We start from the raw sequence: 57,671 nt of genomic DNA, 5'->3' as shown, positions 1-57,671 counted from the left end.
CATTAACCAAGGTATTATTTAATGCTTTAAAAAAGAATGACCATAATCTAGAAATCTCCTTGTTTTCTCTATTATATTTATATGGGAATAACCATACTTGTTGAGCTTGTGCAGAAGGAATTCCTTTTTCGTCTGAAGGAATTGAAGCATTTATTTTTTTTGCTATTTCCTTTAAATAGTATAGCCTTTTTCGACCGCCATATTTATATATATAGCAAAAGAATGTAAAAGGATCGATTTCTTCTAGTTCTATAAATTGATCTCCTGGTTGATCTTTATCATTAAAAGGTGTAATACCAATTGATTTTAATAGCTCAATTAATTCAATCTGAGAGTTTTCTTTGGTTTTAAGGTAATCTGTTATTTCTCCATGAGTTTTAACCCAAGTAAAATTTTTATCAGCCATTCTCTGTTTTCTTCTATGTTAATTTAGCAATAGATTTAATATGTAAAACTTCTTATTTTTTTGTAAAATATCACTTTAAACTCAATTGCTTGCTATTTGCTGGTAACAAAATTTGTAAGATCTTATTTAATTTTGAGTTGTGAGTTTTTAATATAAGTTATACCCTATAAGTTGTAGGTTTGTTAGAATATTAGAATTTGAATAACTAATTATGATCTTATAGTTGCTGTAGACCAATAGCTTGTTTTATGAAGAAAAAAGTATTAATTACATAAATTGCGTTGAATTCTAGAAAGATAGGGCACCTAGAATTTTCTATTCACAAACCTAGCTTATTTCTATAAGCAAAAGGAAAATGAAGCTTTGGAAAATACTACAGATTTCCTTAGTAAGACTGAGCCCGGGCAATTGATAATAGACTTTCTTGTGATACCTATTCTTCTATTTTAATTAATGTAAAGCTATTGTCAACAATAAATCCTTTGTCTTCTTCATCAACTATAAACTCTATGACTGTGCCACTTTCTAAATCAATAAATTGTTTTTCTGTTAAAGGAATAAGGTTTAAATCACCGATAGGTGAATTGGGTATAAAAAGATTATTCCCTTTTAATTTAACTTCTAGAATTATATTTTGCTGTTTAAATTCATATTTCCCCGTAAAAGGCTTTAAAGCAGTTTCAGACAATTCAATAACTTCAACTGTTTTAAATTGGCTTATTGACCAATTATAATATTTGGAAACTGCATTTTTGATTTCTGATATTAACTTGCCTCCATTATCAGCATTCGTCATTACTATTACTGCATCACCTCGATAAGCATAGGCAAGCATATCGTTAGTGAAGCCTGCATTTTTTCCGCCATGAGCAAATATTAAGGAATCTTTTTCAGATTGTAATGAAGGTCCAAGTCCCCAATTATTTTTATGTTTTGTGAGCATTCTTTCTATGGTTTCTTTTGTGAGAACTCCATCTTTTTTTCCTTTTAAGATATCTTGTATTTCTATACAATACAATGCTAAATCTGATGGGGTTGTCCATAAACCTGCAGCTGCCTGTTCCGGGTAATTATGCCATAAGCCTTTTATTAATTCACCATTTTCGTCATAGGCAGCACTAATGTTGCTTTCAAACTCTTTAGTTATAGGTTGTTGATAGGTGCTATTTTTCATCCCTATAGGAAGCAGAATGTTTTTAGACATATATTCCTCGAAAGATTGCCCACTAACATCCTCTACAACTTTCTCCATTAGGGTATAACCACCTCCAGAATATCGCCAAATGCTTCCAGGTATAGTGTCGACGACTATTTTTTCTGTGTTTCCATTACCATTTAAAACATCAATTATGTCGGGGAAATTATCAGTTTGTTGGTAACCTGGAAAACCATGAACTGTCACTCCTGCGGTATGGGTCAATAGTCTTTCGAGTGTTACTTTTTCAGTTTTAGTGAATTTATTTTCAGGAATCTGCCAATTTTTTAAATAATAGTTGACATCTTTATTTAATTCTAAACTATCATTCTCCAATAGTTTTAAAGCAGACAAAGCAGCCACAGGTTTACTTATGGACCCAGCCTGGAAGAGAGTATTAAAATCCACTTTGTTTCCGCTTTCGGTATTAGCATAACCATAACCTTTTGCCCATTTTATTTTTCCGTTTTCAACAATAGCAATACTCACTCCAGGAACTTTATAATAATCCATTCTTTTCTGGATATTAAATCTCTGAATTGAATCTCCTTTTATTTGAACATTTTTAACAAGGCCATTTTCAATGGCATTTATTTCTGACAGGATTTCGGTTTCCTTTTGAGCAAAGCAATTACTGATTATGCTAATTGAGAAAATAATAAAAAAGATATTTTTCATAATTATGATTTTTAATTACCTGCACTGCTTATAAAATTAGACTAAAATATATTCGTCTCAAACCAGCTTGGAATAAAAAACATTGATCTTATAAAATTAGCTGAATTCTAAAAGCTAGGACATTCAGAATTTTTATTTTTCAAACTTGAACTATTTATTTTGAAAAAATTGCATTTTAAGATAGGATTCTCGCTATTTATTGGTGATCAAAGTTGCAAAAATGTTTATCATTTATGAGTTGTTAGTTTTTAATATAGGTTATACCCTATAAGTTGTAGGTTTGTTCGAATTTACATTTAAAACTATAATCTTATAGTTGCTGTAGACCAATAGCCCTTTATGAAGAAAAAAGAAAATAAAACTAAAACAATAAAAAATCCTTGGCCCACGAAAGATGCTATGGAGCAGGTTTATGAAATGAAACTTTGGGGAAGCGGAAATTCTGACTTTTATTCAGGTTTAGGGTCTCACGATCCTGAGGTAGTTAATCCATATATAGAAGTTTTAAGATCATTTTTAGCCTCTTTCAAAAGTCCCCTCAGGGTTTGTGATTTGGGATGTGGAGATTTTAATGTAGGGAAAGAATTGGTTAGACATACCAAAAACTATGTTGCAGTAGATATAGTAGCAAAACTTATAGAACATAACAAAGCAAAATTTAAGGATGATAATTTAGAATTCCGATGTTTGGATATTGCAGTAGATAATTTGCCTTCTGGGGATTGTGTGATCTTAAGACAAGTATTGCAACACTTATCTAATGCTGAGGTAAAGAATATAGTTAGTAAACTGAAGAATTATAAATATGTTATTCTAACAGAACATTTACCTGATGGTGCTTTTATACCCAATAAAGAGATCATTTCAGGTCAAGGAATTAGGCTAAAAAAAAGAAGTGGTATAAATTTATTAGTTGCGCCATTTAATTTAATTATAAAAGAAGAGAAACAACTGTTGTCTATTATCCCAAAGGACAACAAAGGGCTTATAGTGACTACACTTTATAAAATCTTTTAGAATTTTAGTTGAAGCATTTGTAATACGATGCTTCAATAAATATGTAGCAAATTTCCTTGTTGTGATACAAAATACACTTCTAACAAGCAGAGAAAGACTACAGATAAAGAATCTGTTTTTCTTCCTAAAGAGAAATTCAGGAGATTGTCTTTACCTCTTATAGGGATAGCAGATGTAGAAATAGATGATTTTCATACAACTCCTCCTAATTGCTTATAATTTAATATTTAGCGATTCTATTTAGGTTGTAATGTATAACTTGTAAAACTAAGTTTACATTGAGGAACCTATTACAGATTATTAGAATTAATATTTCAGTACAATTATGAAAGATCTTTTTATCAACTACAAAACAGATATCATTTGGGTAATAGGGGTTGTGGTAGTTGTTCTGTTATTGCGATTACTAACCAGAATATTACACAGATGGTTGCTCAAAAAAGAACATGAAAGATTTCCTCGAGAAAAACCAACAACGATAAATCTTGTAAGTAGAATAGTTAATACCCTTTGGCTTATTTTAGGCTTAATAGCATTAAGCTTTGTTTTTGTTGAAAGAGACAAAGACGCCATAATTATAAAGAAATTTGAAATTGTTCTCTATTTAGGAGTAATAACTATTGTGACCATAGTAGCTGCTGCAAGTACAAATATTTGGTTCAAAAAAAGTATAGAAAATAAGATCACAAATAAAAATGATCCTACTAGTTTTAAATTTTTACGCTATGTTTTTGTAGTAGTTATTTATTTTGTGGGAATCATTCTTGGATTATTAATATTTCCTTCTTTAAGAGGAGTAGCACAAACAGCTCTGGGGGGAGCAGGGGTTTTAGCTATAGTTATTGGGGTTGCCTCTCAGGAAGCCTTGGCAAATCTAATTGGAGGCGTTTTTATTATATCATTTAAACCTTTTAAAGTAGGCGACCTGGTAAAAGTTACAGATACTATGATTGGAAATGTAACCGACATAACATTGCGCCATACGGTGATTAGAAATTTCGAAAATAAGATGATCGTAATCCCTAATTCCATTATCAATAAAGAAAAGCTGATTAATTACGATATGGGGGAACTCAAATGTTGTGAGCGAATAGAAATAGGAATTTCTTACGATAGTGATATTGATTTGGCTAAAAAAATAATGCAGGAAGAATGTGAAAATCATCCTCTTATTTTAGATAATAGGTCACTTTTCGCCAAAGAAAATGGTGACCCAATGGTTAAAACAGCAGTTATTTCTTTAAATGATTTTTCGATAAGCATACGTGCCTGGGCCTGGGGAGAAAGTTTCAGTGATTGCTTTGAACTTAAAACTGCAGTACTAGAAAGTATCAAAAAACGATTTGATAGGGAAAGCATAGAAATTCCTTATCCATATAGAACTATAGTTATGAAAAAAGATAAGGAACCTGTTTAAAGAATGTATTCTTAAATTAGTTATCTAAAAAATTGTAGATAGATTTAAAGTTGATCTCTATTAGGATTTTGTTTTAAGCGTTTTATATACTTCATCAAAAATTTCAGGTCTGTCTGCAAGCACAATTAAGCTGTCTTGTGATTCGATTTTTGTAAGTCCGTTTGGAATTATATAGCTTTCATCTCTTTTAATCATTGCTATAATTGCATTCTTGGGGAAACCCAACTCCACAATTTTCTTGTCTACTGCAAAGCAGTCAGAAGTAATTAAGAGTTCTTTCATCTCTGCTTTAGGGTTTTCTGCCAAAAGTAAATCTGTTGCTGTTAATTCCTTTGCTTTCTCGGGTAATCCTACATTTAACCATTTGGCTACAACGGCAAGTGTAGTTCCTTGAATTAGTATAGAGGTAACAGATATAAAGAATACGATGTTGAAAATCATATTCGCTTTATCAATTCCTGCTAAAAGCGGATAGGTTGCAAATACGATAGGAACTGCGCCACGCAAGCCAACCCACGAAATATAGAATCTTCTTCTCATTTTCATTTTGAAAAATATAAGACTAAGAAATACTCCGATAGGTCTTGCAACCATTATTAAGAATACTGAAATAAGTACTCCAATTCCTAAATATGGAACAATTTGAGAAGGAAAAACGAGTAATCCTAAAGTAAGGAATAATACAATTTGCATTAACCAAGCTAAACCATCAAACATTTTTAAAATGGTTTTTTTGTGTATCAAGTTCTGATTTCCTAAGTAAACTGCACAAATATAAATTGCAAGAAACCCATTACCACCAACAAAGTCGGTGGCAGAAAATGTAGTAAACATCAAGGCAATTACTAGAACGGGATAAAGCCCTTCAAAATCTAGTTTTATTTTATTTATTATGTACTTACTAATCACTCCAAAACCGAAACCTGCGACTCCACCCAAAATCATTTGCTGAAGAAATAACGGAATTATAGAGACAAAACTTTGATCTTGATGTATTACTAAAGTTAAAAATGCAATAGTTAGTACATAAGCCATCGGATCATTACTTCCGCTTTCTAGCTCTAAAGTTGGTCTCAAATTAGTTTTTAAAGCAAGACTTTTGGACCGAAGAATTGAAAATACTGCTGCAGCATCTGTAGAAGATACTATAGAGCCCAAAAGCAGACTTTCATAAATTGTAAAGTCCGTTACATACCATACAAATGTTCCAAGAGAGATTGCGGTAAATAATACCCCTAAAGTAGATAATGCGATTCCTTCCCAAAGAATGGGTTTAACAGAAGACCAATTGGTGTCTAGTCCACCTGAAAATAGGATGAAGTTAAGGGAAACAATTCCAATAAATTGAGCGAGTTTTGGATCGTCAAAACGGATACCTCCAATACCATCAGAGCCTGCCAACATTCCAATTGCTAAGAAGAGTAATAAGGTTGGGACACCAAATTTATAAGAAGTCTTACCAGCAAAAATACTGATAAGAAGTAATAAAGAGCCAACCAATAAAATATTTTCAATCGTTAAATTCATCCTTGTTGCTCTTCTTTATTAAGTTGCAAAGATATTTTTTCTGGTTAATAAAATTCAAAAGTTTACTATAATTAGAAAATTTTATCTGGTTTTAATCTAGTTTTCCAAATGCTAAATCATATCTCGGCAATAAATAGTTTGAGAGAAAGACTTTGAGATAAAGAATAAGTAGGTTCAATTAAATATATAGCAGTTGTGTGCACAGATGCTTCTACTTTAAAATCACCATTTAAGATCTAGTAAATGCTGCGGGTTTAATATTTGAAATATTCGGAAGAAATTATTATTGAAAAAATGAAGGAAAACTAATCTTCCATAGAAAATAAAAATGGACCGAGAAGGCGTTTCAATTTTTCGTGTGTGGAGTTATATTTATTGTTCTCTAAATAGGAAATGATCTTTTTCAGGTCTGCAGAATTCTTAACCGTGTTGAATTTACTACTATATTCATTAAAGACTGAACTCGGATATTGCTTTTCTATAACAACAAAAATATTGCTGTGTCTTGGATCTAATTTTATTCGATTATAAAATAGGTCATTAATAGTTTCCTTATTACCCTCCAAAATTTGAAAGAAATTCCCTGAACTATAAAGCAAAATACCTTTAATTCCTCTGGAATTATTAAATGCAGTTACTTTATCAAAAAGTTCATTAATATCTTTTTCAACTAAATATTCACTCGCATTACTTATATAACAAATAGTATTAGACATTAATTGTTTGATTGATAGGTTATAGCTATAGTAAATATAGTAGTTTTCTTTTATTCATATAATTGGATTAAAATTTGCTTTAATACCGAGATTAATAATGTATTTGCGTTTTTTTTTCTTGATTTCTTGAGGAAAGCTAAATTTTGACAAGGAAAACGTAATATTAATCTGTAAGAGCTAGGATCTCTTCAGCTTTTATTTCTTGTAAACCTTTAATGATTTTATGAAATTCTCTGGAGCAAGCTTTAGATTTCTTCTGAAGAACTTCTGTTGATGCAACATTTTTCTCAATCAAGGTTTTAACTTCTTCCATAAGTATACTAAGCTTATCTGCCTGAATATAGAAAACAGACATAGTGCTTTTGTGGATAAGATTCCCAAGCATTTCCGCACTCTTAGCATCTACAGCTTCCAAGAATTCTTGCTCATAGATAATAAGTGCATCTAAGGTGCTTTTGATAAATTTATCTATATAAATAGGATTATTATTAGCCATTTTCACAAACTTTGACACATCAAAAGTTGTGTTCTTTAGTTGTTGAGTTTCTGAAGGCTTATTTTTGATTTCAATCTCTTCAATTTCCTCTCTTGTCTCCTCTTCGACCTCTATAAAATTCTCCTTACCTATATTATTAGGATTATGTAAATAATACACTAGCGTTTCTAGTAATTTTTCCGGTTGAAAGGGTTTCGGAACGTGATCTTGGAATCCTGCCTTTTGTAGTTTATAGTTTATCTCTCCTCTTTCTGAAGCAGATAAGGCTATTAGAATTGGTTGCTTGGAAATATTTAAAGCACGAATTTCCTTAGCAGTTTTATATCCATTTAATTTAGGCATGTGTAAATCCAGCAAAATAAGGTCGTAGTGCTTATTTTTCAGCATATTTAATGCTTCTCTACCACTTTTAGCCGATTCATTTTCTAAATTCCAATTATTTAGAAACTGAGAAGTAATATAGATATTAGCTGGATTATCGTCTACAACCAAAACTCGAGACGATTTTAATATTTCTTTATCCTCGTTGCTAATTATTTTTTCCTTTGCAGACGAAAAATTATTATTAACCTTGTACCAAATCTCAAAACTAAATTCGGCACCTTGTCCTTCTATACTTTGCACTTTCATTTCTGAATGGTGCAAATGAAGCAGTTTTTGACTTATAGTAAGACCAAGTCCTGTGCCACCATATTCCAGATTAACATCATAACTCGCCTGAGAAAATTCCTGAAAAATAGCTTCTAACTTATCTTGCGGAATCCCAATTCCCGTATCACATACTCTAAATGATAGAAGTGAATTATTTTTTTCTGTTTCTAGTTGTTCAATAATAATAGATACAGATCCTGTTTTGGTGAACTTTATGGCATTCCCAATAAGGTTGGTGAGTATTTGGGATAACTTTATTGGATCTCCTGTTAGCTCTTGTGGGACATTCTCGTCCATTTCTACCAACAATTCAATATTCTTTTCTGCAGCCTTCACTCTAAAAGTTTGCTGCAGCATTTTCACCATATTATTAATATTGAAATCTCGCATTTCTAGTTTTACCTTTTGAGCTTCAATTTTACTTAGATCAAGCAAATTATTTACCAGTCCTAGAAGGTTTTCGGAAGAAAGCAGTAAGATTTTTGCATATTCTTTTTGATCCTCGTTAAGGTGAGTTTTACTTAATAAGTTGCCAATACCTAAAATGGCATGTAGTGGAGTTCTTATTTCATGACTTATGGTAGATAAAAATTCTGCCTTAGCATGAGAATCTTCTTCTGCTTTCTTTTTGGCAGCAATTAATTCTTTCTCGTATTTCTTACGATCTGTAATATCAAATATAGTTGCTCTGTAGGTTATTGGGTTTAAACCTTTGGCCGGAATTTCAATTACATTAATAAGACCGGGAAAAGAACTGCGGTCTTTTCTTACAATATCAAAATTGATTTCCTGAATAAAGCCTTGCATTCTAATCAAGGGAAAGAAATGAGTTTCAAAGAAAATCTGTCCGCCAATTTTAAAAAGGTCGGGGAATTTTTTTAGATAGATCACCTCCTCTTTAGTGAAGTTTAGCCAAGAAAGTAAGGTTGTATTTAAATTATAGATAGTTCCATCCGTTAGAAACGAAACATAACCGCAAGGAGCATTTTCATATAATTCCTCTGCAGTTTCAGTAATTCTCCCTTTAGGGTTTTTATCCTTATTTGTTATACTCATGAAGTTGTGCTTGCAAGATATTTCTTTATTGCAAAAGTAGTTTCTTCCGGCGCACTAAGATTGGGGCAATGTCCGGTTGCATTTAGGATCTGAAATTCAGAATTCTGAAGATTATCGTGTACATATTGGCCAACTTCTACAGGAGCTATAATATCTTGGGAACACTGTAATACCAAAGTTGGTACTGTTACAGATTTTAAGTCCTTACGATTGTCTGATAGAAAAGTAACTCTGGCAAAATGTTTTGCGATCTCTGGATTGGTTCGGCAAAAACTATTTGATAATTCTTCACCTAATTCTGGCTTATCTGGATTCCCCATTATTACAGGAGCTATATTAGCAGCCCAGCCTAAATAATTGCTATCTAAAGCCTCCATTAGATCGTCTATATCTTCTTTATTAAAACCACCAACATAACCTTCATCATTAATATATCTGGCAGACGGGCCTATCATTATTAAATTAGCAAATCTTGAAGGCTCTAGATTTGCAGCAAGGGCAGCTATCATAGAACTTACAGAATGACTTATAAGAATCACATCTTTTAAGTCCAGCTCTTCGCAGATTTCCAAAATGTCTTCTGCATAGCCTAAAAGATTGTCATATTTTTCTTTAGAATAGGAATTATGATCGGAATGACCAGCACCCACATGATCGAAAAGTATAACTTTATAGTTTTCTTCAAATTCCGGATATACATAACGCCACATATTTTGGTCGCAGCCATATCCATGAGCAAATAGTATGGGTTGAGTTCCATTACCAACAACCTTGACATTATTCCTTTGTACCGCTGAAATCTTTTGAGTGGAGCTCATTTTATAAAAATTTTAGATAAATTTATGTAAAGTCTAAGTAGGTTGTTAAAAACAAGGTTAAAATTTCACAATTCTTTATGAGGCATAAATATAATAATTTAATGTAATTATCAGGTTTACATCGGTTTAAATTGATAACTAAAATATAATTTCAAATTCTTTAATGATGTCTATTTATTGATTAAACCTAAATAATTCTTAACATTTCTTAAAATTTAATCTGCCCATAGGTGTTTACTTACTGCAATCAATTTCACGTATTAAATATGGGAAGTTTTGCAATGTTCATTTTTGTATAAGTTAAATTGAAATCAGATTCAGGCTTATTAATATTTATATAGAATGATTCCGATAAAATAATCTGTTAAAATGGATTATCTTTTTACCTTCATCCAAATTATATTATTTTTCCACTCTTTTAAGCTAAGCACTTTATTTTCTTATGACTCAAATAGATCAATTTATTGCCGATTTTGCCTCTTTTGTATGGGGACTTCCTCTTTTAATTTTACTGATTGGTGGTGGTTTTTATCTGCTGGTTATCTCAAAATTTCTCCCTTTTAGATATTTAGGTCATGCCTTACAAGTATTAAGAGGGAAATATGATAATCCAGACGATCCTGGAGAAATAAGTCACTTTCAGGCATTATCTACAGCATTATCTGCAACTGTTGGAATGGGTAATATTGCTGGAGTTGCTGTGGCAATTGCTATTGGTGGACCAGGAGCTATTTTCTGGATGTGGGTAAGCGCTATTATTGGGATGGCAACTAAATTTTTCACTAATAGTTTAGCGGTTATGTATCGTGGGAAAGATACAGATGGTAATATCCAGGGAGGGCCTATGTATTTTATAATGGAAGGATTAGGTAAGAAATGGAAAGCTTTGGCGGTGATGTTTAGTGTTGCTGGATTGGTAGGAGCACTTCCTGTTTTTAATGTGAATCAGTTAACACAGGCTATTAATTTCATTCTTCTAGAACCAAATGGAGTAGAAGTAGGTCTTAGTTCTAATTTGATAATTGGATTTATTTTAGTAGCTATAACCTCTGTGGTGATCTTTGGAGGTCTTTCCAGAATTAGTAAAACGGTTTCTAAATTAGTGCCTTTGATGGTGGTAATGTATTTTATATCTGTACTTATAATCTTATTTGTGAATTCAGATCAAGTACCTTATTATTTTGGCTTGATATTTACTGATGCTTTTGCTGCAGATAATTTTACTGGTGATTCATTTTTAGGAGGTGTTTTAGGCGGACTAATAATTTTAGGTATTCGGCGTGGAGCTTTTTCTAATGAGGCGGGTATTGGAACAGCACCAATGGCACATGGAGCAGCTAAGACAAACGAACCAATTAGAGAAGGTCTCGTTGCTATGTTAGGACCAGCTATAGATACTTTGGTGGTTTGCACACTTACTGCCTTAGCGATTTTAGTAACTGGGGTTTGGCAAACTTCAGAACAGAACGGGGTGAGTCTAACCGCAGCTGCTTTTAATGATGCTATGCCTTTCTACGGAAATTATATCTTGTTAATCTGTATCGCATTTTTCAGTATTTCATCTTTATTCTCTTATTCTTACTACGGAACAAAATGTCTTTCATTTTTGATAGGAGCAGATAAGAAACATTACTACAATTACTTTTATATTTTAAGTATTCTGATGGGTGCAACTACTACTTTGAGTATGATGATTAATTTAATTGACGGATTCTTTGCTTTGATGGCAATTCCAACAATGATCTCTACATTGATCCTTGCTCCAAAAGTTTTAAAAGCAGCAAAAGACTATTTTAGAAGAATGGAGCTTAATAAGAAGGAATCTTTGGAAACTTCAAAATAAGATGTTTTACTATTCTCAGAGGTTTTTCGCTATTCTAAGCCAAACCTTATTAGTGTTATCAGGAATTTAAAGTTAAGATGTTGTCACACTGAGCGTGTCGAAGTATCCAATATATTTGGCAAGAGTCTTCCACAGGCTCAGGCTGACAGAGCGATTTTTTTGTAATTCCGAAGAAAAGAGGATTTCTAAATTAGAAGATTAATCAGTTCATTGAGATCCTTCGCTATTGCTCAGGATGACAAATATGGGTTTTTGATTCTATGAGAGTCTTCGAGAGGCTCAGACTGACATAATTAAAATAATATCCAGATAGGTCTCGGAACAAGTTGAGAGCTTATTAAAAAGCTTTTATAATCCTAAACATTTGAAGAATCGTCATCCTGAATTTATTTCAGGATCTAAAAGTTATATAGAAGCTGAAACAAGTTCAGCTTTACGCTAACCATTCATTATCTCAATTTACGGAATTTTAAAAAATGAAAATCACCTCGCCCCAATTGCAACCGAGTGGAGGCGAGAGCTTATTATAATGCTTTTACTTCGCTAACAAGGTGTTATTAAAGAGCTTTAAAATTCTTTTATACTCATCGGTCCAGCTACTTGGCTCTACAAAACCGTGGCTTTCTACAGGGTAAAGAGCCATTTCCCAATTGTCTTTTTTCAACTCTATTAATCGCTGAGCAAGTCTAACTACATCTTGGAAATGAACATTAGTATCTACCATCCCATGTGCGATCAATAAATTACCTTTTAAACCTTCAGCAAAATAAATAGGAGAAGAACGTCTATAAGCTATTGGATCCTCTACCGGAGTGTTTAAAATATTGGAAGTATAACCATCATTATAGTGTGCCCAATCTGTTACAGATCTTAATGCTGCTCCAGATTTAAAAGTGTCACTTTCATTGAACATTGCCATTAATGTGATGAATCCACCATAACTCCCTCCGTAGATTCCTATCTTCTCCTTATCAATCCCGTGTTCTTCAATTAAAAACTTAGCTCCATCTACATTATCAGATAAGTCTTTTCCTCCCATGTGCCTATAGATCCCGGTTCTCCAATCTCTTCCATACCCAGCACTTCCTCGATAATCCATATCCAAAACGGTGTATCCTAGATCTGTCAACAAGTTATGGAACATATATTCTCTAAAATAAGAAGACCACCAATTATGGGCATTCTGTAGATATCCTGCTCCATGAACAAAGATCACAGCAGCCCCATTTTTCACATCATCTTTTGGTTTATACAATCTGGCAGGAACCATTGCCCCATCTGTAGCTTTAACCTTTATTCTATTTGGCGCTCTCCAATTGTAAGCTCTAAAAGCTTCAGATTGACCTTTAGTTAATTGAATCGCTTTAGTATTGGTTCCCGTTTTTTTGAGGTATAATTCCCAAGGCTGATTGCTAAAAGAGTACAAAATTGCCATCTGCTTTTCATCTGGAGAAAGAGTTACCTGATTATTTCCGCTCATCGAAGTCAATTGAGTCATTTTTCCACCCATTACTGGCATTTTATAAAAATGACGTTCTCCTGCATCAATTTCAGAAGTAGTTAAAAACCAGCTTTTTTCATCTTTAGATAACTGCGGATCGAAGACTTCATATTCTCCAGAAGTCAATACTGTTTTCTTTCCGTTTTCTGTATTCAGTAAATATAAATGGGAATAGCCCGTTTCTTCAGATTGGAAGTAGATGTGTTTATTGTCTGGCAGCCAACCAAGTGTTCCTCCGCCATAAGAATAACCGATTCCAGGACCGTTTATCCAAGCTTCATCACGTTGTCTGTCCAGGTTTTTTAAAGTTCCATTTTCTAGATCTAAAAGGGTGATCCATCGATCTTTATTATCTTGCGAACGTACATTCACTAGAGCTTTTTCACCATTAGCAGAAAAAGAAGCTCCCCACGCGATTACGTCCCTAGGTTCTTTTTTCCATTCTTTATCTGGATAATCACTCACATAGTCGGGAAGGTCTGAGATTCCTGGGAGATCATCAGATTTTGCTAAATACACTGTGTCCTTTGCAAAATTATAAATTGCTAGTTCCACCTTAGTAATATCATCTCCTACTTTGGATCTTGCGTTAAGGTCTACAGTATAACCCGAAGCGTCAACATAATTTGGAACTATCGTGTTCTTGTTCTCTGCTCTGGTAATAAGATTGAAAGTAGCATATTTTGCATTTGGTGAAAGTTGTAGATTGGTAACAGATCTTTTACCCGTATAGAAAATAAAAGCTTCTTTTTTAATTTTACTTTGGTAAGCCTTACTAGAATCTTCTTTCTGTTTTCTTTCTAACACCACGCTTAGTAGATCTAAATTGTCATCTTCTAACCATTCTTCTTTTTTAGATAATTCTTTATTGTCTTTCGTTTTATCATCGCCTTTCTTAATTGAAGTCAGTTTTTTCAGGCTTCCTTTTTTTAGATCGTAGAGGTATATATTATCTTCCAATTCTAAAGCAATCAAATCTTCGTTCTGTTGGAATTTCGGATTCGAAATTGGTTCTCCTAAGGATATTAATGTTTTTGTAGACTTCTCTTTAGCTGAAAACAGCATGAGATCTCCATCTTTTACAAAGATCTTTTTGGAGTGATCTTTATTATAATCTCCGCGAGAAGAAATTTTACTTAATTGTTCGTGAAGAGAAACATTTGAAATTGTTCTTTGCTGAGAAAGTTGAATCTTATAAATAGAATCTGAAGGATCTTTTGCAAGATTGTAATCAAAATAAATCGTCTTGCTATCCTCGCTCCAATTAATATTAGAAGGGAAGGTACCCATCCATGATGGATCTTGCATTATTTTTTCTACGGAAAGTTCGCTGGTCTGGGCAATTCCCTGAAAAGATATTAGAGATACTAAGAAGATTAAAAGTAAGGAGTTGATCTTAATGGTTTTAAATGGAAGGATTATCATATAGAATTGGATAAAAGCTACTTGCTGAAAAAGCGAATAATAATAATAAAAATTAGTCAGCAATATAATTAAAATTTCAGAGAGCCTTCGCCTTTATAATTTTAAGCTATTTGAATTTGTTCGAAACGAATTAGTTGAAATATTATGAGTATTTTTAACTGTTTATAATAATTTCCTAATGATAGATCTGAACAAATATATTCGTGAGATTCCTAATTTTCCTAAGGAAGGAATACAATACAAGGATATAACTCCGCTTCTGCAAAGTCCAGAAGCAATAAAAGAATCTGTCGCTCAATTTTTAGCGCTTATCGGTGATGAGAAAATAGATAAGGTAGTAGGTATAGAATCTCGCGGATTTTTATTTGGGATGCTCTTAGCAGAAAAACTGAATGCAGGTTTTGTGCCTATTAGAAAACCTGGGAAATTGCCTGCCGAAACCTATTCGGAGGTATATGAATTAGAATACGGAAAAGATACCTTAGAAATTCATTGTGATGCAATCCAAAAAGGAGAACGTATCATTCTGCATGACGATGTTTTAGCTACGGGTGGTACCGCAAGAGCTGCATGTGATTTGGTTAAAAAAATGGGAGCCGAGATTGTACAGTGTAATTTCTTAATTGAACTGTCATTTCTAAATGGTAGACAAAAACTAAATTCTTACGCTGTAAAATCCTTGCTTAAGTATTAAGATGATAGGGATTCCAGGGCAATTATCTTTGCTGGTTTTTTAAAATATAATCTACTGGAACCTTTATGTAATAAATTCCTAGTAGATTCTCGCGTTGCTGAAGTTAATTCAATGCTTTTTTAGTTACCCAAAGTTTCCACCCAATTATTGCCAATTGTATCTTACTTGCTTTTTGAAGATCTAATCGTTTTTTGGAATAGCTAGGCAGCACCTTTTGGTTAATCTTAGACAATGTTTTAAAAAAGTGATTCTTCATAGAATTCGAGTTGGTTTTCCTCAAAGATATTTATTATCAGGGAATTAGGCTTAATAAATCTATAAACCTTAAGATTTGTATGCTCAATCTAAATCTTGTTAGTGATCCTTTCATATTTTATAAGAAATCTCAATAGTAGTTTAAAATATGAATCAATTTATTTAGTCTACTTTATTGTTCTCCAAGGCTTGCTTAATATGCGCAAGATGATGATTGCAATGCCAAGAATAAATTGCAATGCTATCTGCAAGATTCAGAGGCTGTTCTTTATCAGGATGAATGTACTTTTTATTAAGATCTGATGCATTCAAGGATTTTAATAGCACAGTCCATCTTGCATGCAAACCTTCAATAAGCTTTAAGGAAGTTGAAATATCTGCTTCAGCCGCATCTGGTAATTCTGCCCACTTACTTTCATTATAAGGTTTAATGCTAGGAAGTTCTTCAGTAAGGCACAATTTAAATCTTATAAAGCTATTCATGTGGCTATCTGCACAGTGATGCACTACTTGCTTAATGGTCCATCCTTCCGGCCTGTATCTATAATTTAGTTCACTTGCAGAAAGATAAGGCACCAATTTATTCAGCCTATTGGGAAATTGTTCAATATCTGTAATATAATCCTTTATTGAACTTTCTGAAATTGTTTCTGGTTTAATGAATTTTCCGATTGGAAATTTTAATTTTTCTAGATCTGATTCTGACTGCATTTTCTGAAAATTAATTAGTTGGAATAGATGATAAGTCCACCATTTACTTTTTCACCCACATAAATATCGGATATTCCATCTGATTCTGAGTAATTTCCTGAAACCATTTTACTAGAATTATTTCTAAATTTCACAGAAATATTACTGATAAGCCCCTTCTTGTTTCTTACTAAATCATCTAAAGAAAGTTTAAATTTTGTTGATCCAGCCACAGTTCTTTTAAGATCTTCTAATTCAGCATCAGTTGAGGTGGCTTTAATGCGGAAAAGTTTATTGTTCTTGGTATTAATTTTAACCACTCCGTCTTTTCCCTTAGCACCATAGTTTTTGATTGCAGATTCATTTTTAAGCACAAATACATTTTCGATATTATCAGGATTTATATTTGATACCTTACCGTTATCTTCTTGTACCTCTCCATTTACTATGTAAAGAGGCTTGTTGTTTTTATGACCAGAATTCAGTTTTACGTTTTTTGAATCATGAGAATTGATAAGTAAACTGTCCTTTTTAATTATTATATTTTTATTATGAACGCTATCCATATCAGAACTTGTCCAGGTGATTCTGTTACCATTTTTTGTTTTCACATTCCTAATTTGTCCTATACCGCTAATAGAATCTACATCAGTTGCATAATATTGAACTTTATTTCCAACAAAAAATGACTGTTTTGGATTAAGTTGGCTTGGCTTCGTGATAATTATTCGCTCCATAGTTACATCTCCTAGGCTGTGTTTGTAGGTTTTAGTTTCATGAGTTTTACCAGAGTGGAAAACAACATTACTAGAATCAGCTACAATTACTAAATCTTTAATATCATTCGTAGTTTTGGCAGATTGAAATTCTATTTTGAAATCTTCAGATAAAGTGATTTCAATATCATCAATCGGCATATCTCCATTTTTATTAAAGTTTCCAGAATCACCAGTCTTGGCTATTTCGTATTTGATATTGATTCGGGTTAGCAATCCATCTTTTGAAAATTTCAGCCTGTTAAATTGAAGTGCTACTCCATGCTCTTTAAATTTTCTGCTAGAATCATCCAATTCTGCTTTAGTGGAATTTTTAGTAATATTTACAGAAGCCAGTTCGTCTGGATAAAACTGAACATCATTTAATACAACTTTAGTTTTCGCTTTTACCTGTGCCTCTGTTTTTACATTAAATGTTAGCATGAAAGCTAATAGCAATGGGAAAATTAAGCTCATCTTAGAGATATTGCTGCGGCTAGAGGTTTTCTTATTTAACATAAGTATTCGTTTTTTGATGAATGATTGATAAAAATGATTTACTAATACGTTTTGATATTGATTTGTGCTAACCCTTACTAACGCATGTTGATATTGTTGTAGACATCCTGACGCCTTAGCTGTTTCATGATCGGCAATGTATTCCAGATTTTGCTCTACAGATTTTTTATAATACCAACTTATGGGGTTAAACCAAAGTACTGCAGTTATAAAATTGGATAAGATCATATCTACAGAGTGGAATTGCCTGGCATGAATCTTTTCATGAGTTAGCATCAGTTGTAACTCATCTTTATTTATATCCTTCTGATTTATAAAAATATAACTGAAGAATGAAAAAGGGCCAGAAGTATCTTGAGTTTCAATAATTTTAAACTTTCCTTCTTTTTTGATTTTACTTAAGTGGACCAATTTTAAGATCTGGAAAATTCTGAAGCAAAATCTAAGTAAAAAGAAGCCTGTTGTTATTAAATAGATTATACCAGTGATCATCCACCAATCAAATTCTTGAGTTGTAGTTTCTGAGATCACTGTAAAATTTGAGGTTTCTGACGAATTGTAAAATACTTCTGGAGCATTAATTAATATTTTTTTGGTAAAGTATACTGATGGTAAAACCATAGAAGTAACAATCCCTGCTAGTAAAAATTTCCTATTTGCTGTAAAAGATGTGTCATTTTTAAGTAGGAGCATGTAGAGAATAAAAAAGCTGCTTAGTAAGCCAGCACTTTTTAATATATAAACAATTAAAGTTTCCATTACTTCTCCTTTTTTTCAATAATAGCCAAGATTTCACGTAATTCTTCCGCAGAAATTTTTTCTTCCTTTGCGAAAAATGAAACCATACTCTTATAAGAATTGTCAAAGAATTTTTTAGTAGCTGTATTCATAAATTGTTTCCTGTAGGTTTCTTTGGAAACTGCTGGATAATATTGATGTGTCTTTCCGAACGCCTTATGAGCAACATATCCCTTCTCTTCCAAATTCCGAATAATAGTGGAGACAGTGTTATAATGAAGGTTTTCCTCTGTAAGTTCTGCTTTAACTTCTTTAACAAAAGCTTTTTCAAGCGTCCAAAGAATATGCATGATCGCTTCTTCTTTATTGGTTAATTTCTCCATAATCCTGTTTTTTTAATATCAAATATAAGTCTGATTCAAATATAACGATAAAAATAGTTGTAAACCTATTTTTGTAGTTTGAAAAATGAATTGGTCTTCACTCATAACTTTCTTTATCTTCGCATTAAAATGAAATAGATGAGTATAGTTTACATTTTAATTGGGTTTGTTTTATTGGTAGTAGGAGGGGAGTTCTTAGTGAGATCTTCTGTGGCTTTATCTTTTAAATTCAATATATCTAAAATGATAATTGGACTAACTGTAGTTTCTTTTGCTACTTCCGCTCCAGAATTACTGGTAAGTTTACAAGCAGCTCTAGGAGGGTTTTCAGATATTTCATTAGGTAATGTAATTGGGTCTAATATTGCCAATATTGGTTTAGTATTAGGTATAACTGCTATTATTTCACCTTTAATTATAGACAAGGATTTCTACAAGTTCAATTGGCCAATAATGATGTTCTTTTCCTTTGCACTATATTTCTTCTTGTATACAGGAAGTAATATCTCTAGAATAGAAGGGGCGGCGTTATTGATTGGGATAATAATTTATGTACTATTCTTAATACAGCGAGCTAGAAAAAACAGAATAGAGGTAGAAGGGGTAGACGAGTCTTTGGAGGCTGTTTCGGGTTTTAAAATTATTATTTGGTTATTAATTGGTGGAGTTGCACTTTATGGTGGTTCAGAGCTGTTAGTAAGCGGTGCCGTAGATCTTGCTGAAATGATTGGAGTAAGTGAAAGGGTGATCTCTGTAAGTATTATTGCCGTAGGAACCAGCGTTCCAGAGTTGGCAGCATCGGTTATTGCTGCACTAAAGCAAGAAAAAGCTATTTCGCTTGGGAATTTAATAGGTTCCAATATATTTAATATTGCTTCGGTCCTTGGGATTACGGCGCTTATTCAACCTATTTATTTAAAATCTGAAGAATTACTTACTAACGACATCTTTTGGATGTTGGGTTTTTCTTTCGTTCTAATTCCTCTAGCTTTTCTTCCAAAGAGATATAGTATTTCTAGATATAAAGGGATTATTCTCTTTGTAGCCTACGTTATTTTTATTGGCTTAGCTTTTCTAAAATAGCGGTTGAAATCCTAAAAAAAGTTAAATAAATATTTTTACCCCTAAAATTTAGGGGGTGTAATCTTAAAAAGTATATTTTTGTTGTAATAAATTAAAATTAAACGACACCACATGGCAATTTTAAGATTTCAGGCATTAAAAGAAACATTAGGCAGAAAGCCAGTAAAGATTGAAGAGACAGATCGTAGATCTGAGCTTTTTGGAAGAAATGTATTTAACGAAACGGTGATGAGACAATTCCTTACTAAGGAAGCTTATCAAAGTGTAAGAGATGCCACTCTCAAAGGAACAAAAATTAGCAGAGGTGTAGCAGATCATATTTCTACCGGGATGAAAGAATGGGCTATTTCTAAAGGAGTTACTCACTATACTCACTGGTTTCAGCCTTTAACAGGTGCTACGGCAGAGAAGCACGATGCCTTCTTTGAAACTATTGGTGACGGTTTAGCTATTGAAAAATTTGGAGGGACTCAATTAGTTCAACAGGAACCAGATGCTTCTAGTTTCCCGCATGGTGGAATTAGAAATACTTTTGAAGCCAGAGGTTATACTGCTTGGGATCCAACTTCTCCAGCATTTATATATGGAACAACTTTGTGTATTCCAACAGTTTATGTTTCTTATACAGGAGAAGCACTAGATTATAAAACACCACTTTTAAGAGCCTTACAAGCGGTAGATTCGGCTTCAACAGCAGTTTGTAAATATTTTGACAAGAATGTGACTAAAGTTATTGCTACTCTTGGATGGGAGCAGGAATATTTCTTAATAGATTCAGCATTATACGCATCTAGACCAGATTTACAACTTTCAGGAAGAACCCTATTAGGGCACTCCCCAGCAAAAGGACAACAATTAGATGATCATTATTTTGGATCTATTCCTAGTAGAGCTTTAGCTTATATGAGAGATTTGGAAATTGAATGTATGTTATTGGGTATCCCGGTAAAAACAAGACATAATGAAGTTGCTCCAAATCAGTTTGAATTAGCTCCTATCTTCGAAGAAGCAAATCTTGCCGTAGATCATAATTCATTACTAATGGATGTAATGGATAAAGTTGGAGAAAGACATAATTTTAAAGTTCTTTTCCACGAAAAACCATTTGCAGGAATCAACGGTAGTGGAAAGCATAACAATTGGTCTTTAAGTACCGATACTGGAACTAACTTATTAAGTCCAGGTAGTACACCAATGAAAAACCTTCAGTTTTTAGCATTTTTTATTAATACTATCAAAGCAGTTCATGATCATGAAGAATTATTGAGAGCTACTATTGCCAGTGCCTCTAACGATCATAGATTAGGAGCTAACGAAGCGCCACCAGCAATTATTTCAGCATTTATTGGAAGTCAGTTAACAGAAGTTTTAAATGAACTAGAAAAAGTAACTGATGGGAAACTATCTCCGCAGGAAAAAACAGACCTCAAGTTAAATGTTGTTGGTAAGATTCCAGAGATTTTACTTGATAATACAGACAGAAACAGAACGTCTCCATTCGCCTTTACAGGAAATAAGTTTGAGTTTAGAGCAGTGGGTTCTACGGCAAACTGTGCAAATGCAATGACTGTTTTAAACACGATAGTTGCAAAGCAGCTTAAAGATTTCAAGAAAAGTGTAGATGTCTTGATCAAAGATAAGGGAATGAAGAAAGATGATGCTATCTTCAATATCTTGAGAGACTACATTAAAAAATCTAAGAAAATTAGATTTGAAGGAGATGGATATGCAGATGCATGGCAGGATGAAGCTAAAAAACGTGGCTTAAGTAATAATAAAACAACTCCTCAAGCTTTAAAAGCTAAGGTTTCAAAACAAACCATCGACTTATACAAGGAGATGAAAGTGATGAATAAGAGAGAAGTTGAAGCTCGTCACGAAATTGAATTGGAAGATTACTCAATGAGAATTCAGATAGAAGGAAGAATTTTGGGTGATATTGCGAGAAACCATGTTATCCCAACTTCTATTCGTTATCAAAATGTTTTAATAGAAAACGTTCGTGGGTTAAAAGAAATTTTCGAGGAAGATTATAAAAAGCATTCCAAAGAACAAGTTGGAATTATTGAAGCGATCTCAGGACATATTGAACATATTAATGCTGATGTAAATAAAATGACAGATGCTCGTAAAAAAGCAAATGTAATTGAAGATGCAGAGAAAAGAGCATTTGCTTATTGTGATAATGTGAAACCATTTTTCGAAGAGATAAGATATCACTGTGATAAGTTAGAGTTATTGGTAGACGATGAGATCTGGCCATTAACAAAATATAGAGAGTTGTTGTTTACTCGATAGTATCAAACAATTTAGGATTGAAGCCGCCTCTCTAAGAATGTTATTAATTCTTAGAGAGGCGGTTTTGTTTTGTAGCGAGATTTAAAAATATATAATCTTCCTTATAAAAAATGAAAAGAATGTATCTTTGCAATCTCATAAAAAAGGAGCTTCATGAGTCAAGAAATAAGTAAAAGATACGCTGGGAGAGGTGTTTCTGCAGGAAAAGAAGATGTTCACAATGCAATTAAAAATGTAGATAAGGGATTATTTCCGCAGGCGTTCTGTAAGATTGTTCCAGATTATCTTACTGGTGATGATGATTACTGCCTTATTATGCATGCAGATGGCGCAGGTACAAAATCCTCTTTGGCTTATATGTATTGGAAAGAAACCGGAGATCTTTCTGTATGGAAAGGGATCGCTCAAGATGCACTAATTATGAACATTGATGACCTTCTTTGCGTGGGAGCAGTAGATAACATTATGCTATCTTCTACTATTGGAAGAAATAAAAATCTTATTTCTGGAGAAGTTATTTCAGCAATAATAAATGGAACCGAAGAATTGCTTCAAGACCTGAAAGGTTTTGGGGTTGAAATTCATTCTACTGGTGGGGAAACTGCAGATGTTGGTGATCTTGTAAGAACCATAATTGTAGATTCTACAGTGACGGCGAGAATGAAAAAAAGTGATGTAATAGATAATGCAAATATAAAACCAGGCGATGTTATTGTTGGATTGGCATCTTTTGGTCAGGCTTCTTATGAGAATGAATATAATGGAGGTATGGGTAGTAACGGACTTACATCTGCCAGACATGATGTATTCTCTAAGACCTTAGTTGAAAAGTATCCAGAGAGTTTTGATAATAGTATCCCTGAAGATCTAATTTATTCGGGCACTAAGCAACTAACTGAAGCAGTGGAAAATGCTCCTTTAAATGCGGGTAAATTAGTCTTGTCTCCAACAAGAACATATGCTCCTATTATCAAGGAAATTCTATCTCAGTTTACAAATTCTGATATTCATGGGATGGTTCACTGTAGTGGTGGAGCACAAACGAAAATACTTCACTTCGTTAAAGATCTCCATATTATTAAAGATAATTTATTCGAAGCACCACCTTTGTTCAAATTAATTCAGAAAGAAAGTAAAACCGATTGGAAAGAAATGTACCAAGTGTTTAATATGGGGCATAGAATGGAACTTTATGTAAATGAAGAGATTGCTGAAAAAATCATTTCTATTTCAAAATCTTTTAACGTAGAAGCAAAAATTATTGGAAGAGTTGAAGCTTCTAATGGTAAATCTCTTACAATAACTAGTGAGTACGGGAAATTCGATTATTAACATTTAATCGTATGCTAACATAAGCACTCTGTTATTTGATTTATATTCAGTAAAATCAATTTCTTTAAGTGGAGCTATTATGTTCACTTAGATCTTTTTTCTAAGCTATATGAAACCATTTAAGTATTTTATACCTGTTTTCACTTTAGTTTTTATAGCTATCAACCTAATGGTTGTGATTAATTTGGATGAAACGGTTGGCCGATGGGTGAGATTTGCAACTATTTTTTCTTTTTTCCTACTTTTTATTTCTCCATGGTATTTTAATAAGCGAGGACTTTTAGTTTTTACGCTCTTATTAATTTCGGATGGGTTGCTCTTAAAATATGAGCATCCAGTTTTCAATGCCCTTATTTTTATAGTTCGGACTGGAATATTTCTATCATTATTGGGATTGGTTTTTAATAGACTAAGACAATTACAGACCAATTTATTTCAGAAGATTGTTTTTACAATCGCAATTGGAATGAATATCTTTTTACTTTTTGTTTTAGTAGATTTAATACCTCCTGATCAGTCTTATTCTTTCTCAGACCTCCTATTTTATATATATGGATTTTCAGTTATTATATGTGTATCTGGGGCGGTTTCATTTAGTAACAGATATGCAAATAGACGCTCCATTTTCTTTTTAGGTTCCGTTTTAGGTTTAGCGTTTTCAGACCTCACTTATTTCATTGCATTTAATCTAGGATTTTTTGAATTCTACCTAGTAGATATAGTTTTTAATATTCTGGGAGTAGCGTTTTTGCTTAAGTTTATGTTTCTAGAAAGAACAGAAAATATGGACGCAAGGAGCCACCTGAATGATAAATAAAAAATATTATCCCGTAGATTAAACAATATCCTTGTGTAAAGATAACACTAGAAATTTATTTTTGAATTTCTATATTAATTCATAGATTTATGAACTTATCTGTTATTTTAATTTTAATTTCGCATCATACTTGCCGCCTTTGTATTTCAATTGAATGAAAAATTTTAAAACTTTACTAGTTGTAATTGGTGCTATTTTATTAGTTACCAACTTTTACGTGATCTATGAGTTAGAATTGTTAGAAAGTAGGTGGCTACGTATTATTGGAACTTCAGTTTTATTTTTTATTTTTTTGATTAAAGCAAACCGGCAAGAACCATTTTTAATAATAGGATTTTTACTGCTTTTAGTGTCAGACTTTTTGCTGCTCAAATATGAAATACCTTGGGTTAAAAAGTTGACTTTTGTCTTAGTGATAGCAGCTTATTTATCTTTGATAAAGCATATTAGACCCTATGTTAGGGATTTAGAAGCTAACTTATTTCAGAAAGGATTATTTGTAGGAGTGTTAGGGATGAATATTGTAATGCTCTATCTATTAATAGGTATGGCTGATTCTAAATGGGATGATTCCTGGCATACCTTTTTGTTTTATCTATATGGAATGGCTATGATTTTGATGGTAATCCTTGGATTCTCATATTCCAACAGATATAGTAATAAGTCTTCTTTCTATTTTTTATTGGCAGTGCTTGGTTTTGTAGTAGCCGATATCTCTGGGTTTTTGGCATATTATTTAAACGTTGAAGAATTTTACTATCCAGACAGAATATTTTATATTATAGGCTTATTATGTTTGGTTAAATTTTCCCGAATGGATAAGAATAAAGAAATGATGCAATCTTACGGATTTCTTTAAAGAAGTATAAATCCATTAGAAGACTTAATATATCCCTCTATATAATTGCTGAAATTAATGTAAATTTGCATCGAAAAATCATTAGAAAAGTTTATGATTGAGAAGTTGAATATCGTGAAGCAGCGCTTTGATGAAGTGAATGATCTTATCATTCAGCCTGATATTATATCAGATCAGAAGCGTTATGTAGAATTGAACAAGGAATATAAAGATTTGAAGGCACTCATGGATGTGCGTGAAAAATATATAGAACTTAAAGAGAACGTCAAAGAATCTGAAGAGATCATTGCTGATGGTAGTGATGCGGAAATGACAGAAATGGCTAAACTCCAACTGGACGAAGCTAAGTCGGAATTACCGAAATTGGACGAAAAGATACGAATGATGTTGGTGCCAAAAGATCCAGAAGACGCTAAAAACGTGGTTATGGAAATTAGAGCTGGTGCAGGTGGAGATGAAGCGAGTATTTTCGCCGGCGATCTTTATAAGATGTATAATAAATATGCAGATGGTCGTGGCTGGAAATGCAATATTGTAGATTATAATGAAGGTACAAATGGAGGTTTTAAAGAGATGATCTTTGAAATTTCTGGAGAAGATGTATATGGAACTTTAAAATTTGAAGCTGGTGTTCACCGGGTTCAACGGGTTCCTCAAACAGAAACTCAAGGGCGTGTGCATACCTCGGCAGCAACAGTAATGGTATTGCCAGAAGCAGAGGAATTTGATGTTGAGATCAATCCGAAGGAAGTAAGGGTAGATTTTTTCTGTTCTTCAGGGCCTGGAGGTCAGTCTGTAAATACAACCTATTCTGCCGTTCGTTTAACGCACATTCCAACAGGATTAGTTGCTCAATGTCAGGATCAGAAATCACAGCATAAGAATAAAGAAAAGGCATTTAGAGTATTGCGTTCCAGATTATACGATATGGAATTAGCTAAGAAATTGGAAGCAGATTCTGCTAAGCGAAACTCTATGGTATCTAGTGGTGATAGGAGTGCGAAAATTAGAACTTATAATTATTCTCAAGGAAGAGTTACAGATCACAGGATCAATTTAACTTTATATGACCTTTCTAACATTATAAATGGAGATATTCAAAAAATAGTAGATGAATTGCAGTTGGTAGAAAATACCGAGAAGCTGAAGGAGAACAGCGACGCATTTTAAATATTGAAAATAAATTTCCCGCACTTTGCGGGATTTTTTATATAGTTATTTTTGCAATTAATATAATACTGATTTTTTATGACCACTCAGGACCTTATAGCTCAAATACATAAAAAGCAATCTTTTCTTTGTGTAGGATTGGACACCGATCTAGATAAGATCCCTACCTATTTACTTACCGAAGAGGATCCTATCTTTGCGTTTAATAAAGCAATTGTAGATGCCACTCATAAATATGCAGTTGCTTATAAGCCAAATGTGGCTTTTTATGAAGCTCATGGTAGAAAAGGCTGGAAAGCTTTAGATAAGACTATTGATTATATTAAAACTAATTATCCTGAAATTTTTACGATCGCCGATGCTAAGCGCGGGGATATTGGGAATACATCCAGCATGTATGCAAAGGCATTCTTTCACGAAATGGCTTTCGATTCTGTAACCGTAGCTCCTTATATGGGGAGAGATTCTGTAGAGCCTTTTTTGGAGTTTAGAGAAAAGCATGCTATTCTTTTAGCGCTAACCTCTAATCAAGGAGCATTCGATTTTCAAACATTAGACTGTGATGGGCATGAATTATATAAAAAAGTGCTGGAAACATCTAAAACTTATAAAAATTCAGATAGGCTTATGTATGTAGTAGGTGCTACAAAAGCAGAATTCCTTTTGGAGATCAGGAAAATTGTTCCCGATAGTTTTCTATTAGTTCCAGGCGTTGGAGCCCAGGGAGGAAGTTTGGAAGAAGTGTGTAAATACGGAATGAATAAAAATGTTGGTCTCTTGGTGAACTCCTCTAGGGCAATCATTTATGCATCTCAAACATCAAATTTTGCTGAAATTGCTGCAGCCAAAGCTGAGGTAATGCAGCGAGAAATGGCAGCTCAAATGGCGGCACTCTTATCTTAAATTTAAACCAGATGATTGTTAAAGATCAACTAGGACGTGGCATTGATACTTCAAAGCCATTTACTAGAATTATATCTTTAGTTCCCAGCCTAACAGAGTTAGTTGTTTATTTGGGTGTAGATGAAAAACTGGTAGGAATCACAAAATTTTGTGTTCATCCTGAAGGTTTAAAGAAGAATAGAACTATTGTCGGAGGTACTAAGAAAGTTCATTTAGATAAAATCCGTGCTCTTAAGCCAGATTTAATTCTTTGCAATAAAGAGGAAAACACCCTAGAGATGATCGAAGATTTGGAGAAAATCTGCCAAGTTCATATTTCTGATGTCATCACTTTTTCTGATTCTTTAGATCTCATAAAAAAATATGGCTTGTTACTAGATAAGGAAAAAGCAGCAAATATTTTGATTTCTGAATTATCTAATAAAAAGAATCTTTTCCAACATAATTTATCTTCCAAAAAATTAAAAGTAGCTTACTTTATTTGGAGAAAACCATGGATGGTCGTGGGTGGAGATACCTATATCAATTCTATGCTCGAATTGAATGGCTGGCAGAATATTTTAAAAGCAACAGCAGGAAGATATCCTGAAATTGATCTAAATATTTTAAAGGGTAATAATATAGATCTTATCCTTCTGTCTTCAGAGCCTTTTCCTTTTCAACAAAAACATATAAAAGAAATACGAGCATCGTCCAATGCCCGTATAGAAATTGTTAATGGGGAATTTTTTAGTTGGTATGGCTCACGCCAATTAAAAGCTTTAAAATATTTTAAAGAACTACAAAACTATTTGTCTAAACCCTTGTAATTTTTCCTTTTAAGCTGTTCTAAAATCTTTTTAGCACGTGCATTTATTTTATCGCTTTTTTCCTTATCAAACAAAGCAGTTTTAAATGCTTTATCCATAAGCGCTGTATACTTTTGACACAAGCGCTCTTCCTCTGTCTTAAAAAACATTATATCCATCATCATAAAGGGTTATAATGCAAATGTAAACCCCCGTTGTGCTAATATGTACTAAGCTGAGGTTAAAGTAATTGTAAAATTTATAACCAATTGTTATAAATTTTAATCTTGTAGACCGAAGACTTTTCTAAGTAAATCTGTAGTTCTAGCGGCAAAATTGCTTCTAATATCCTTTTCTTCAATCGCGATCATAGTAAAAACACCCTTTAATGCTTCATTGGTTACATAATCTGGAAGATCGGGATTTACTTTATTAGTAAGTGGTATAGAATTGTACTTATTAATTATATTAGTCCATACTTCTGTAGCTCCAACTTTATTAAGAGAATTGGCGATCACAGGATTGAATTTAGCATATAATTGAGTTTCTGTTCTCTGATTTAAATAAGTAGTGGCAGATGTATTATTGCCAAGTAAGATATTTCGGGCATCGGTAAAAGTGATCTCTTTTACTGCGGTCACAAAAATTGGGGTTGCTTCTTTTACTGCATCTTCGGCAGCTCTATTTAAAACTTTAAGACCTTCATCTGCCAGAGATCCTAATCCTACATCTCTCAAAGTTTTATCTACTTTTTGAAGTTCTGCTGGAAGTGCAATACGAACTAATTCATTTTTAAAAAAACCATCCTCTTTTGTAAGCTTGGTAACTTGTTTGTCTATTCCAAAATCTAAAGCTTGTCTCAATCCCGAAGCAATTTCTGTATTAGTTACTCCATATTCACCTCCTGGTAATTGTGTTGCTATGCTTTGTAGTTCTGCACATCCAAAGAAGAATGGCACTAAAAATAGAATGTATAATTTTTTCATTTTAAATATAAATTAGGGTTATAATTTTTAAAAGTAGCAATTAATGTTCCATTTTTATGACTATAACTTATGGATGGTTTTAATAAGTTAAAGATTAGCTGAAAGTCTCAGTACAATTTGAAATGAATTTATCAATAAAAAATTTAGTTTATATCTCGCATTTCTATTCAGATTCAATTAATTTATTAAAAGTTGAAGAACCTTTAATTATTTTTTAGCTGCTCTTTCTTTTTAAGATTTCCTGATAAATAGATCAAATAAGGGAAATTCATTACGAATTTAGTAAATTGCAGCTCTAAAAATTTAGAATAACAATGCAAGATCAAACGCCATATATACCTAAGAACAAAGTAAGAATAGTAACCGCAGCTTCACTTTTTGATGGGCATGATGCAGCGATTAATATTATGCGCCGTATCATTCAGTCTACAGGAGTAGAAGTAATTCACTTAGGCCATGACCGAAGTGTTGAAGAAGTTGTGAATTGCGCTATTCAGGAAGATGCGAATGCAATAGCTTTAACTTCTTATCAAGGAGGACATAACGAGTATTTTAAGTATATGTACGATCTGCTTAAGGAAAAAGGAGCAGAGCATATAAAGATCTTTGGTGGTGGCGGTGGAGTGATCCTACCTTCAGAGATCAAAGAACTTATGGATTATGGTGTAACTCGTATCTATGCTCCAGATGATGGGCGAGAAATGGGATTACAAGGAATGATAAATGATCTTGTTAAAACTGCAGATACACCAACTCCTGCATTAGAAAATGCTGATAAAACTCAAAGCCTTTTAGAGGATAAAAATATTAATACAATCGCAAGATTAATTTCTTTAGCTGAAAACAGACATGAAGATTTTGAAAAGGCTTTTGGTAAGATTGAAGTTAATGGAAAGAAAACTCCTGTTCTTGGAATCACCGGAACTGGAGGATCTGGGAAATCATCCTTGGTTGATGAATTAGTAAGAAGATTCTTAATTGATTTTCCTGAGAAAACTATTGGTATTATTTCTGTAGATCCCTCAAAACGTAAAACTGGTGGCGCTTTATTAGGAGATAGGATCCGTATGAATGCTATTAATAACGAGCGTGTTTATATGCGTTCCTTAGCAACTCGTCAGTCCAACTTAGCATTGTCTAAATATGTTTCTGAAGCAGTTGAGGTACTTAAAGCAGCAGCTTTCGATCTTATAATTTTAGAAACTTCAGGGATCGGACAATCGGATACCGAGATCTTAGAACATTCTGATGCTTCATTATACGTAATGACTCCAGAATTTGGAGCGGCTACGCAGTTGGAGAAGATAGACATGCTAGATTTTGCAGATCTCGTGGCAATTAACAAATTTGATAAAAGAGGAGCATTAGATGCACTTCGCGATGTAAAAAAACAATATCAGCGTAATCATGGCCTTTGGCATGACGATCCTGAAACGCTTCCTGTATATGGAACTATTGCATCTCAGTTCAACGATCCGGGAATGAATACCCTTTACAGAAAGTTGATGAATAAGGTAGATGAAAAAACGGAAGCTGCGTTATCCTCCACTTTTCATATCAATGAAGACAAGAGCGAAAAGATCTATGTGATTCCTCCAAGCAGAGTGAGATATCTTTCTGAAATTTCTGAGAATAACAGAAAATATGACGAAACGGCCATCACTCAACAAGAGGTCGCACAAAAGCTTTATGGAATTTATAAAACGATTGGGTCTGTGACTGATGTCACTTCGAGCGAAGACGAGAAGTCATACTTGGATAAGCATGGTTTAGATTCTGATGAGATTCTGAAACAAGTTCAGAATGACGATAAGAATCAGGATTTCATAAAACTTTTAATTGCTGAATTCGATCGCGTTAAATTGAACCTTGATCCTTACAATTGGGAGATCATCACCGGTTGGGATGAAAAAGTAAATAAATACAAAGAGCCGATATATTCTTTTAAAGTAAGAGATAAGGAAATTAGAATTGAAACGCACACTGAATCATTATCGCATTCTCAAATTCCTAAGATCTCCCTACCTAAATATCAAGCTTGGGGAGACATTTTAAAATGGTGTTTGCAAGAAAATGTTCCGGGAGAGTTTCCTTACACGGCGGGTTTATATCCTTTTAAAAGAGCAGGTGAAGATCCAACCAGAATGTTTGCAGGAGAAGGTGGACCGGAAAGAACAAACAGACGTTTTCATTATGTAAGTGCAGGATTGCCTGCAAAGAGACTTTCTACAGCTTTCGATTCTGTGACTCTTTATGGGAATGATCCCGATTTTAGACCAGATATCTATGGAAAAATAGGAAATGCAGGTGTTTCCATTTGTTGTCTGGATGATGCGAAGAAATTATATTCTGGATTTGACTTGGCAGATGCAATGACTTCTGTAAGTATGACCATCAATGGTCCCGCTCCAATGTTATTAGGATTCTTTATGAATGCTGCTATAGATCAGCAATGTGAAAAATATATAGTAGAAAATGATCTTCAAGATGAAGTAGAGGAGAAGATTAAGAAAATATATAAGGATAAAAAATTAGATCGCCCTGCATATCAAGGTCCGCTTCCAGAAGGAAATAACGGTTTAGGATTAATGCTGTTAGGAGTAACTGGAGACTTGGTACTTCCAGCAGATGTTTATGCGAAGATCAAAAAAGACACCTTGAATGTTGTTCGAGGAACTGTACAGGCAGATATTTTAAAAGAAGATCAGGCGCAAAATACGTGTATCTTCTCTACGGAATATGCCTTGAGATTGATGGGAGATGTACAAGAATATTTTATTGAAGAGCAGGTAAGAAACTTTTATTCTGTTTCTATTTCTGGATATCATATTGCAGAAGCAGGAGCAAATCCTGTGACTCAGTTGGCATTAACCTTGGCTAACGGATTTACTTATGTAGAGTACTACTTAAGCCGTGGAATGGATATCAATAAATTTGGACCAAACCTTTCGTTCTTTTTCTCTAACGGAGTAGATCCGGAATATGCAGTAATTGGTAGAGTTGCCAGAAAGATCTGGGCAAAGGCCATGAAACATAAATACGGTGCAAATTCAAGAGCTCAAATGCTGAAATATCACATTCAGACCTCTGGACGTTCACTTCATGCACAGGAAATAGATTTCAATGATATTAGAACTACGCTTCAGGCGCTCTATGCTATCTATGATAATTGTAACTCCTTGCATACAAATGCTTACGATGAAGCTATTACAACGCCTACAGAGGCCTCAGTTAGACGAGCGATGGCTATTCAACTTATTATCAATAAAGAATTAGGTCTTACTAAGAACGAGAATCCAATTCAGGGAGCGTTTATCATAGAAGAATTAACAGATCTTGTAGAAGAAGCGGTTCTTTTAGAATTCGATAGAATTACAGAAAGAGGTGGAGTTCTTGGTGCTATGGAAACTATGTACCAACGTAGTAAGATCCAGGAAGAAAGCTTGTATTATGAGACTTTGAAGCACAATGGGGAATTTCCAATCATTGGCGTGAATACTTTCTTGAGTTCTACTGGTTCTCCTACGGTTACTCCAGGAGAGGTTATTAGAGCAACTGAAGATGAGAAACAATACCAAATCACGACTTTAAAGAATTTGCATAAAGCCTTTGGAGAAGAATCTGCAAAAGCACTGGCGATGATTCAGGAAGCTGCTATTAAGAACGAGAATTTATTTGAAGTCTTAATGGATGCAACTAAAGTTTGTTCTTTAGGTCAGATCACTTCAGCAATGTTTGAGGTAGGAGGACAGTACAGAAGAAACATGTAAGCGATTCGCACACATTTCAATTTTATTGAAATGTGTGCGAATCGCTTATCCCGATGTGCGTAGCGAAAGCGGGATCCTTGTTAGCAGAATTAGGATTGAAAAGCGTGCGGATCACTTAATCCGATAATATTTTAAAAAAAAATAACTTAAAAAACCCAATTCATATGAATTGGGTTTTTTAAGTTATAATATATTTTAATTGAAGTATTCTATAGATGCCTAACTATTGTTTTGCCAGCTAGACACTTGGCCATCTAGTCACTCTGAACTTGTTTCAGGGTCTCCTCTAGCTTATTGAGATACTGAAACAAGTTCAGCATGACGACAAATCTGAATATAGCTAGTTAAAAGTAATTATTGCTACAAATCTGGACAATCAGTTCCATAATTATAAGGTCAACTTCCAAACTCGTTGTAATTTTCTGAATTTTTTCAACTCAATTCTCAATATTCTAAGAAATTCTTTTCCGTTGCTGTTAGAGAGTTCTAAGCGGTCACAATTTTTGTAAAGTAAATTGGTGAGTCGGGTAACGGAAGCGGCATACTTGTGTTTTTCTTCAGCAAATGGTTCACTTTCCGCTTTTAAAATATTTGGCACTAATGAAATTGATTGTTGAATGATATCTCCTGAGAAGTAAATATCCTGATCTTCTTTTCCATTTTGTTTTAATGCAGCTAAATCTTGAACCAGATAATTGGAAATAAGTCTAGAAATATTAAGGATCTCTATCGCTTGGCGATATACAGGTGAGTAACTAAAATCTGATCCAGTAATGGAGTTCATAGTAAGATAATTTTTCTTAGACACCCATAAAATTACTGAGATATCTACGAACTTTCCTTTTCAATTTAAAGTAAATATGTACATTCGCTTTAAATAAAATTATTTTAATAGTTAAAAAGATTAATTATGCCTATAGACTCTGTTAACTGGCAAATACTGGAATCTCTTCAAAAAAATGCAAGACAGTCATTTGCTGAAATTGGAAGAAATGTTGGACTTACTTCTCCAGCGGTTGCTGAAAGGGTAAAAAAAATGGAAGATAGTGGGATTATAAAAGGATATAAGGCACAAGTGTCTTACCATAAAACAGGACACCAGTTAAAAGCTGTGATAACTTTACGTGCTTTTATGGGAAGGTTGAAGCCGTTTTTAGAAAAGGTAAGGGAATTTAAGGAAGTGATAAATTGTTACCGAATTACAGGTAACGAAAACATTATTATGGAAGTGGTGCTTTATGATCAGTCGCATTTAGAAGAGTTCATAGATAAACTAATCACTTACGGCGAGACAAAAACCCATATTATCCTCTCTAATGTAGTAGATCAAGGACCTATTAAAAGAAGAGGATAATAGAATTTTATTTTGTTCCACTAACAAGATACATTAGGGAGCCTCCCGCAGCATGGTATTGCTCCCTTTGCAAAGCACCCATTAAATGATCGTCTCTACGGGCATATTTTTCTTGATATTCAAAATAAAAGGGCATAAATTCTTCTCCTGCAGCACTAAAGAAATCGATATCCTTTTGAGTATTCGATTTCCAAGAACTCCCTGTCATCCATTGCTTTAAAGTTGCTACTTGTTCCTTGGTGCTATAAGGAGGATACATAGCAATTGCTTTGTCAGATAATCGAACTTCAATATTATGCATCTCAGCCAATGCGAACATTCCGGGTAAAAGATCTCCTAAAGAATTATCTCCTTGCCCCATGTTTTTTTTGCCCTTTTCTATAACCAATCTATATTTAATATGGTCTAAAGTTTCATCTATTGAATCGTTTTTGGAAAGCGAGGTTTTAGTGAGACTTTGGATAATATTATTAGGCTCTACACATAACAAAGTTCCGCCTGGTTTCAGTACACGTTTCATTTCTTCTAAAGCCTGTTGAGGTTTAGGAACATGAATTAATACTGTTTGGCAGGTAACCAGATCAAATTGATCATCCTCAAAAGGTAATTGCTGAGCATTTCCTTTTGTTAATACAAATGGATTATTAGACTTTGCAAAAAGCCCTTCTAATTCTTCATTTTTGGAATACCATCTTTCATCACTATCTACAGCGGTGATTTCTGCATTAGGCGAAAGAAATGGAGCTAAGATCCTAGTCCAGTGACCTTGACCACAGCCAACATCTAGCATAGAAGTATATTTGCTTAATTCTAGTCTTTTTGCTGTGAGCTCAATAAACGTAGGGTTCCACCAAAAGTCTCTATAGTCTCCAAAATAACTTTCGGAATGTCCTTTGTTACCTTCTTGATCTCCCAACATTATTCCTTTTAGATGAGTTTCCTCCGGAGGTGTTTTTTTTGCTAGAATTTCCATTTCTCGAAGGTCTGCGCTGTTGTGGCTTCTTCTCTGGAATTTCAAAGAATTCCATAGGGTATTTATGATCTTCTATTACAGGTATCTTCTGGTCTATTAATTTCTGAATATCTTTTAGGTATGCTTTTTCCTCAAAATCACAAAAAGAGATTGCTTTTCCACTAGCACCTGCTCTACCTGTTCGTCCGATCCTATGAACATAAGTTTCGGCAATATTTGGAATTTCGTAATTTATAACCAAAGCAAGATCGTCTATATCTATTCCTCTGGCAGCAATATCTGTTGCTACCAAAACTCGAGTGGACTTATCTTTAAAATTCTTCAGTGCTTTTTGACGAGCATTTTGAGTTTTATTTCCGTGAATCGCTTCCGCTTTGATCCCTACCTTTATAAGGTCTTTCACTACTTTATTGGCGCCATGTTTTGTACGTGTAAAAACTAGAACTCTATCTGCTTCAGAACCTTGTAAAAGATCTATTAATAAGTTCTTTTTATTTGTTTTATCTATGAAATAAACTTCTTGACCAATTCTTTCAGCAGTAGAAGAAACTGGAGTTACAGAAACTTTTAAAGGATCATTCAAAATACTATTTGCAAGATCTATAATAGAATTAGGCATAGTAGCAGAAAAGAATAAGGTTTGCCTTTTAGCAGGGATTTTTTTGATCACTTTTTTTACATCGTGAACAAATCCCATATCTAGCATTCTATCTGCTTCATCTAAGGTAAAGATCTCGATATTGGAAAGAGAAATAAACCCTTGATCCATAAGATCTAATAATCTACCCGGAGTAGCTACCAAAATATCCACACCATTTCTAAGGGCTCTGGTTTGAGAGTTTTGATTAACACCTCCAAAGATAACGAGATGTTTAAGATCACTAAATTGACCGTATTCACTCAAGCTTTCTCCAATTTGGATTGCAAGTTCTCGGGTTGGGGTTAAGATAAGACTCTTAATTGTTGTCTTACCACCTCCGTTATGAAGCTTACTGTTTAACAGTTGAATTGTTGGAATTGAGAACGCTGCGGTTTTTCCTGTTCCTGTTTGAGCACAACCTAAAATATCTCTTCCTTTTAAAATCGCCGGGATAGATTGGGATTGTATTGGGGTTGGTGTAGTATATCCTACTTTTTGAACTGCCTTATATAAGGGCTCAGTTAATTGTAAATCGTTAAATGTCATGTATGAATTATAAATGCCGTCCTGTATTAATAATTGGACAGACTATGTGTAAAATGTTGCTTATTGGAGAAGGTGGCAACCGGCTGCAAATGTACTATTTTATTTTAATATGAGATTATCTTTTGTGATATCCAGAATTAAGCACTTGAAACACAAGGGGTTTGTTGAAAAAAAAGGTGTTTTAAAGTTAAATATATCTCAATTGTAATTTAGTTAGTAATTGTGCGACTACTAAGCAGTTATCTTTGATAAAAAATAAAAACACCATGAAAAACTATACTTTACATTTCCTTATAATGACCATAGTAACCGGTTTATTGGGCTTTGCAGGATTAAATTTCTTCGGAATTGAAGTGGTGAGAATATTGTTTTTGATTTTTGCTGATTTATTAATAGTATCATTAATTTCAAAAACATTTTTTTCTGACACTAATGATGTGAAATTACAACGAGTTAAGAAATAATCTCCAACAATAAATCCCTACAATTTGTATTAGGCCACAGAAATGTGGCCTTTTTTAATTCCATAAATTCTGCTACTTTAGAAGTATGAAAATCACTTTTCCTATATACGCTATACTTTTATTTCTCTTAATTTTCTCACAATCACTTTTTGCTCAAGATTTATCTCTTAGGAAAGGGGCAGTTGTAGATAGTTTGCCTATTGGTGACAGTATTGCAGAAAGTTTTGCGATGTATCTACCTAGAAATTATTCTGCAGACAAAGACTGGCCTATAGTTTTTATTTTTGATGATGAAGGCCGGGGAATTAATGTTGCGAGATTGTTTAGCACTGCTGCCGAAGATCAGGGATATCTTTTGGTAGCTTCCAATAATATTTCTAAGAAAGATTCATTATTAGCCAATTTAGAAATTGGTTCTAGGCTTGTAGAGAGTGTTTTACTAAATTTTCCAATTGACGAAAACAGGATGTATACTGCAGGTTTAAATGAAGGTGCGGTTGTAGCAAGTGCCTTGCCAGTGGTGTTTCCAAAAATTAAAGGGGTATTAGTTGTAGAAGATGTCTGGTTGAATAAGGATTTATTGGTAGATAATAATAAAAAACGAAGTATCGTAGGCTTCGCAAGTCATAAAAGCGATTCTTATAATAATTTGAATGAAAGTTTTAATTTGTATAAAATTATAGATTATAATCCTTTGATATATAATTATGACGATGAGAATAATTGGCCTTCAGTTAAATTAATTTCACACGGTTTGGGAAGTTTTACTTTAAAGGCAATGCTAGACGGTAGTCAAACTAAAGATGTGGAATTAATTGATCGATTATTCGCTTCAGAATTAGAAACTGCTGAAAGCTGGAGAAGGCAGTTAAGTTTTTATAAAGCCTTTGAATTGCTGGAACTGATGCGAGATAAATATAAATATTTTGATAAAAAAAGTGAAATTCGAGACCTTCAGAAGGAAATTAGAAGAGAATCATTGTATAAAGAACAACGCTCGCAATATAATTCTGCAAAAATAACAGAGCAGAATTTGAGATATCAGTACCCAATACTCTTAGAAGATGATCTATATACTAACAATTTTGAAAATATTGGCTGGTGGGTGCAGCAATTTAAAGAAATAGATTCGCTTAAGAAATCTAAAATTGTTGCGGAACTTGAAGTAGGTAATAGGTTAGAAAACTATTTGCAGACCTACACAAAAAAGAGGTTTGAAGAATTGAAAGCCACAAATGCAGGAATAGATGGTTTGATCCTTATTTCGATACTTCGGACGGTTTTTGATAAAGAAAATCCTGAAGGCTATTTTTCAATAATTTCTTTAAGCGCTCAAGACGGAGATTATTATACTGCTTTGCTTTATCTAGAAGATCTTCTTAAGACCGGCTATAATAATTTGGAGCAATTGTATGAAATCCCCGGAACTTTGGATCTGAAATTAAGTCCGGAGTTCAATGAGTTGATCAAAAAATACCTGGGAGAATCTAAGTATTATAATCTTCCATTTGAAAACTAAATGATAGTAGTGGTTTCTTTTTTTAATAAATAACTAAGATAGATCAATAGCCCGCAAGCTACAGCAGCTAAAATAATCATCACATTCCAAGTAAAGAAATATCCAAATTTGCTAATTAATTGCATTCCAGAGTTATGTCCAAAAATATGACTTAATGAAAATGCAATACTGTATAAAGCCATATAAGATCCTTGTTTGCCTTTATCTGCTCTTGTTAATGCAAATGTATTTGAAAATGGAAATGCAATCATTTCTCCAATTGTCATAAAAAGCATCCCGATTAGTAATACTCCTATCCAGCCAGTTAGGTTTATTGCAATAAAGCTTACTCCTACCAATGCGGTGCCTACTATTACATGAAAAATTGTTGACACCTTTTTGTTTTCCAGATATTTTATTAAAGGCATTTCAAAAAGGAAAATCAAGAATCCATTTACGCCCAATAAAACACCTATTTCCAATTCTGTGAGTCCGTGCTCTTGTGCATAAAACAATGGCATTGTGGAGAAGTATTGTAGAAATATAAAACCAAATAAAACCATTGCACCTATAAATATGAGATAAGGAAAGTCTTTTAGTACTCCTTGCGGACTCAAATTCACCTCTCGTATATTTTCCACTGCTTTTTTAGGGTGCAATAGTTTAAGCAATAATATTCCTGCCAATAAACAGGTTATTCCATCTACCCAAAACAAACCACTATATCCTGCACTGGCAATTATTAATCCGCCGATTGCAGGTCCTGCAGAAAAACCTAAGTTAATTGCTAATCTAATTAAAGTTACAGATCTCGTTCTATTTTGAGGTTTGCTATAAGCGCTAATTGCCACAAAAACAGCAGGTCTAAAAATATCTGCAGCGGTCATCACCAAAAAAATTCCTCCGCAAATTCCCCAAAAAGAGCTTGGGAATTGCAAAAGCACGAAAAGCACCGAAGATATAAGTAAGCTTCCTGCCATTGTTTTATAATGGCCTATACTATCTACTAATTTACCCCCTAACCAAGATCCAGTCACAGATCCAAGTCCAAAAAAAGTAAGGATCCATCCAACTTCTTCCAGAGAAAAGCCTCGATTTTTAGTGAGGTATAAGGACAGAAATGGGATCACCATGGTACCAGCTCTGTTAATAAAAGTAATTAACGCCAATAACCAAACCTCTCGCCTTAAATCGCTAAAGGAGTCTACATAGGATCGAAATATTTTTTGAAACATTCAGGTTGGTTAGAGCTCAAAATTAGTTAATTTTTCTAAAGAAAATTTTTAAAATAATGCATTATTTATTTGAATTGATCTTTAGAAATCTGAAATCTGAAATCTGAAATCTATAAAAAGTTCAGAAAGTATATTTCCAATAAAATTCCTCATTTTTGTTTTCTAATTCTCAAGAAGATGAAACCCTTGCTCTTTTTATTAATTGTGCTTCTGAATACTTCTCTACTTATTGCACAGAATGCTTCAAAACTGAAGGATATTGTTGCTTTTCAGAAGCATTTAAACGCGGAATTTGCGAATCCTGAAGAGTCTCCATTAACATCAGAAGATATTAAAAAATTTGAAGCCTTAGAGTTTTTTGCGATTGATACTACATTTGTGATTGAAGCTGAATTTGTAAGAACACCTTATGAATCTCCTTTTTCCATGCCTACCACAACAGATAGAATGCCGATCTATGTGAAATATGGGGAAGCTTATTTTGAATTGGAAGGTCAATCTTTCAAGTTGAACATATATCAGAATCAGGAATTAATTACAAAGACAGAATATGTAGATTATCTATTTATCCCATTTACAGATGCTACCAATGGAGAAACTAGTTATGGAGGAGGAAGATATTTAGATTTGAGGATCCCAACCGGAAAAACTATTACACTTAACTTTAATAAAGCATACAATCCTTATTGCGCCTATAATGGGAAATATTCTTGTCCTATTCCGCCTTTAGAAAATGATATTTCTGTTGCAATTTCAGCGGGGGTAAAAGCATATAAAAAATAACTTAGACTAATTTAGAAAGATATAATCCTACAAATATAGCTGCAAAGCCAGCCAGTATACTTCCAAGAGTGTAAATGGCAAAATTCGTGTAATCTCCTGTTCTTAGAAACACCTGATTTTCAAAAGAAAAGGTAGAAAAAGTCGTGAATCCGCCACAGAAACCCGTAGCGAGAAATAACATGGTGTTATTAGAAAGTGCTCCAGATTTTAGAGAGATCCCAAGAATTAGTCCTAATAAAAGACTCCCAATAATATTTACCGCTAAAGTGCCAAATGGAATCTCTAATGCCGATTTGTTTAGTCCCCTAGTGATTAAGAAACGTAATGCGCTCCCTAAACCCCCACCAAGAAAAACCATTACTATCGCTTTCATTTAAAGATTCTAAATATTATAAGATAGGTTGTTCTTCAGCTTCCAAAAGTGGGATGTAGAACTCTGTTACCCAATTGGCAGGACTTGGAGATTTATCCGGACCTATAGAATACACCTCAAAAGCAGGGCTGTCTGGATTTACAGGTAAACCGTTTTCTTGGGCATACTTATAAGCAGCCTCCCACGCTTCTTTCAGATTTATATAATCTCCTTTTAGAGTAGTCTTTATCACTTTTTGTACTGGCATCATTCCGTTTAATACAGTACTTTCTGCTGGAGTAATAATTAAACTTGGTGTAAAAAACCCAGTGGAATAGATTGCAGAATTATTTTGTTCATCCCAATTATTATACAATACAAAAGGATCCCCCATTCTAGAGATGTTATTTTTCTCCATATATAAGGAAACATCTGCAAACATTTGTTGCATCTTAGTTTGGATCTGAGAAATTTTGGTAGCTGTTGTAGTGTACATATAAAATCCTCCACCATGGGTTGTAATTCCATCTACATTAATAGAGTAAGAACTCATTTTATCAAGTATAATAGTATCCAATTTTTCTAGACCTTCTTTGTACATAGGTCGAATCATTTCAGAAAAGTTCTCGTTCATAAAAGTGAATGCTAGTTTTTCCATAAAACTTTGTTTTCCTTTAATACCCCATGTTACTTGAGTGCCTTTTTCAACTTCAACAAAATTCCAATAAACATCACTTTTGGATTCGCCATAAGAAGATTTAAATATTAAGATTTGATCGATGCCAGAATCTGGAATTACTTTTACATTTTTTATAGAACCATCACCTAATTCTTCACTTTTCCAAGAATAGCTCGCGCCTTGACCAATTGTGTTTTCAGGGTACTCTATAATCATATCCTCTGAATCGTCCATCCATGGGCCCCATTGCTCCCAATTCTTAAAATTATTTACTTCATTAAAAACCACAGGAACCGGCGCATTTATAATTGCAGTCTCCTCAACTTGATAATTTCCATCTTTTGTGGCTACATAAATAGCTCCTGCAATAAATATAATAAGTAGTAAAAAGAATAAATATTTTAAAATTTTCATTTAAAATTCGGTGTTAATGTGGTTCAGAATGCTAATATAGTTAAATATCAAGCGGCTAATTACTACATTTGTAGGAAAATTAAACAGAAAAATATGAAATTTAAATTCATTTTGTCATTATTATTAATGGCTACCCTTTTGTTCTCGTGTAAGGATGATAATAAGGAAAAAGCAGTTACAGAAGTAGAATCTTCTGCGGAATCAGATTTCGAATATAATGTTGAAGAATTTGGTGATATTAAGGTTTTGAGATACCAAATTCCCGGATTTGAGGACTTGACCTTAAAAGAGCAAAAATTGGTTTATTATTTAACTCAAGCAGGATTAAGTGGTCGTGATATTATGTGGGACCAGAATTATAGACACAATCTTGAAATTAGAGACGCTTTAGAGAATATCTATGCTAATTATAGTGGAGATAAAGAAGCCTCAGATTGGAAAGGTTTTGAAACTTATATAAAGAGAGTTTGGTTCTCTAACGGAATCCATCATCATTATTCTAACGATAAAATAAAACCAGAATTCAGTAAAGAATATTTTGATACTCTTTTAGCTGAAACTAAAACTGAACTTACTGGTGAGCCTTATGAGGTAATCTTTAATGATAAAGATGCTAAAAAAGTGAACTTAGATCCTAGTAAAGGATTATTGGAAGGATCTGCGATCAATTTTTATGGTCCAGATGTAACCGCTGCAGAAGCTGAAGCTTTTTACAAAAAGAAATCTTCACCTAATAAAGATAAGCCACTCTCTTACGGATTAAATTCCACCTTGGTTAAGGAAAATGGTAAACTAGTTGAAAAAGTATGGAAAAGTGGTGGATTGTATGGAGATGCCATAGACCAGATAGTTATGTGGTTAGAAAAAGCAAAAGGAGTTGCCGAAAATGAGGCGCAAGGAAATGCATTAGGATTGCTAATAAAATATTACCAAACTGGAGACCTTCAAACCTGGGATGACTATAACGTTGCGTGGGTAGAATCTACAGAAGGAAATATAGATTACATAAATAGTTTTATTGAAGTCTACAACGATCCATTAGGGTATAGAGGTTCTTATGAAAGTATAGTACAGATCAAGGATTTTGAAATGTCTAAAAAAATGCAAGTTTTAGAAGACAATGTACAATGGTTTGAGGATAATTCTCCTTTAATGCCAGAGCATAAAAAGAAATCTGTGGTTGGAGTAACTTACAAAACTGTGATGGTTGCTGGAGAGGCTGGAGATGCTTCCCCAAGTACCCCAATTGGAGTTAACTTACCAAATGCAAACTGGATTAGAGCCGCGCATGGCAGTAAATCTGTTTCCCTAGGAAATATTATTGGAGCTTACAATAATGCTGGAAGTACAGGCGTGTTACAAGAATTTGCTCATGATGAAGAAGAGGTTGAATTAGAAGAAGGGTATGGACAGAATGCAGATAAATTACATACTGCTTTGCATGAAGTAGTTGGTCATGCATCTGGACAATTGAATCCTGGTGTTGGAGAGACTAAAGAGACTTTAAAGAACTATGCTTCTACAATGGAAGAAGGTAGAGCAGATCTTGTTGGTCTTTATTATTTAATGGATCCGAAAATTCAGGAACTTGGATTAACAGACAGCTGGGAAAAGACTGGGAAGGCTGCTTATGATGGGTATATTAGAAATGGATTAATGACCCAATTAAGAAGATTGAACATAGGAGACGATGTAGAAGAAGCTCATATGCGTAATAGACAATGGGTAAGCGCATGGGTTTATGAAAAAGGGAAAGAAGAAGGAGTTATTGAAAAGGTGACCAGAGATGGTAAAACCTATTTTGATATCAAGAATTATGAACGTTTACGTGAGTTGTTTGGAGAGTTATTAAAAGAATCTCAGAGAATTAAATCTGAAGGTGATTTTGATGCTGCTAAGAATTTAGTAGAGAACTACGGGGTTAAAGTAGATCAAGAAATTCATAAAGAAGTTTTAGATAGAAATGCCCAGTTCAAATCTCCTCCTTACAGCGGATTTGTAAATGCTGTATTGGTGCCAGAGATGGATGATAATAACGAGATCAAATCTATTAAGGTTACACAGCCTAAAGATTTTGCATCGCAAATGATGGACTATACAAAGAACTATCACTTCTTAAAAAAGGAAGAGAAAGTAGCTGAGACTGTAGAGTAATCAAGAAGTATTTAATTCAAAAAGCCTCGATAAATAAAATTTATCGAGGCTTTTTAGTGTTTATAAGTCAGTAAATCATCCTAAAATGAAAATTGACGTCAATCTTAACTTGTTTCAGAATCTCATTTCACTGTAAGCCACTAACATATTGAGGCCCTGAAACCCGCCCGAACGGTCCGGGCAGGTAAATTCAGGGTGACGATAGAACTTTTACGACAGAAAACGGGTATACATATAATTAACTACTATTAGTTTTTCAAATATGCTTTTATTACAAACAGCAATCCAATGAATGCAAGAAAACCAAGCAGTACGTATAAGCTGCCTTTATGATATTTTTTGTGGATAGCAATATCTTTTCTATAGCTGAAGATTATTACTACTACAAATGAGAGAAAAAATATTGCAGCGAAAATCCATTGTCCGGTACTAAACATTTTTGTTATTTTAGGGCAAAGTTAACTTTTAAAACGCAATTTATAATGAAAAGAAGAATTGAAGCCGTACAAGAATTCCATACCGCATTTGGATTGGGAATGAACGACAAACCTATTGCAGATCTTGGAGAGGCAAAGAATATGCTTCGTTTTAATTTGATGAAAGAAGAAAATGAAGAATACCTAGAAGCAGCAAATAATAATGATCTTACAGAAGTAGCTGATGCTTTGGGGGATATGTTATATATTTTATGTGGAACCATTATAGAGCATGGGATGCAACATAAAATTGAAGAAGTTTTTGAAGAGATACAGCGCAGTAATATGAGTAAGCTGGGGGAAAATGGAAAACCTATTTACCGGGAAGATGGCAAGGTGTTGAAAGGACCAAATTATTTTAAGCCTGAGATCTTGAAAATTCTGGAGAAGTAAATAAAGTTTTTTTAAATATAATCTGCGTCATCCTGAATTTATTTCAGGATCTAAAAAGCAATATTTCATAATAATAGAAGCTGAAACAAGTTCAGATTGACGAAACAATAAAAATTAAAGGCGGTTCTTCAGGATAATAACAGTTGTTAGGGCGGAAGTGAAGTAGTTTGTCATCCCGGGGCTAGGAGAGATCTCTGGATAAAATGATTCTGTTTTATTGAGATTCTTCAGTCCACTACGTTTCCTTCAGAATGACAACTCTTTTTTATTGTCATTGCTATAGTTATCGGATGAGGATGACATTCCTCGTAAACCGATTTAGTAAACAGTTATTTTAAGCCATTAAACAAAGAAGCCTTGAAATTAATTCAAGGCTTCTTTAATATTTATAAGTGTTAGAGAGTTTATTTCACTAAATGTCTCCACCCATGCTTATCTTCAGCTAAATTATATTGAATTTTCATCAATTTATCTTTGAAGAAAGTAGCATAAGAATCTGTTAGGTTTGGTAACTCATGTTTATCACCCTTATAGCCAAATCCTGAGATTGGGTTAACAGTAGCCGCGGTACCAGTTCCAAAGATCTCTTTTAAAGTTCCAGCTTTCGCAGCATCTAAAATTTCTTGAACAGGAACTTTTCTTATTTCAACTTTAATATTATTCTCTTCAGCTAGAGTGATCAAACTTTTTCTAGTCACACCATCTAAAATTCTGTCGTTAGTAGGAGTGGTAACTAAAGTATCATTTATTCTGAAGAAAATATTCATAGTTCCAGCTTCTTCAAGGAAACTATGTGTGTTAGCATCTGTCCAGATTATTTGTTGGTATCCTTCTTCCTTGGCCAAATTGGTAGGAAAGAATTGTGCTCCATAATTTCCTGCAGCTTTAGCAAACCCAACACCACCATCTGCAGCTCGGCTATAGTTTTCAGAAAATTTCACTCTCACTTCTCCATTGTAATAAGATTTTGCTGGAGAGCAAATAATCATAAATTTATAATTAGTTCCTGGTGAAGCTGAAACTCCAGGCTCAGTTGCAATTACAAAAGGTCTTATATAAAGAGAATTCCCAAATCCTTTTTTAATCCAATCTGTATCCATTTTTAGAAGTTCTTCTAAAGCAGCAAAAAAATAGTTTTCCGGAAATTCGGGAATAGCCATTCTATTAGAAGAAACATTGATTCGCTTAAAATTATCTTTTGGTCTGAACAGCCAAATCTGGTCTTGGTCGTCTTTAAAGGCTTTCATTCCTTCAAAAACTGCTTGCCCATAATGAAAAACCTTCGCTGAGGGATCTAACGAAATAGGTCCGTATGGCATTATCTTAGGTGCCTGCCAAGATCCATCTGCATAATCACAAGTCATCATATGGTCTGTAAAAATGTGCCCGAATTTTAAATTTTCAAAATCTATTGAATCTATTTTAGAGGTAGGGGCTCTTTCTATATCAATATCGATGGTTGCATCGTTTTTCATTATATTTTTTTTAGTATTTGCAAATTTACCTAAATTAAAACAAAATAATTGTTGAGGGTTTGATTAATTTAACAAGTGTTTATTTTGTAAGCCTATAAACCTCACCAAAATTTATCTTGAACTGCTGAATCTAGTTTTAAATAAATAAGGGTAATTTTTAAATTAATTAATATACCTATGATTTAATATATTTACCCAGCTTATTTAAATGTAGTAATAAAATACCCATAAGTTATTTTAATTATTCATCGAATTTTCTAAATTATTTTACGTTACGGAAAATTAATTATTATTGATTATAATGAAAAACACTATTTCTATTGCAATTCATGGAGGAGCTGGAACTCTTTTAAAAGGTCAAATGACTCAAGAAAAAGAAACAGCCTATAGAGATGCTTTGAAAACAGCTCTAATAGGAGGTTATGAGGTTTTAGAGAAAGGGGGAAGTTCTGTAGATGCTGTTGAAAAAGCTGTAATTATTCTTGAAAACTCACCGTTATTCAATGCCGGAAAAGGAAGTGTTTTTACGGCTGAAGGAACCCACGAAATGGATGCGGCTATAATGGAAGGAAATAAATTACAAGCAGGAGCAGTTTCTTTATTAACAGGAATAGCAAATCCAATTTCATTAGCACGAACCATAATGGATAAAAGTGAACATGTGTTTTTAGCGGGCGATGGGGCATTAGGGTTTGCCAAAATTAACGGGTTTTCATTAGAACCTGAATCTTATTTTTATGATGAACTTAGGTATAATCAATGGCAGGATATAAAAGGGAGTGATAATTTTCAATTAGATCATTCGGTAAAAAAGGATTCTAAATTTGGAACTGTAGGTGCGGTTGCTTGTGATAAAGAAGGAAATATTGCAGCGGCTACTTCCACAGGAGGGATGACTAATAAAAAATGGGGACGAGTTGGTGATAGCCCAATGATTGGCTCTGGAAATTATGCCAATAACAAAACTTGTGCAGTAAGTTGTACTGGGAGTGGCGAGTTTTTTATACGCGGGGTTGTGGCATATGATGTTTCCTGTTTAATGGAATATAAAGGCATGTCTTTAGAGGAGGCAAGTAACGAAGTGATAAATAAGCGTATATTAGAAATTGGGGGAGATGGTGGCTTAATCGCTGTAGATGCAAAAGGCAATATCTCTATGCCTTTTAATACAGAAGGTATGTACAGGGCAAGTAAATCTTCCAGCGGACTGGAGGAAATTGCTATTTATAAATAATTTTTGAAAATTAATCGATGAAATAAAATTATTCTGTTTAATATTTTTCTAGTGGTACAAAGTTAAGTTTATCAAATTTTTATCAATTAAATACGCTATTCAGGATACTTTATAGCATATGTTCTTCGATACTTAATACTTTAACTTTACGTTCCTCAATATCAAAGCGATCCCCAGAAGAAAGTACATGCGTTATTAGATTGGTCATAGTAAGGGGTGTGCCATCTTTTAGGATATCGTAGTTGTTGTGCGTAAGCTTTCCAGGGTCAAAAACGATGACCATTCCCGAACCAATAATTTCACAATAGTTTCCGTTTTTAATTATCAATCCGGTGTCTTCTGCCAGCCCAATTCCTATACGATCGTAATAACGTGCCACGGCTTCAGATAATCTTCCGAATCGTCCTCTTTGAATGAAGTGGGTATCAATTATTATTTCTGGAATTAATGACATTCCCTCACGCATTTTAGTAGCCGATTTAATAAATGATTCCTTACTGCTTCCACCCGTGATCATTTCCATGGACATGCACATTGCACCTGCGCTCGTTCCTGCTACTACAATTTTTTCATTCTGGTAGCGCTCTAATAAAACTTTGTGAAATTGAGTGTTCTTTATATATGTAGTAATTTTAGATTGATTTCCACCAGAAAACATAATGCAATCGGCATTTTTTAACAATTCAAGGTTTTCTTTAAAATCAGCTTCCTCTTTAGAATTTATAAATAATGTATCTATATTATGACATCCCAAAAGATTAAATGCATCAATATAATTTTTGCCTACTATTTCTGGAACTCCAGATGCTGTGGTGATTACTAAAATTTTTGAATCTTTTCCACCACTTTCTAAAACTACACGAGATAAAATTCCTTGGCTAATATAATCTAACCGAAATCTAACTGCCTTATGAAATCCTTTATCTTCATTCCCACCAATAGGAATTAAAGTTCCTTTAATCATAATTAAAAATTAAATTTTGCTGCAAAAATAGTTTAATATTTTACCTATACATAAATTACAATCATAATTCCATTTCTTTCTAATCAGAGAAAAAACTAAACAATTCAGAAACTATGAAAATTCTTGAAATAAATGCAATGCGTGGTCCAAATTACTGGTCAGTTCGCCGACATAAATTAATAGTTATGGTTCTGGATTTAGAGAAAATGGAAGAATATCCATCCAATAAAATAACGGGATTTTCAGATCGACTAAAGAAGATGTTGCCTAGCATGTATTCCCATAGATGTTCTGTTGGAACTCCAGGCGGTTTTTTTGAGCGTTTAGATGAAGGTACCTGGATGGGACATATTATTGAACATATCGCTTTGGAAATACAAACCTTGGCAGGAATGGATACTGGATTTGGAAGAACCAGAGGCTATGGAGAAAAAGGGGTTTACAATGTTGTTTTTTCATATATGGAGGAAAGTGTTGGTCGTTACGCTGCAAAAACTGCTGTTGCAATTTGTGAAGCGTTGATTTCTGCGGAAGATTATAATATGGACACGGATATCCAGCATATGAGGGAATTAAGAGAGTCTGAAAGATTGGGCCCGAGTACTGGTTCCATAGTTGAAGAAGCTGAAAGTCGAGGAATTCCTTGGATTAGACTAAACAAACATTCTTTATGCCAATTAGGATATGGAGCAAATCAAAAGAGAATTCAGGCAACGGTAACTTCAGAAACGAGTAGTATAGGAGTTGAATTGGCATGCGATAAAGAAGATACTAAGCACTTATTAGAACAAGCGGAAATTGCAGTTCCTAAAGGAAATATTATTTCAATTGAGGAAAATTTGAAAAATGCATGTAGTTATGTAGGATATCCATTAGTCATTAAACCTATAGATGGAAATCATGGAAGAGGAATCACGGTAAATATAAATAATTACAATGAGGCTTTAGGAGCATTTAAGGAGGCACAAGAAGTGTCAAACAGGGTAATTATAGAGAGATATATTATAGGAGAAGACTATAGATTATTGGTGGTCAATAATGTGATGGTTGCAGCCGCAAAAAGAACTCCTGCTCACGTAATTGGAGACGGTGAATCTACTATAGAAGATTTGATTATACGCGTAAATAGAGACCCGCGTAGAGGTTTTGGTCACGAAAAAGTACTCACCCAAATTACCATAAATAACTTAACAAAAACGATTATTGAAGGTGCCGGATACACTTTGAATTCGGTGCTGCCAAAAGATGAAAAACTTATTTTAAAAGATACTGCAAATTTAAGTACAGGTGGAACAGCTGAAGACATTACAGATATTGTACATCCTGCAAACGTCTCTATGGCTGAGAGAATTTCAAAAATAATAGATCTCGATATCTGCGGAATTGATATTATGACCACCGATATAAGCAAACCATTATCTGAAACCTGTGGTGCTGTTTTGGAAGTTAATGCTGGACCTGGGTTTAGAATGCATTTAGCACCAACATCAGGACTTGCTAGAAATGTAGCTGCACCTGTGGTTGATAAATTATTCCCTAATCCAGATAATAAGGGAAGAATTCCAATTGTAGCAGTTACAGGAACTAATGGAAAAACAACTACGACTAGATTAATAGCACACATGGCAAAATTAAGAGGTTTTAGAGTGGGATACACGACTAGTGATGGAGTTTATATCCAGAATAGACTTTTAATGCATGGAGATTGTACAGGTCCTTCTAGTGCTGAATTTGTGTTGAGGGATCCTACAGTTAATTTTGCCGTGTTAGAATGTGCAAGAGGAGGATTGCTTCGTGCAGGTCTTGGTTTTGCAAAATGTGATGTGGCAATAGTAACAAATGTGGCGGCAGATCATCTTGGTCTAAAAGGAATTCATACTATAGAGCAATTAGCAAAAGTTAAAGGTGTTTTACCAGAAACCGTTTTGCCAAATGGTTATGCAATACTTAATGCAGATGATGATCTTGTGTATGAAATGCGAAGAGATTTAACATGTAATTTAGCACTATTTTCTATGGATGAAGAGAATCCTAGAATTAAAGCTTTACAAAGAAAGGGTGGTATTACTGCCGTTTATGAAAATGGATATGTCACCTTATGTCGAGGTGCCTGGAAGATGCGAATTATGCGTGCAGAAGAAATTCCTTTAACATATGGAGGTAAAGCAGATTTCATGATTCAAAACGTTTTAGCAGCAGTTATTGCAGCAAATGTAAGAGGAATAAGTATTGAAGATATGAAGGCAGGCTTAGAAACATTTATTCCTTCTCCTTCCCAAACCCCTGGAAGATTGAATCTTTTCGAGTTCAAAAATTTTAAAATTTTATTAGATTATGCGCATAATCCCGCAGGAATGCGCGCCCTTAAAAAATTTACAGACAAACTGGAATGTACAATGAAAGTAGGTATTATTGCAGGTATTGGAGATAGACGAATTGAAGATAATAATGAAATGGGTGCTATTGCTGCTGATATGTTTGATGAAATTATTATTAGACAGGATAAGCAACTAAGAGGTAAAACAGAAGAGGAACTTATTAAAATGCTAGAAGACGGTATCAAAAAGAAAGATCCTAATAAGAAAATTATAATTATACCTTCAGAAAGGGACGCCATAATTCATGCTGTTACTCATGCTCGTAATGGTTCTTTAATAATTTTATGTAGCGATGTTGTACCTGATGCTTTGGACCTTGTAAAAGAATTAAAAGAAAAGGAATCTAGGGGAGAATCAATATTCGCGGGCTAAACGAACCGCTTATAATATTTTAGGAGTATTCTATCAAAGCACACAAGAGCAGCTTAATTCCCGTAATTTTGCTAGAAAATAGAACAAGATTTGAAAAGAGAGATAATAATTACTGGAGATGGATCCTCAACCATCCATATTCCGGAGTGGAATGAGCAATACCATTCTAAACATGGAGCCTTACAGGAAGCCAAACACGTTTTTATTAATTCGGGATTAATTCCTTATTTTAATGAAAACAAGAAAACCGAGATCAGTATCTTGGAAATTGGTTTTGGTACTGGGCTCAACGCATTGGTTACTTGGGAGGAAGCTTCTGCTCAAAATATTGAGATTAATTATACGGGAGTTGAAGCCTACCCAGTCGCAACTGAAGAAGTTGAGAAATTAAATTTTGTTGAGGTGCTTAACGATCAGAAAGCTGAAAGTTTTTTTAAAGCTATACATACTTCAGAATGGGAGAAGGAAATAAAAATTACAGAGAAGTTTAACCTTAAAAAGCAGAAGAAATTCTTTCAAGAAATTGAGGATCATGAATTATATGATCTTGTTTATTTTGATGCTTTTGGAGCAAGAGTTCAACCGGAACTTTGGTCTGTGGAAATTTTTAAGAAAATGTATGAAGCTCTAAAATATAATGGAGTTTTAGTAACCTACGCTGCAAAAGGTAGCGTTCGCCGTGCTATGTTAGAAGTTGGATTTATAGTAGAACGCCTTCCAGGACCTCCTGGTAAGAGAGAAATGTTAAGGGCGACAAAAAAAATAGTGGCATAGCTGTTAAACCTAGTGAAAATGTTAGCTTACATCTAAGTTCTCCATTAACTTCAAACAAAAAAATATGCGAGTTTTAATAACAGGTGCTACGGGATTAGTGGGTTCAAACATCGCTAATAAATGTATTAAAAAAGGAATTGAAGTAAATTACTTAACTACTAGTAAGGATAAGATAGAAAACAAACCAAATTATAAGGGTTTCTATTGGAATGCTTCCAAGAATGAAATAGATGCTAATTGCATAACAGATGTAGATGCAATAATTCATCTGGCTGGTGCGAGTATCGCTAAACGATGGACTTCTAGTTATAAAGAGGAGATAATAGATAGTAGAGTGGAAACTGCTAAACTAATATTTAACACTTTAAAGTCTTCTGAAAATAGTGTATCGCAGTTTATTTCGGCAAGTGCTATCGGTATTTATCCGAGCTCTTTACAAAAACTATATACGGAGGAGGAATCTAATAAAGATGATTCTTTCCTTACAGAAGTTGTAGAGAAATGGGAAGCTGCAGCAGATAGATTTAAAGAATTGAAGATTAAAGTTTCAAAAGTGCGCACAGGATTAGTATTGGCAAAAGATGGTGGAGCATTGCAGAAGATGAAAGAACCAGCAGATTTTAATTTGGGCGCAGCATTTGGAAGTGGTAAACAATGGCAATCCTGGATTCATATAGAAGATTTGGCAAACTTATATATCCATATTCTGGAGAAGAATTTGGTAGGTGTATATAATGGTGTGGCTCCTAATCCTGTAACAAATAGTGAATTAATGGAGGGTATTGCTAAGCAATTAGATAAAAATGTATGGTTACCAAATGTTCCTGCAATTGCTCTTAAAGTAGCTCTGGGAGATATGTCTACTGTAGTTTTATCCAGTCAATTAGTAAGTTCAGATAAAATAGAAAATACAGGATTTTCGTTTAAGTACAAGAATTTGACGAAAGCCTTGGAAGACTTGTTGTAAAAAAAAAAGAGGCTGCAATTTGCAGCCTCTTTTTTTAATTATCTAATTGAAATTAAGCTTTCTTAGCTTTAACTTCAATCATCAATTCAATCTCATCATTGATGAATTTATCTCCTAATCCGTCAAAAACAGATTTAGAACCATAATTCACATTCCATTTAGTTCTATCGATATTAAATTTTTCACTTGTTAATTCCATAGTGTCTTCATTCATATTGATAGTTACCGGAAATTCAACATTTTTAGTAACATCTTTTAAAGTAAGATTACCTTGTAACATTGTTTTTCCATCTTTCTCAGAAATTCCAGTAACTTCAAAAGTTCCAGTAGGATACTTGGTTACATTAAAGAAATCTCCTTCTTTACCTTCTACAGTTCCAGTAAGGTGCTTTTCAAGATTCAATTTATCATCTCCCTCAAGGTCTGTTACCAAGATAGATTTCATATCAATTACAAAAGTTCCACTTTCAATAACGCTATCATTAGCTTTAAAAGTTCCTTCTGTTAACTTGATAGTTCCTGTGTGAGTTCCTGTAGGTTTTTCACCTTTCCAGTTAATTACAGAGGTTGTAGTGTCCACTTCAAAAACAGCAGCTTCCATAGTTGCATTTGCAACTTCTTGAGCATCTGTAGTTTCAGCTTCTTTATTTTCGTTTTTACATCCTACAACTGCCAATCCTATTGCAGCAACTGTAAACATATTCAAAATTGTTTTTTTCATTTTAAACGTAATTTTTAATGAGGTGCAAAAGTAACTACCTAATTAACACCCCCTTCATAATTATATATTAAATTTTTTAAAGTGACATTTTGACATTTTAATAGGATTGGCAACAAATTTGTCCTTTGCATGAAAACAAATTTTGCGCAACGATGGATAAACATAAGGATACCAATAATACTGAAGAGAATAATAAGGATTCTGTGAAAGATCATATAGAAGAACTTCTAGATGATGCTATTGAAGAAGTAGAGGCTGGAGCAGATGGAGAGCAGCTTTCTGAGAATGATCAATTGAAAGCAGATCTTGAAAAGGAAAAAGATAAGTTTTTAAGGCTTTTTGCTGAATTTGAAAATTTTAAAAGACGCACCTCTAAAGAGCGAATTGAATTATTCAAAACCGCTAATCAAGAAGTTATGTCAGCTATGTTACCCGTTTTAGACGATTTTGACAGAGCGATGAACGAAATTAAAAAAGCTAAGGATAAAAACTTACTTAAAGGAGTAGAGCTTATTTATAACAAATTTAATGAGACTTTGCTTAATAAAGGTTTAGAGCCAATGAATGTGAAGCAAGGTGATGTTTTTGATGCAGATATGCATGAGGCAATCACTCAAATTCCAGCTCCTTCAGATAAACTGAAAGGAAAGATAGTAGATGTGGTAGAGCGTGGATATATGCTTGGAGAAAAGATTATTCGCTATCCAAAAGTGGTGACAGGAAAATAAGATATATCTAACGTCACTACTAAAAATTACAAAATCACGAAATGAAAGAGGATTATTACGAAATATTAGGATTAAGCAAAAGTGCAACGAAGCCTGAAATAAAAAAGGCTTACAGAAAGAAAGCTATAGAGTTTCACCCAGATAAAAATCCGGGAGATTCTAATGCAGAGGAGTCTTTTAAAAAGGCTGCTGAAGCATATGAAATTCTTAGCAATGACGATAAGCGTGCTAAATACGATCGTTTTGGTCACCAAGCATTCGACGGCGGTTTTGGCGGCGGAGGTGGCGGCGGAATGAATATGGATGACATATTCAGCCAATTTGGTGATATATTTGGCGGCGGTGGCGGCGGCTTCTCTGGTTTTGGTGGTTTCGGCGGTGGCGGTGGTCAAAGACGAGTAAAGGGAAGTAACTTACGTATTAGAGTGAGTTTAACCCTGGAAGAGATCGCAAACGGTGCTGAGAAAAAGATAAAAGTAAAGCGAAAAGTCCAAGCAGAAGGAACTACTTATAAAACATGTTCTACTTGTAGCGGAACAGGACAAGTAACCCGAATCACTAACACAATTCTAGGAAGAATGCAAACTGCATCTCCTTGTACAGTTTGTGGTGGTGCTGGTCAAACTATAGATAAGAAGCCTGCAGAGGCAGATGCTCACGGACTAATATCTCAAGAAGAAACTGTAACCATAAAAATCCCAGCAGGGGTGGAAGATGGAATGCAATTAAAGGTTTCAAATAAAGGAAATGAGGCTCCCGGGAATGGTATTCCAGGAGATCTTTTAGTTGCTATTGAAGAAAAAGCACATCCAACATTACAACGTGAGGGAGACAATTTGCATTATGATCTTTATATAAGTTATTCTGAAGCTGTTTTAGGAGCAAGTAGAGAAATAGATACAGTTTCTGGAAAAGTGCGAATTAAGATAGATGAAGGAGTTCAGTCTGGAAAAATATTGAGACTCCGTGGTAAAGGGATCTCTAATATTAATGGTTACGGAAAAGGAGATCTTTTAGTACATGTAAATGTTTGGACCCCAAAAGTCTTAAACAAAGAGCAAAAAGAATTTTTCGAGAAGATGGCAACTGATGAAAATTTTCAGCCTAATCCAGAAAAAAGCGACAAATCGTTTTTCGAGAAGGTAAAAGATATGTTTTCATAATTAAGAAAACTTTAAGATAATTTTTATATATTTGAGTATCACTAATCTAATTAGTGATACTTTTTCTTTTTCATAGCAATTTTTTTCCCATCCTTAATATCATTTAAGGGTGGGTTTTTGTTTTTAGGAGAATTGTAAGATCCTCAAAAGATTCTCGATTTAGTGAGATCAGTTGCTTGGAACATATTATCCTTCAGATTGCATTCATGCTGTTTTATAACTTTCAGAATGTTGTTATTAGTAACCGGAGAAGATCCAATAATTACACTTTTGGTTGGGGAGGAGGTAGAAATTTGAATTACTGAATGGAAATTGAATTTGCATAAAGTTGATTCTTTAAAGTAAAATAAAATCTTAGCTATATAAAAGCATTTCTGCGCTATTTCAATATATTTACGAGATAATAAACTTTTATGGACAATCTTCTGGTTGCAGAAAATATTTGCAAACAATTTGGAAATTTCACAGCACTTAATAATGTATCCATCAATATTCCTAGGGAAAGTATTTTCGGATTGCTAGGGCCAAATGGTGCAGGAAAGACCACTTTTATAAGAATAATCAATCAAATAACCATGCCCGATAGTGGAGTGGTGTATTTAGATGGAAAACCTTTGCATCCCAATGATGTTTCCCATATAGGATATTTGCCAGAGGAACGCGGTCTTTACAAATCTATGAAAGTTGGAGAGCAGGCCCTTTATCTTGCTAGACTTAAGGGTTTAACCAAGGCTGAAGCTAAAGAGCAATTGGATTATTGGTTCACTAAATTAGATATTAAACATTGGTGGGATAAAAAGATCCAAGAGCTTTCTAAAGGGATGGCTCAAAAAGTGCAATTTGTAATCACTGTGCTTCACCGTCCTAAATTATTGATCTTCGATGAACCCTTCAGTGGATTTGATCCTGTAAATGCAGATCTAATTAAAAATGAGATTTTACAACTCCGTGATGAAGGTGCTACGATCTTGTTTTCTACCCATAGAATGGAAAGTGTAGAAGAGTTGTGTGATTATATGGCACTGATCCATGAGTCGAATAAATTACTGGATGGGAAAGTAGATGATATTAAAAGAGCGCATAAGACCAATACTTTTGAAGTTGGAATGAATCCATTCAACGAAAGTGAATTGTTATCAGAATTAAATAGCAATTTTAAAGTAGGAAAAGCTCAGTTTAAATCTCTTTCAGACGATTTGAAACTTAGTATTCAGATTAAACCAAATGAGTCTCCAAATGATCTTTTACAATATTTAATTACAAAATCTAGAGTGAATCATTTCGTTGAGGTTGTACCTTCAGTAAATGATATCTTTATTAAAACCGTTACTAAAAATGAATAACCTCAATTTAATTATTCAAAGAGAGTATCTGGCAAGGGTAAGAAACAAGACTTTCATTGTAATGACCTTTTTGAGTCCGCTAATTTTAGTAGGAATGTTCTCATTGATCGCCTATTTAAGTATGCTTAATAATAGTGAAACTCATACTATTGCAGTTAAAGATGACAGTGATCTATTTAAAGGGGAATTTGAAAATAAGGATGAAATAGATTTTGTAGATGTATCTTCTATTTCCTTAGAGGATGCAAAACTATTAGTTAAAGAAAAAGAGTATTACGGAGTATTATATATTCCAAACATTCAAAATAATGCTGAGCTCGCTAAATCTATTCGATTCTTTGGAAAGGAAGCTCCGTCTATTGGCATTCTTAGGCAAATTGAACGCACAATTTCAGAAAATCTAACTACTCGAGAGCTTATTTCTCGTGGATTGGATATTTCGCAAATTAAAGCTGCAGAGGCTCAGGTTGATATTCGAATAGAAAATTTTGAAGGTAAACGAACTTCAAAAATGTCCAACTATATTAAAATGATATTTGGAGGTGCGGCAGGATATCTTCTTATGATGTTTATTATTATTTACGGGAATATGGTAATGCGAAGCGTTATTGAGGAAAAGACTAATAGGATAATTGAAATTATAATTTCTTCAGTAAAACCTATCCAGCTAATGCTTGGAAAAATTATAGGAACTTCTCTGGCTGGAATTACCCAATTCTCTATTTGGGTTGTCTTAGGAACTATACTATTATTTATAACCTCTTCTCTTACTGGCATGGATATAATGGCAGGGCAGCCGCAAATG

At 33.7% G+C, this 57,671-nt stretch carries 50 protein-coding genes (1 of these 50 running past the window's edge); 27 read left to right on the top strand and 23 right to left on the bottom strand.

What is annotated here, in order from left to right; all coding sequences use genetic code 11:
• Both I130_RS12040 and I130_RS12035 read right to left on the bottom strand, forming a co-directional pair.
• On the bottom strand, window positions 1–406 hold the start of the coding sequence (locus I130_RS12040; RefSeq protein WP_051119706.1) for an McrB family protein. Its footprint begins 1,859 nt before the window's first position; only the first 406 of its 2,265 coding nucleotides appear in the window; its start codon is at window positions 404–406; its stop codon lies off the left edge, out of view.
• 433 nt (window positions 407–839) lie between these two features.
• On the bottom strand, window positions 840–2,279 hold the full coding sequence (locus I130_RS12035; RefSeq protein ID WP_034923398.1) for a serine hydrolase domain-containing protein: 1,440 nt from the start codon (window positions 2,277–2,279) through the stop codon (window positions 840–842).
• A 339-nt stretch (window positions 2,280–2,618) separates the two neighbouring features.
• Between I130_RS12035 and I130_RS12030 the strand changes: the two genes are divergently transcribed.
• Window positions 2,619–3,296, top strand: a complete 678-nt coding sequence (locus tag I130_RS12030; protein ID WP_034923395.1) for a class I SAM-dependent methyltransferase — start codon at window positions 2,619–2,621, stop codon at window positions 3,294–3,296.
• A 325-nt stretch (window positions 3,297–3,621) separates the two neighbouring features.
• Window positions 3,622–4,713, top strand: a complete 1,092-nt coding sequence (locus I130_RS12025) for a mechanosensitive ion channel family protein (protein ID WP_034923392.1) — start codon at window positions 3,622–3,624, stop codon at window positions 4,711–4,713.
• Window positions 4,714–4,773: 60 nt separating this feature from the next.
• On the opposite strand, the gene I130_RS12020 is transcribed toward I130_RS12025, so the two are convergent.
• The 4 genes from I130_RS12020 to I130_RS12005 all read right to left on the bottom strand — a co-directional run bounded on the left by I130_RS12020 (window position 4,774) and on the right by I130_RS12005 (window position 9,977).
• Complete coding sequence (locus I130_RS12020; protein ID WP_034923389.1) at window positions 4,774–6,240, bottom strand: potassium/proton antiporter; 1,467 nt, start codon at window positions 6,238–6,240, stop codon at window positions 4,774–4,776.
• Window positions 6,241–6,545: 305 nt separating this feature from the next.
• Entirely contained in the window at window positions 6,546–6,956 is a 411-nt protein-coding gene (locus tag I130_RS12015) for a BLUF domain-containing protein (protein WP_034923386.1), read from the bottom strand.
• Between the two features lie 163 nt (window positions 6,957–7,119).
• Window positions 7,120–9,159, bottom strand: coding sequence for an ATP-binding protein (locus I130_RS12010; RefSeq protein WP_051119705.1), 2,040 nt, complete (start codon window positions 9,157–9,159; stop codon window positions 7,120–7,122).
• The gene (locus I130_RS12005; RefSeq protein WP_034923383.1) at window positions 9,156–9,977 is read right to left on the bottom strand and encodes an alpha/beta fold hydrolase; all 822 of its coding nucleotides are present in this window, start codon (window positions 9,975–9,977) and stop codon (window positions 9,156–9,158) included. The genes I130_RS12010 and I130_RS12005 overlap by 4 nt, the downstream gene beginning before the upstream one ends.
• A gap of 442 nt (window positions 9,978–10,419) precedes the next feature.
• On the opposite strand from I130_RS12005, the gene I130_RS12000 reads away from it, so the two are divergent.
• A complete protein-coding gene (locus I130_RS12000; RefSeq protein ID WP_034923380.1) occupies window positions 10,420–11,820 on the top strand; it encodes an alanine/glycine:cation symporter family protein in 1,401 nt (466 codons plus the stop codon).
• Window positions 11,821–12,355: 535 nt separating this feature from the next.
• On the opposite strand, the gene I130_RS11995 is transcribed toward I130_RS12000, so the two are convergent.
• Window positions 12,356–14,746: a S9 family peptidase gene (locus I130_RS11995; RefSeq protein WP_034923377.1), complete on the bottom strand. Its 2,391-nt coding sequence runs from the start codon at window positions 14,744–14,746 to the stop codon at window positions 12,356–12,358.
• 178 nt (window positions 14,747–14,924) lie between these two features.
• On the opposite strand from I130_RS11995, the gene I130_RS11990 reads away from it, so the two are divergent.
• On the top strand, window positions 14,925–15,440 hold the full coding sequence (locus I130_RS11990; protein ID WP_034923372.1) for an adenine phosphoribosyltransferase: 516 nt from the start codon (window positions 14,925–14,927) through the stop codon (window positions 15,438–15,440).
• 103 nt (window positions 15,441–15,543) lie between these two features.
• On the opposite strand, the gene I130_RS11985 is transcribed toward I130_RS11990, so the two are convergent.
• The 4 genes from I130_RS11985 to I130_RS11970 all read right to left on the bottom strand — a co-directional run bounded on the left by I130_RS11985 (window position 15,544) and on the right by I130_RS11970 (window position 18,780).
• Complete coding sequence (locus I130_RS11985) at window positions 15,544–15,696, bottom strand: hypothetical protein (protein ID WP_034923370.1); 153 nt, start codon at window positions 15,694–15,696, stop codon at window positions 15,544–15,546.
• A gap of 161 nt (window positions 15,697–15,857) precedes the next feature.
• Window positions 15,858–16,406: a YfiT family bacillithiol transferase gene (locus I130_RS11980; protein ID WP_034923369.1), complete on the bottom strand. Its 549-nt coding sequence runs from the start codon at window positions 16,404–16,406 to the stop codon at window positions 15,858–15,860.
• A gap of 14 nt (window positions 16,407–16,420) precedes the next feature.
• A complete protein-coding gene (locus I130_RS11975; RefSeq protein WP_034923367.1) occupies window positions 16,421–18,418 on the bottom strand; it encodes a M56 family metallopeptidase in 1,998 nt (665 codons plus the stop codon).
• On the bottom strand, window positions 18,418–18,780 hold the full coding sequence (locus I130_RS11970) for a BlaI/MecI/CopY family transcriptional regulator (protein ID WP_034923365.1): 363 nt from the start codon (window positions 18,778–18,780) through the stop codon (window positions 18,418–18,420). Before I130_RS11970 ends, I130_RS11975 begins: the two co-directional genes overlap by 1 nt.
• Window positions 18,781–18,918: 138 nt before the next feature.
• On the opposite strand from I130_RS11970, the gene I130_RS11965 reads away from it, so the two are divergent.
• The 8 genes from I130_RS11965 to I130_RS11930 all read left to right on the top strand — a co-directional run bounded on the left by I130_RS11965 (window position 18,919) and on the right by I130_RS11930 (window position 28,051).
• The gene (locus I130_RS11965; RefSeq protein ID WP_034923363.1) at window positions 18,919–19,863 is read left to right on the top strand and encodes a calcium/sodium antiporter; all 945 of its coding nucleotides are present in this window, start codon (window positions 18,919–18,921) and stop codon (window positions 19,861–19,863) included.
• A 111-nt stretch (window positions 19,864–19,974) separates the two neighbouring features.
• Window positions 19,975–22,161, top strand: coding sequence for a glutamine synthetase III (locus tag I130_RS11960; RefSeq protein ID WP_034923361.1), 2,187 nt, complete (start codon window positions 19,975–19,977; stop codon window positions 22,159–22,161).
• A 153-nt stretch (window positions 22,162–22,314) separates the two neighbouring features.
• Window positions 22,315–23,493 (top strand): AIR synthase related protein, encoded by a 1,179-nt coding sequence (locus I130_RS11955; protein ID WP_034923360.1) that lies wholly within the window; start codon window positions 22,315–22,317, stop codon window positions 23,491–23,493.
• Between the two features lie 109 nt (window positions 23,494–23,602).
• Window positions 23,603–24,310 carry a hypothetical protein gene (locus tag I130_RS11950; protein WP_157480578.1) on the top strand — a complete coding sequence of 236 codons (708 nt, stop codon included), beginning with the start codon at window positions 23,603–23,605 and terminating at the stop codon, window positions 24,308–24,310.
• A 154-nt stretch (window positions 24,311–24,464) separates the two neighbouring features.
• Entirely contained in the window at window positions 24,465–25,169 is a 705-nt protein-coding gene (locus I130_RS11945) for a hypothetical protein (protein WP_034923356.1), read from the top strand.
• Window positions 25,170–25,262: 93 nt separating this feature from the next.
• Window positions 25,263–26,339, top strand: a complete 1,077-nt coding sequence (prfA, locus tag I130_RS11940; protein WP_034923354.1) for a peptide chain release factor 1 — start codon at window positions 25,263–25,265, stop codon at window positions 26,337–26,339.
• 78 nt (window positions 26,340–26,417) lie between these two features.
• On the top strand, window positions 26,418–27,242 hold the full coding sequence (gene pyrF / locus I130_RS11935) for an orotidine-5'-phosphate decarboxylase (RefSeq protein WP_034923352.1): 825 nt from the start codon (window positions 26,418–26,420) through the stop codon (window positions 27,240–27,242).
• An 11-nt stretch (window positions 27,243–27,253) separates the two neighbouring features.
• Window positions 27,254–28,051 (top strand): helical backbone metal receptor, encoded by a 798-nt coding sequence (locus I130_RS11930; protein WP_034923350.1) that lies wholly within the window; start codon window positions 27,254–27,256, stop codon window positions 28,049–28,051.
• Here the strand turns inward: I130_RS11930 and I130_RS11925 are convergent.
• On the bottom strand, window positions 28,030–28,212 hold the full coding sequence (locus I130_RS11925; protein WP_034923416.1) for a Lacal_2735 family protein: 183 nt from the start codon (window positions 28,210–28,212) through the stop codon (window positions 28,030–28,032). The genes I130_RS11930 and I130_RS11925 overlap by 22 nt on opposite strands.
• 99 nt (window positions 28,213–28,311) lie before the next feature.
• Window positions 28,312–29,016, bottom strand: a complete 705-nt coding sequence (locus I130_RS11920) for a DUF4197 domain-containing protein (RefSeq protein WP_034923348.1) — start codon at window positions 29,014–29,016, stop codon at window positions 28,312–28,314.
• Between the two features lie 314 nt (window positions 29,017–29,330).
• Here I130_RS11920 and I130_RS11915 point away from each other — a divergent pair, with 314 nt between their 5' ends.
• Window positions 29,331–32,786 (top strand): methylmalonyl-CoA mutase family protein, encoded by a 3,456-nt coding sequence (locus tag I130_RS11915; protein WP_034923346.1) that lies wholly within the window; start codon window positions 29,331–29,333, stop codon window positions 32,784–32,786.
• A 388-nt stretch (window positions 32,787–33,174) separates the two neighbouring features.
• On the opposite strand, the gene I130_RS11910 is transcribed toward I130_RS11915, so the two are convergent.
• Entirely contained in the window at window positions 33,175–33,570 is a 396-nt protein-coding gene (locus I130_RS11910) for a hypothetical protein (RefSeq protein ID WP_034923344.1), read from the bottom strand.
• Between the two features lie 126 nt (window positions 33,571–33,696).
• Between I130_RS11910 and I130_RS11905 the strand changes: the two genes are divergently transcribed.
• Entirely contained in the window at window positions 33,697–34,140 is a 444-nt protein-coding gene (locus I130_RS11905; protein ID WP_034923342.1) for an Lrp/AsnC family transcriptional regulator, read from the top strand.
• A 7-nt stretch (window positions 34,141–34,147) separates the two neighbouring features.
• Here the strand turns inward: I130_RS11905 and I130_RS11900 are convergent, their stop codons facing one another.
• A complete protein-coding gene (locus I130_RS11900) occupies window positions 34,148–35,113 on the bottom strand; it encodes a class I SAM-dependent methyltransferase (RefSeq protein ID WP_232224061.1) in 966 nt (321 codons plus the stop codon).
• Entirely contained in the window at window positions 35,037–36,299 is a 1,263-nt protein-coding gene (locus I130_RS11895) for a DEAD/DEAH box helicase (RefSeq protein WP_034923340.1), read from the bottom strand. The genes I130_RS11900 and I130_RS11895 overlap by 77 nt, the downstream gene beginning before the upstream one ends.
• A gap of 266 nt (window positions 36,300–36,565) precedes the next feature.
• Between I130_RS11895 and I130_RS11890 the strand changes: the two genes are divergently transcribed.
• Both I130_RS11890 and I130_RS11885 read left to right on the top strand, forming a co-directional pair.
• On the top strand, window positions 36,566–36,763 hold the full coding sequence (locus I130_RS11890) for a DUF1328 domain-containing protein (protein WP_034923338.1): 198 nt from the start codon (window positions 36,566–36,568) through the stop codon (window positions 36,761–36,763).
• Between the two features lie 85 nt (window positions 36,764–36,848).
• Entirely contained in the window at window positions 36,849–38,282 is a 1,434-nt protein-coding gene (locus I130_RS11885; RefSeq protein ID WP_034923336.1) for a hypothetical protein, read from the top strand.
• Here I130_RS11885 and I130_RS11880 read toward each other — a convergent pair.
• Window positions 38,279–39,496 carry an MFS transporter gene (locus tag I130_RS11880; RefSeq protein ID WP_034923333.1) on the bottom strand — a complete coding sequence of 406 codons (1,218 nt, stop codon included), beginning with the start codon at window positions 39,494–39,496 and terminating at the stop codon, window positions 38,279–38,281. The genes I130_RS11885 and I130_RS11880 overlap by 4 nt on opposite strands.
• A gap of 177 nt (window positions 39,497–39,673) precedes the next feature.
• Here I130_RS11880 and I130_RS11875 point away from each other — a divergent pair, with 177 nt between their 5' ends.
• Complete coding sequence (locus tag I130_RS11875) at window positions 39,674–40,279, top strand: DUF1684 domain-containing protein (RefSeq protein ID WP_034923331.1); 606 nt, start codon at window positions 39,674–39,676, stop codon at window positions 40,277–40,279.
• Window position 40,280: 1 nt separating this feature from the next.
• Here the strand turns inward: I130_RS11875 and crcB are convergent, their stop codons facing one another.
• Together crcB and I130_RS11865 are read right to left on the bottom strand one after the other, a co-directional pair.
• Complete coding sequence (gene crcB, locus I130_RS11870; protein WP_034923329.1) at window positions 40,281–40,652, bottom strand: fluoride efflux transporter CrcB; 372 nt, start codon at window positions 40,650–40,652, stop codon at window positions 40,281–40,283.
• Window positions 40,653–40,668: 16 nt separating this feature from the next.
• Window positions 40,669–41,724 (bottom strand): SRPBCC family protein, encoded by a 1,056-nt coding sequence (locus I130_RS11865; protein ID WP_034923327.1) that lies wholly within the window; start codon window positions 41,722–41,724, stop codon window positions 40,669–40,671.
• Between the two features lie 93 nt (window positions 41,725–41,817).
• On the opposite strand from I130_RS11865, the gene I130_RS11860 reads away from it, so the two are divergent.
• Entirely contained in the window at window positions 41,818–43,878 is a 2,061-nt protein-coding gene (locus I130_RS11860; RefSeq protein WP_034923325.1) for a dipeptidyl-peptidase 3 family protein, read from the top strand.
• Window positions 43,879–44,126: 248 nt separating this feature from the next.
• Here the strand turns inward: I130_RS11860 and I130_RS11855 are convergent, their stop codons facing one another.
• Window positions 44,127–44,315 (bottom strand): hypothetical protein, encoded by a 189-nt coding sequence (locus I130_RS11855; protein ID WP_034923323.1) that lies wholly within the window; start codon window positions 44,313–44,315, stop codon window positions 44,127–44,129.
• Between the two features lie 45 nt (window positions 44,316–44,360).
• Here I130_RS11855 and I130_RS11850 point away from each other — a divergent pair, with 45 nt between their 5' ends.
• Entirely contained in the window at window positions 44,361–44,747 is a 387-nt protein-coding gene (locus tag I130_RS11850; RefSeq protein ID WP_034923321.1) for a nucleoside triphosphate pyrophosphohydrolase family protein, read from the top strand.
• A 404-nt stretch (window positions 44,748–45,151) separates the two neighbouring features.
• On the opposite strand, the gene I130_RS11845 is transcribed toward I130_RS11850, so the two are convergent.
• The gene (locus tag I130_RS11845) at window positions 45,152–46,222 is read right to left on the bottom strand and encodes a branched-chain amino acid aminotransferase (RefSeq protein ID WP_034923319.1); all 1,071 of its coding nucleotides are present in this window, start codon (window positions 46,220–46,222) and stop codon (window positions 45,152–45,154) included.
• Window positions 46,223–46,523: 301 nt separating this feature from the next.
• On the opposite strand from I130_RS11845, the gene I130_RS11840 reads away from it, so the two are divergent.
• On the top strand, window positions 46,524–47,456 hold the full coding sequence (locus tag I130_RS11840; protein ID WP_034923317.1) for an isoaspartyl peptidase/L-asparaginase family protein: 933 nt from the start codon (window positions 46,524–46,526) through the stop codon (window positions 47,454–47,456).
• Window positions 47,457–47,565: 109 nt separating this feature from the next.
• Here I130_RS11840 and I130_RS11835 read toward each other — a convergent pair whose 3' ends face one another.
• Window positions 47,566–48,420 carry a cyanophycinase gene (locus I130_RS11835; RefSeq protein ID WP_034923314.1) on the bottom strand — a complete coding sequence of 285 codons (855 nt, stop codon included), beginning with the start codon at window positions 48,418–48,420 and terminating at the stop codon, window positions 47,566–47,568.
• A 113-nt stretch (window positions 48,421–48,533) separates the two neighbouring features.
• Between I130_RS11835 and cphA the strand changes: the two genes are divergently transcribed.
• From cphA to I130_RS11820, 3 genes are all read left to right on the top strand, one after another.
• A complete protein-coding gene (cphA, locus tag I130_RS11830) occupies window positions 48,534–51,170 on the top strand; it encodes a cyanophycin synthetase (RefSeq protein ID WP_034923313.1) in 2,637 nt (878 codons plus the stop codon).
• Between the two features lie 90 nt (window positions 51,171–51,260).
• Window positions 51,261–51,944, top strand: coding sequence for a tRNA (5-methylaminomethyl-2-thiouridine)(34)-methyltransferase MnmD (mnmD, locus tag I130_RS11825; RefSeq protein ID WP_034923312.1), 684 nt, complete (start codon window positions 51,261–51,263; stop codon window positions 51,942–51,944).
• Between the two features lie 64 nt (window positions 51,945–52,008).
• On the top strand, window positions 52,009–52,911 hold the full coding sequence (locus I130_RS11820; protein ID WP_034923310.1) for a TIGR01777 family oxidoreductase: 903 nt from the start codon (window positions 52,009–52,011) through the stop codon (window positions 52,909–52,911).
• Window positions 52,912–52,963: 52 nt separating this feature from the next.
• Here the strand turns inward: I130_RS11820 and I130_RS11815 are convergent, their stop codons facing one another.
• The gene (locus tag I130_RS11815) at window positions 52,964–53,632 is read right to left on the bottom strand and encodes a YceI family protein (protein ID WP_034923308.1); all 669 of its coding nucleotides are present in this window, start codon (window positions 53,630–53,632) and stop codon (window positions 52,964–52,966) included.
• Between the two features lie 152 nt (window positions 53,633–53,784).
• Here I130_RS11815 and I130_RS11810 point away from each other — a divergent pair, with 152 nt between their 5' ends.
• From I130_RS11810 to I130_RS11795, 4 genes are all read left to right on the top strand, one after another.
• A complete protein-coding gene (locus I130_RS11810) occupies window positions 53,785–54,360 on the top strand; it encodes a nucleotide exchange factor GrpE (protein WP_034923306.1) in 576 nt (191 codons plus the stop codon).
• A gap of 41 nt (window positions 54,361–54,401) precedes the next feature.
• Window positions 54,402–55,523, top strand: coding sequence for a molecular chaperone DnaJ (gene dnaJ, locus I130_RS11805; protein ID WP_034923304.1), 1,122 nt, complete (start codon window positions 54,402–54,404; stop codon window positions 55,521–55,523).
• A 413-nt stretch (window positions 55,524–55,936) separates the two neighbouring features.
• Window positions 55,937–56,866 carry an ABC transporter ATP-binding protein gene (locus tag I130_RS11800; protein ID WP_034923302.1) on the top strand — a complete coding sequence of 310 codons (930 nt, stop codon included), beginning with the start codon at window positions 55,937–55,939 and terminating at the stop codon, window positions 56,864–56,866.
• On the top strand, window positions 56,859–57,671 hold an 813-nt coding region (locus I130_RS11795; RefSeq protein WP_034923410.1), incomplete at its 3' end, for an ABC transporter permease. The genes I130_RS11800 and I130_RS11795, both read left to right, overlap by 8 nt.

This window comes from Gillisia sp. CAL575, from assembly GCF_000403785.1.
Taxonomy (GTDB): domain Bacteria; phylum Bacteroidota; class Bacteroidia; order Flavobacteriales; family Flavobacteriaceae; genus Gillisia.
This window is presented reverse-complemented; position numbering and strand designations above follow the sequence as displayed.

Bases quoted from the DNA above. Each gene is read 5' to 3' on its own strand.
- I130_RS11930 (WP_034923350.1), top strand. From the start codon at position 27,254: ATGATTGTTAAAGATCAACTAGGACGTGGCATTGATACTTCAAAGCCA.
- I130_RS11800 (WP_034923302.1), top strand. From the start codon at position 55,937: ATGGACAATCTTCTGGTTGCAGAAAATATTTGCAAACAATTTGGAAAT.
- I130_RS11835 (WP_034923314.1), bottom strand. From the start codon at position 48,420: ATGATTAAAGGAACTTTAATTCCTATTGGTGGGAATGAAGATAAAGGA.
- I130_RS11945 (WP_034923356.1), top strand. From the start codon at position 24,465: ATGAAAAATTTTAAAACTTTACTAGTTGTAATTGGTGCTATTTTATTA.
- I130_RS11865 (WP_034923327.1), bottom strand. From the start codon at position 41,724: ATGAAAATTTTAAAATATTTATTCTTTTTACTACTTATTATATTTATT.
- I130_RS11980 (WP_034923369.1), bottom strand. From the start codon at position 16,406: ATGCAGTCAGAATCAGATCTAGAAAAATTAAAATTTCCAATCGGAAAA.
- dnaJ (WP_034923304.1), top strand. From the start codon at position 54,402: ATGAAAGAGGATTATTACGAAATATTAGGATTAAGCAAAAGTGCAACG.
- I130_RS11990 (WP_034923372.1), top strand. From the start codon at position 14,925: ATGATAGATCTGAACAAATATATTCGTGAGATTCCTAATTTTCCTAAG.
- I130_RS11895 (WP_034923340.1), bottom strand. From the start codon at position 36,299: ATGACATTTAACGATTTACAATTAACTGAGCCCTTATATAAGGCAGTT.
- I130_RS11970 (WP_034923365.1), bottom strand. From the start codon at position 18,780: ATGGAGAAATTAACCAATAAAGAAGAAGCGATCATGCATATTCTTTGG.
- I130_RS11845 (WP_034923319.1), bottom strand. From the start codon at position 46,222: ATGAAAAACGATGCAACCATCGATATTGATATAGAAAGAGCCCCTACC.
- I130_RS11860 (WP_034923325.1), top strand. From the start codon at position 41,818: ATGAAATTTAAATTCATTTTGTCATTATTATTAATGGCTACCCTTTTG.
- I130_RS11815 (WP_034923308.1), bottom strand. From the start codon at position 53,632: ATGAAAAAAACAATTTTGAATATGTTTACAGTTGCTGCAATAGGATTG.
- I130_RS11965 (WP_034923363.1), top strand. From the start codon at position 18,919: ATGAGTATAGTTTACATTTTAATTGGGTTTGTTTTATTGGTAGTAGGA.
- I130_RS12025 (WP_034923392.1), top strand. From the start codon at position 3,622: ATGAAAGATCTTTTTATCAACTACAAAACAGATATCATTTGGGTAATA.
- pyrF (WP_034923352.1), top strand. From the start codon at position 26,418: ATGACCACTCAGGACCTTATAGCTCAAATACATAAAAAGCAATCTTTT.
- I130_RS11975 (WP_034923367.1), bottom strand. From the start codon at position 18,418: ATGGAAACTTTAATTGTTTATATATTAAAAAGTGCTGGCTTACTAAGC.
- I130_RS11910 (WP_034923344.1), bottom strand. From the start codon at position 33,570: ATGAACTCCATTACTGGATCAGATTTTAGTTACTCACCTGTATATCGC.
- I130_RS11880 (WP_034923333.1), bottom strand. From the start codon at position 39,496: ATGTTTCAAAAAATATTTCGATCCTATGTAGACTCCTTTAGCGATTTA.
- I130_RS12005 (WP_034923383.1), bottom strand. From the start codon at position 9,977: ATGAGCTCCACTCAAAAGATTTCAGCGGTACAAAGGAATAATGTCAAG.
- I130_RS11995 (WP_034923377.1), bottom strand. From the start codon at position 14,746: ATGATAATCCTTCCATTTAAAACCATTAAGATCAACTCCTTACTTTTA.
- I130_RS11985 (WP_034923370.1), bottom strand. From the start codon at position 15,696: ATGAAGAATCACTTTTTTAAAACATTGTCTAAGATTAACCAAAAGGTG.
- I130_RS12030 (WP_034923395.1), top strand. From the start codon at position 2,619: ATGAAGAAAAAAGAAAATAAAACTAAAACAATAAAAAATCCTTGGCCC.
- I130_RS11955 (WP_034923360.1), top strand. From the start codon at position 22,315: ATGAGTCAAGAAATAAGTAAAAGATACGCTGGGAGAGGTGTTTCTGCA.
- I130_RS11855 (WP_034923323.1), bottom strand. From the start codon at position 44,315: ATGTTTAGTACCGGACAATGGATTTTCGCTGCAATATTTTTTCTCTCA.
- I130_RS11905 (WP_034923342.1), top strand. From the start codon at position 33,697: ATGCCTATAGACTCTGTTAACTGGCAAATACTGGAATCTCTTCAAAAA.
- I130_RS12010 (WP_051119705.1), bottom strand. From the start codon at position 9,159: ATGAGTATAACAAATAAGGATAAAAACCCTAAAGGGAGAATTACTGAA.
- I130_RS11875 (WP_034923331.1), top strand. From the start codon at position 39,674: ATGAAACCCTTGCTCTTTTTATTAATTGTGCTTCTGAATACTTCTCTA.
- cphA (WP_034923313.1), top strand. From the start codon at position 48,534: ATGAAAATTCTTGAAATAAATGCAATGCGTGGTCCAAATTACTGGTCA.
- I130_RS12000 (WP_034923380.1), top strand. From the start codon at position 10,420: ATGACTCAAATAGATCAATTTATTGCCGATTTTGCCTCTTTTGTATGG.
- crcB (WP_034923329.1), bottom strand. From the start codon at position 40,652: ATGAAAGCGATAGTAATGGTTTTTCTTGGTGGGGGTTTAGGGAGCGCA.
- I130_RS11960 (WP_034923361.1), top strand. From the start codon at position 19,975: ATGGCAATTTTAAGATTTCAGGCATTAAAAGAAACATTAGGCAGAAAG.
- I130_RS11890 (WP_034923338.1), top strand. From the start codon at position 36,566: ATGAAAAACTATACTTTACATTTCCTTATAATGACCATAGTAACCGGT.
- I130_RS11915 (WP_034923346.1), top strand. From the start codon at position 29,331: ATGCAAGATCAAACGCCATATATACCTAAGAACAAAGTAAGAATAGTA.
- I130_RS11925 (WP_034923416.1), bottom strand. From the start codon at position 28,212: ATGATGGATATAATGTTTTTTAAGACAGAGGAAGAGCGCTTGTGTCAA.
- I130_RS11840 (WP_034923317.1), top strand. From the start codon at position 46,524: ATGAAAAACACTATTTCTATTGCAATTCATGGAGGAGCTGGAACTCTT.
- I130_RS11885 (WP_034923336.1), top strand. From the start codon at position 36,849: ATGAAAATCACTTTTCCTATATACGCTATACTTTTATTTCTCTTAATT.
- I130_RS11850 (WP_034923321.1), top strand. From the start codon at position 44,361: ATGAAAAGAAGAATTGAAGCCGTACAAGAATTCCATACCGCATTTGGA.
- I130_RS12020 (WP_034923389.1), bottom strand. From the start codon at position 6,240: ATGAATTTAACGATTGAAAATATTTTATTGGTTGGCTCTTTATTACTT.
- I130_RS11820 (WP_034923310.1), top strand. From the start codon at position 52,009: ATGCGAGTTTTAATAACAGGTGCTACGGGATTAGTGGGTTCAAACATC.
- I130_RS12035 (WP_034923398.1), bottom strand. From the start codon at position 2,279: ATGAAAAATATCTTTTTTATTATTTTCTCAATTAGCATAATCAGTAAT.
- I130_RS11900 (WP_232224061.1), bottom strand. From the start codon at position 35,113: ATGGAAATTCTAGCAAAAAAAACACCTCCGGAGGAAACTCATCTAAAA.
- I130_RS11810 (WP_034923306.1), top strand. From the start codon at position 53,785: ATGGATAAACATAAGGATACCAATAATACTGAAGAGAATAATAAGGAT.
- I130_RS12015 (WP_034923386.1), bottom strand. From the start codon at position 6,956: ATGTCTAATACTATTTGTTATATAAGTAATGCGAGTGAATATTTAGTT.
- I130_RS11950 (WP_157480578.1), top strand. From the start codon at position 23,603: ATGAAACCATTTAAGTATTTTATACCTGTTTTCACTTTAGTTTTTATA.
- I130_RS11920 (WP_034923348.1), bottom strand. From the start codon at position 29,016: ATGAAAAAATTATACATTCTATTTTTAGTGCCATTCTTCTTTGGATGT.
- prfA (WP_034923354.1), top strand. From the start codon at position 25,263: ATGATTGAGAAGTTGAATATCGTGAAGCAGCGCTTTGATGAAGTGAAT.